This is a genomic window from Armatimonas rosea (assembly GCF_014202505.1).
In the GTDB taxonomy this organism is placed as follows: domain Bacteria; phylum Armatimonadota; class Armatimonadia; order Armatimonadales; family Armatimonadaceae; genus Armatimonas; species Armatimonas rosea.
The window spans coordinates 554370-610204 of the sequence record NZ_JACHGW010000002.1; the positions used below are offsets into that span (position 1 = coordinate 554370).

Annotated in this window: 52 protein-coding genes, 1 tRNA gene, 2 pseudogenes and 1 other annotated feature (2 of these 56 cut by a window edge); of the genes and pseudogenes, 19 read left to right on the forward strand and 36 right to left on the reverse strand. The window is 62.8% G+C overall.

Annotated features, from left to right (window positions below):
• Nucleotides 1–94, forward strand: partial view of a DUF1592 domain-containing protein gene (locus HNQ39_RS10490; RefSeq protein ID WP_184195080.1) — the 3' end only. The gene continues 1745 nt to the left of window position 1, outside the view; 94 of the gene's 1839 nt are visible here — the last part of the coding sequence; its start codon lies beyond the left edge, outside the window; the stop codon is at nt 92–94.
• A gap of 90 nt (nt 95–184) precedes the next feature.
• Here HNQ39_RS10490 and rplL read toward each other — a convergent pair whose 3' ends face one another.
• The 5 genes and pseudogenes from rplL to HNQ39_RS10510 all read right to left on the reverse strand — a co-directional run bounded on the left by rplL (nt 185) and on the right by HNQ39_RS10510 (nt 3408).
• Nucleotides 185–556, reverse strand: coding sequence for a 50S ribosomal protein L7/L12 (rplL, locus tag HNQ39_RS10495; protein ID WP_184195083.1), 372 nt, complete (start codon nt 554–556; stop codon nt 185–187).
• Between the two features lie 39 nt (nt 557–595).
• Nucleotides 596–1111, reverse strand: a complete 516-nt coding sequence (gene rplJ / locus HNQ39_RS10500; protein ID WP_184195086.1) for a 50S ribosomal protein L10 — start codon at nt 1109–1111, stop codon at nt 596–598.
• Nucleotides 1112–1131: 20 nt separating this feature from the next.
• Nucleotides 1132–1285: a sequence feature (ribosomal protein L10 leader region), on the reverse strand.
• Nucleotides 1286–1329: 44 nt separating this feature from the next.
• Nucleotides 1330–1929 carry an HD-GYP domain-containing protein gene (locus HNQ39_RS10505; RefSeq protein ID WP_184195089.1) on the reverse strand — a complete coding sequence of 200 codons (600 nt, stop codon included), beginning with the start codon at nt 1927–1929 and terminating at the stop codon, nt 1330–1332.
• A 246-nt stretch (nt 1930–2175) separates the two neighbouring features.
• A pseudogene (locus tag HNQ39_RS30795) lies at nt 2176–2739 on the reverse strand (hypothetical protein); the annotation flags it as partial.
• 57 nt (nt 2740–2796) lie between these two features.
• Nucleotides 2797–3408, reverse strand: coding sequence for a nucleotidyl cyclase domain-containing protein (locus HNQ39_RS10510; protein WP_184195092.1), 612 nt, complete (start codon nt 3406–3408; stop codon nt 2797–2799).
• Nucleotides 3409–3461: 53 nt separating this feature from the next.
• On the opposite strand from HNQ39_RS10510, the gene HNQ39_RS10515 reads away from it, so the two are divergent.
• The 4 genes from HNQ39_RS10515 to HNQ39_RS30270 all read left to right on the forward strand — a co-directional run bounded on the left by HNQ39_RS10515 (nt 3462) and on the right by HNQ39_RS30270 (nt 6224).
• The gene (locus HNQ39_RS10515; protein ID WP_184195095.1) at nt 3462–4457 is read left to right on the forward strand and encodes a KpsF/GutQ family sugar-phosphate isomerase; all 996 of its coding nucleotides are present in this window, start codon (nt 3462–3464) and stop codon (nt 4455–4457) included.
• On the forward strand, nt 4450–5001 hold the full coding sequence (locus tag HNQ39_RS10520) for a KdsC family phosphatase (protein WP_184195097.1): 552 nt from the start codon (nt 4450–4452) through the stop codon (nt 4999–5001). The genes HNQ39_RS10515 and HNQ39_RS10520 overlap by 8 nt, the downstream gene beginning before the upstream one ends.
• A gap of 3 nt (nt 5002–5004) precedes the next feature.
• On the forward strand, nt 5005–5685 hold the full coding sequence (locus tag HNQ39_RS10525) for a hypothetical protein (RefSeq protein WP_184195100.1): 681 nt from the start codon (nt 5005–5007) through the stop codon (nt 5683–5685).
• A gap of 161 nt (nt 5686–5846) precedes the next feature.
• Nucleotides 5847–6224, forward strand: coding sequence for a 3D domain-containing protein (locus HNQ39_RS30270; protein WP_343075961.1), 378 nt, complete (start codon nt 5847–5849; stop codon nt 6222–6224).
• Here HNQ39_RS30270 and HNQ39_RS10535 read toward each other — a convergent pair.
• From HNQ39_RS10535 to HNQ39_RS30800, 3 genes and pseudogenes are all read right to left on the reverse strand, one after another.
• Nucleotides 6221–6526, reverse strand: coding sequence for an ArsR/SmtB family transcription factor (locus HNQ39_RS10535; protein ID WP_184195103.1), 306 nt, complete (start codon nt 6524–6526; stop codon nt 6221–6223). The two genes, HNQ39_RS30270 and HNQ39_RS10535, sit on opposite strands and share 4 nt — an antisense overlap.
• Nucleotides 6527–6610: 84 nt before the next feature.
• Nucleotides 6611–7231: a phosphorylase family protein gene (locus HNQ39_RS10540; protein ID WP_184195106.1), complete on the reverse strand. Its 621-nt coding sequence runs from the start codon at nt 7229–7231 to the stop codon at nt 6611–6613.
• 1230 nt (nt 7232–8461) lie between these two features.
• Nucleotides 8462–9373 (reverse strand): annotated as a pseudogene (locus HNQ39_RS30800) (ADP-ribosylglycohydrolase family protein); the annotation flags it as partial.
• A gap of 76 nt (nt 9374–9449) precedes the next feature.
• Here HNQ39_RS30800 and HNQ39_RS10550 point away from each other — a divergent pair.
• Nucleotides 9450–10439 (forward strand): RIO1 family regulatory kinase/ATPase domain-containing protein, encoded by a 990-nt coding sequence (locus HNQ39_RS10550; RefSeq protein ID WP_184195113.1) that lies wholly within the window; start codon nt 9450–9452, stop codon nt 10437–10439.
• A 16-nt stretch (nt 10440–10455) separates the two neighbouring features.
• Here HNQ39_RS10550 and HNQ39_RS10555 read toward each other — a convergent pair whose 3' ends face one another.
• Nucleotides 10456–11070 (reverse strand): hypothetical protein, encoded by a 615-nt coding sequence (locus HNQ39_RS10555; RefSeq protein WP_184195116.1) that lies wholly within the window; start codon nt 11068–11070, stop codon nt 10456–10458.
• Nucleotides 11071–11178: 108 nt separating this feature from the next.
• On the opposite strand from HNQ39_RS10555, the gene lon reads away from it, so the two are divergent.
• From lon to HNQ39_RS10585, 6 genes are all read left to right on the forward strand, one after another.
• A complete protein-coding gene (gene lon / locus HNQ39_RS10560) occupies nt 11179–13617 on the forward strand; it encodes an endopeptidase La (RefSeq protein ID WP_184195119.1) in 2439 nt (812 codons plus the stop codon).
• A gap of 68 nt (nt 13618–13685) precedes the next feature.
• Nucleotides 13686–15248 (forward strand): glutamine-hydrolyzing GMP synthase, encoded by a 1563-nt coding sequence (gene guaA / locus HNQ39_RS10565; protein WP_184195122.1) that lies wholly within the window; start codon nt 13686–13688, stop codon nt 15246–15248.
• Nucleotides 15169–16134 carry a glycosyltransferase family 2 protein gene (locus HNQ39_RS10570; RefSeq protein ID WP_184195125.1) on the forward strand — a complete coding sequence of 322 codons (966 nt, stop codon included), beginning with the start codon at nt 15169–15171 and terminating at the stop codon, nt 16132–16134. Before guaA ends, HNQ39_RS10570 begins: the two co-directional genes overlap by 80 nt.
• 6 nt (nt 16135–16140) lie before the next feature.
• The gene (locus tag HNQ39_RS10575) at nt 16141–16869 is read left to right on the forward strand and encodes a metallophosphoesterase (protein ID WP_184195128.1); all 729 of its coding nucleotides are present in this window, start codon (nt 16141–16143) and stop codon (nt 16867–16869) included.
• A complete protein-coding gene (locus HNQ39_RS10580) occupies nt 16866–17816 on the forward strand; it encodes a class I SAM-dependent methyltransferase (RefSeq protein ID WP_184195130.1) in 951 nt (316 codons plus the stop codon). The genes HNQ39_RS10575 and HNQ39_RS10580 overlap by 4 nt, the downstream gene beginning before the upstream one ends.
• Entirely contained in the window at nt 17813–19615 is a 1803-nt protein-coding gene (locus tag HNQ39_RS10585; protein ID WP_184195133.1) for a glycosyltransferase family 39 protein, read from the forward strand. Before HNQ39_RS10580 ends, HNQ39_RS10585 begins: the two co-directional genes overlap by 4 nt.
• Before the next feature lie 54 nt (nt 19616–19669).
• On the opposite strand, the gene HNQ39_RS10590 is transcribed toward HNQ39_RS10585, so the two are convergent.
• The 9 genes from HNQ39_RS10590 to HNQ39_RS10630 form a co-directional block, all read right to left on the reverse strand.
• Nucleotides 19670–21013: an ABC transporter substrate-binding protein gene (locus tag HNQ39_RS10590; RefSeq protein WP_184195136.1), complete on the reverse strand. Its 1344-nt coding sequence runs from the start codon at nt 21011–21013 to the stop codon at nt 19670–19672.
• Nucleotides 21014–21076: 63 nt separating this feature from the next.
• Nucleotides 21077–22570 carry a Gfo/Idh/MocA family protein gene (locus HNQ39_RS10595; RefSeq protein WP_184197708.1) on the reverse strand — a complete coding sequence of 498 codons (1494 nt, stop codon included), beginning with the start codon at nt 22568–22570 and terminating at the stop codon, nt 21077–21079.
• Nucleotides 22571–22585: 15 nt separating this feature from the next.
• Nucleotides 22586–23890 carry a Gfo/Idh/MocA family protein gene (locus HNQ39_RS10600; RefSeq protein ID WP_184195139.1) on the reverse strand — a complete coding sequence of 435 codons (1305 nt, stop codon included), beginning with the start codon at nt 23888–23890 and terminating at the stop codon, nt 22586–22588.
• Nucleotides 23887–25047: a Gfo/Idh/MocA family protein gene (locus HNQ39_RS10605; RefSeq protein WP_184195142.1), complete on the reverse strand. Its 1161-nt coding sequence runs from the start codon at nt 25045–25047 to the stop codon at nt 23887–23889. Before HNQ39_RS10605 ends, HNQ39_RS10600 begins: the two co-directional genes overlap by 4 nt.
• Nucleotides 25047–25859: a ThuA domain-containing protein gene (locus tag HNQ39_RS10610; protein WP_184195145.1), complete on the reverse strand. Its 813-nt coding sequence runs from the start codon at nt 25857–25859 to the stop codon at nt 25047–25049. The genes HNQ39_RS10605 and HNQ39_RS10610 overlap by 1 nt, the downstream gene beginning before the upstream one ends.
• Before the next feature lie 108 nt (nt 25860–25967).
• Nucleotides 25968–26040 (reverse strand) — tRNA-Ala (locus tag HNQ39_RS10615).
• A 23-nt stretch (nt 26041–26063) separates the two neighbouring features.
• Entirely contained in the window at nt 26064–27203 is a 1140-nt protein-coding gene (tgt, locus tag HNQ39_RS10620) for a tRNA guanosine(34) transglycosylase Tgt (protein WP_184195148.1), read from the reverse strand.
• Between the two features lie 25 nt (nt 27204–27228).
• Entirely contained in the window at nt 27229–28161 is a 933-nt protein-coding gene (locus HNQ39_RS10625; protein WP_184195151.1) for a PEP-CTERM sorting domain-containing protein, read from the reverse strand.
• A 15-nt stretch (nt 28162–28176) separates the two neighbouring features.
• Nucleotides 28177–29235 (reverse strand): hypothetical protein, encoded by a 1059-nt coding sequence (locus HNQ39_RS10630; RefSeq protein WP_184195154.1) that lies wholly within the window; start codon nt 29233–29235, stop codon nt 28177–28179.
• 82 nt (nt 29236–29317) lie between these two features.
• Between HNQ39_RS10630 and HNQ39_RS10635 the strand changes: the two genes are divergently transcribed.
• Nucleotides 29318–31870, forward strand: a complete 2553-nt coding sequence (locus HNQ39_RS10635; protein WP_184195157.1) for a winged helix-turn-helix domain-containing protein — start codon at nt 29318–29320, stop codon at nt 31868–31870.
• Here HNQ39_RS10635 and HNQ39_RS10640 read toward each other — a convergent pair.
• From HNQ39_RS10640 to HNQ39_RS10675, 8 genes are all read right to left on the reverse strand, one after another.
• Nucleotides 31863–32696, reverse strand: a complete 834-nt coding sequence (locus tag HNQ39_RS10640) for a tetratricopeptide repeat protein (protein WP_184195160.1) — start codon at nt 32694–32696, stop codon at nt 31863–31865. The two genes, HNQ39_RS10635 and HNQ39_RS10640, sit on opposite strands and share 8 nt — an antisense overlap.
• A gap of 108 nt (nt 32697–32804) precedes the next feature.
• Nucleotides 32805–34496 carry a hypothetical protein gene (locus HNQ39_RS10645; protein WP_184195163.1) on the reverse strand — a complete coding sequence of 564 codons (1692 nt, stop codon included), beginning with the start codon at nt 34494–34496 and terminating at the stop codon, nt 32805–32807.
• Between the two features lie 4 nt (nt 34497–34500).
• On the reverse strand, nt 34501–35526 hold the full coding sequence (locus HNQ39_RS10650) for an aldose 1-epimerase family protein (protein ID WP_184195166.1): 1026 nt from the start codon (nt 35524–35526) through the stop codon (nt 34501–34503).
• Between the two features lie 104 nt (nt 35527–35630).
• Nucleotides 35631–36431 carry an amidohydrolase family protein gene (locus HNQ39_RS10655; RefSeq protein ID WP_184195169.1) on the reverse strand — a complete coding sequence of 267 codons (801 nt, stop codon included), beginning with the start codon at nt 36429–36431 and terminating at the stop codon, nt 35631–35633.
• Between the two features lie 2 nt (nt 36432–36433).
• On the reverse strand, nt 36434–37174 hold the full coding sequence (locus HNQ39_RS10660; protein WP_184195172.1) for an amidohydrolase family protein: 741 nt from the start codon (nt 37172–37174) through the stop codon (nt 36434–36436).
• On the reverse strand, nt 37155–38756 hold the full coding sequence (gene gltX / locus HNQ39_RS10665) for a glutamate--tRNA ligase (protein WP_184195175.1): 1602 nt from the start codon (nt 38754–38756) through the stop codon (nt 37155–37157). The genes HNQ39_RS10660 and gltX overlap by 20 nt, the downstream gene beginning before the upstream one ends.
• 6 nt (nt 38757–38762) lie before the next feature.
• The gene (locus HNQ39_RS10670; protein ID WP_184195178.1) at nt 38763–40238 is read right to left on the reverse strand and encodes an amidase; all 1476 of its coding nucleotides are present in this window, start codon (nt 40236–40238) and stop codon (nt 38763–38765) included.
• A 99-nt stretch (nt 40239–40337) separates the two neighbouring features.
• Nucleotides 40338–42026 carry a hypothetical protein gene (locus tag HNQ39_RS10675; protein WP_184195181.1) on the reverse strand — a complete coding sequence of 563 codons (1689 nt, stop codon included), beginning with the start codon at nt 42024–42026 and terminating at the stop codon, nt 40338–40340.
• Nucleotides 42027–42089: 63 nt separating this feature from the next.
• Here HNQ39_RS10675 and rsmG point away from each other — a divergent pair, with 63 nt between their 5' ends.
• On the forward strand, nt 42090–42734 hold the full coding sequence (rsmG, locus tag HNQ39_RS10680; RefSeq protein ID WP_184195184.1) for a 16S rRNA (guanine(527)-N(7))-methyltransferase RsmG: 645 nt from the start codon (nt 42090–42092) through the stop codon (nt 42732–42734).
• A gap of 3 nt (nt 42735–42737) precedes the next feature.
• Entirely contained in the window at nt 42738–43556 is an 819-nt protein-coding gene (locus HNQ39_RS10685; RefSeq protein ID WP_184195187.1) for a hypothetical protein, read from the forward strand.
• Here HNQ39_RS10685 and HNQ39_RS10690 read toward each other — a convergent pair.
• The 7 genes from HNQ39_RS10690 to HNQ39_RS10720 all read right to left on the reverse strand — a co-directional run bounded on the left by HNQ39_RS10690 (nt 43553) and on the right by HNQ39_RS10720 (nt 49541).
• Nucleotides 43553–44437, reverse strand: coding sequence for a universal stress protein (locus tag HNQ39_RS10690; protein WP_184195190.1), 885 nt, complete (start codon nt 44435–44437; stop codon nt 43553–43555). The two genes, HNQ39_RS10685 and HNQ39_RS10690, sit on opposite strands and share 4 nt — an antisense overlap.
• A gap of 3 nt (nt 44438–44440) precedes the next feature.
• Nucleotides 44441–45337, reverse strand: coding sequence for a universal stress protein (locus HNQ39_RS10695; RefSeq protein WP_184195193.1), 897 nt, complete (start codon nt 45335–45337; stop codon nt 44441–44443).
• Nucleotides 45338–45364: 27 nt separating this feature from the next.
• Nucleotides 45365–45967 (reverse strand): dephospho-CoA kinase, encoded by a 603-nt coding sequence (gene coaE / locus HNQ39_RS10700; protein WP_184195196.1) that lies wholly within the window; start codon nt 45965–45967, stop codon nt 45365–45367.
• Nucleotides 45968–46018: 51 nt separating this feature from the next.
• Nucleotides 46019–47509 (reverse strand): 30S ribosomal protein S1, encoded by a 1491-nt coding sequence (gene rpsA / locus HNQ39_RS10705; protein WP_184195199.1) that lies wholly within the window; start codon nt 47507–47509, stop codon nt 46019–46021.
• A gap of 94 nt (nt 47510–47603) precedes the next feature.
• Nucleotides 47604–48464, reverse strand: a complete 861-nt coding sequence (mutM, locus tag HNQ39_RS10710; protein ID WP_343075962.1) for a bifunctional DNA-formamidopyrimidine glycosylase/DNA-(apurinic or apyrimidinic site) lyase — start codon at nt 48462–48464, stop codon at nt 47604–47606.
• Nucleotides 48465–48530: 66 nt separating this feature from the next.
• Nucleotides 48531–49001 (reverse strand): thioredoxin-dependent thiol peroxidase, encoded by a 471-nt coding sequence (gene bcp / locus HNQ39_RS10715; protein ID WP_184195205.1) that lies wholly within the window; start codon nt 48999–49001, stop codon nt 48531–48533.
• A complete protein-coding gene (locus tag HNQ39_RS10720; RefSeq protein WP_184195208.1) occupies nt 49002–49541 on the reverse strand; it encodes a cob(I)yrinic acid a,c-diamide adenosyltransferase in 540 nt (179 codons plus the stop codon).
• 225 nt (nt 49542–49766) lie between these two features.
• Here HNQ39_RS10720 and HNQ39_RS10725 point away from each other — a divergent pair, with 225 nt between their 5' ends.
• The gene (locus HNQ39_RS10725; protein WP_184195212.1) at nt 49767–50900 is read left to right on the forward strand and encodes a sigma-70 family RNA polymerase sigma factor; all 1134 of its coding nucleotides are present in this window, start codon (nt 49767–49769) and stop codon (nt 50898–50900) included.
• On the opposite strand, the gene HNQ39_RS10730 is transcribed toward HNQ39_RS10725, so the two are convergent.
• Nucleotides 50893–51723 (reverse strand): hypothetical protein, encoded by an 831-nt coding sequence (locus HNQ39_RS10730; RefSeq protein ID WP_184195215.1) that lies wholly within the window; start codon nt 51721–51723, stop codon nt 50893–50895. The genes HNQ39_RS10725 and HNQ39_RS10730 overlap by 8 nt on opposite strands.
• Before the next feature lie 110 nt (nt 51724–51833).
• Here HNQ39_RS10730 and HNQ39_RS10735 point away from each other — a divergent pair, with 110 nt between their 5' ends.
• Together HNQ39_RS10735 and HNQ39_RS10740 are read left to right on the forward strand one after the other, a co-directional pair.
• The gene (locus tag HNQ39_RS10735) at nt 51834–52667 is read left to right on the forward strand and encodes a methyltransferase domain-containing protein (protein WP_184195217.1); all 834 of its coding nucleotides are present in this window, start codon (nt 51834–51836) and stop codon (nt 52665–52667) included.
• Entirely contained in the window at nt 52660–53796 is a 1137-nt protein-coding gene (locus tag HNQ39_RS10740) for a hypothetical protein (RefSeq protein WP_184195220.1), read from the forward strand. The genes HNQ39_RS10735 and HNQ39_RS10740 overlap by 8 nt, the downstream gene beginning before the upstream one ends.
• A gap of 15 nt (nt 53797–53811) precedes the next feature.
• Here the strand turns inward: HNQ39_RS10740 and HNQ39_RS10745 are convergent, their stop codons facing one another.
• Nucleotides 53812–54126: a hypothetical protein gene (locus HNQ39_RS10745; RefSeq protein ID WP_184195223.1), complete on the reverse strand. Its 315-nt coding sequence runs from the start codon at nt 54124–54126 to the stop codon at nt 53812–53814.
• 111 nt (nt 54127–54237) lie between these two features.
• Between HNQ39_RS10745 and HNQ39_RS10750 the strand changes: the two genes are divergently transcribed.
• Nucleotides 54238–55005, forward strand: coding sequence for a hypothetical protein (locus tag HNQ39_RS10750; RefSeq protein WP_184195226.1), 768 nt, complete (start codon nt 54238–54240; stop codon nt 55003–55005).
• Nucleotides 55006–55009: 4 nt separating this feature from the next.
• Here the strand turns inward: HNQ39_RS10750 and HNQ39_RS10755 are convergent, their stop codons facing one another.
• Nucleotides 55010–55835, reverse strand: partial view of a M16 family metallopeptidase gene (locus HNQ39_RS10755; protein ID WP_184195229.1) — the 3' portion only. Its footprint extends 416 nt past the window's final position; 826 of the gene's 1242 nt are visible here — the last part of the coding sequence; the start codon falls outside the window, past its right edge — the gene reads right to left on this strand; its stop codon occupies nt 55010–55012.

The window sequence follows — 55835 nt, forward strand, 5'->3', positions numbered from 1 at the left end:
TCTCGCCACCCTCAAGACCGAGGGCTACAAGTCCGAGACCCTCTTCCGCGAGGTCGTGCTCTCGCTGCCGTTTCAGTTCAAAGAGGGGAGATAGGCTGCCCTATTCGATAAGGCTACGAACGCATGAAAACAGAAAGCCCCACCGCCCAGGACTGGGTGGTGGGGCTTGCAGGGAGCGGAGCTCTTACTTGAGCTCGATGGTAGCGCCCTCGGCCTCGAACTGAGCCTTGAGCTTGTCTGCCTCGTCCTTGCTGACGCCGGTCTTAACAGCCTTGGGAGCGGTGTCGGCGATCTCCTTGGCTTCCTTGAGGCCAAGACCAGTGACATCACGGATGACCTTGATGACCTGGATCTTCTTGTCGCCGGGGCTCACCAGCACGACGTCGAACTCAGTCTTCTCGTCCTCGACGGGCGCGGCAGGGCCACCGGTTGCGGGGCCAGCGGCCACGACGGCGGAGACGCCAAACTCGGTCTGGAGGGCCTGAACGAGCTCGTTTACCTCGAGGATCGTCATGCTCTTCAGCTGCTCAATAAAATCTGCGGTATTGATAGCCATAATAGTTTCCTTTAAACGTAGTCGGGTTTAAGCCGGAGCTTAAGCTGCCTTCTGCTCTGCGATAGACGCAAGCGTCGCGGCAAGGCTGGTCAGGGGGGACTGGAAAGCCCCAAGGATCATCGCGTAGAGGGTGTCGCGCGGCGGGATCTTTGCCAGAGCATCGATCTTCGCGGCGTCCCAGTAGACTCCATCGACCACACCACCCTTGATCTTCAGGGGCGTGTTGCGGTTGCTGGCGATGTAGTCGCTGAGCACCTTGGCGGCTGCCAGGGAGTCCTTCGCAAAGACAACAGCCGTGGGGCCGTTGAGGGCTGCATCTAGGTCTGCATCTGCCGCGATAATGCCATCGGCTGCGCGCTTGAAGAGCGTGTTCTTCACGACAGAGAAGTCGCTCTCGCTATCGGCGGCGTTCAGCTTGGTGCGGATATCACCTACCTGGGGGACGCTCAAGCCACGGTACTCCGTCAGGATGACGGCGGAGCTACTCTTCAGCAGGTCGCTGATCTCCCCGACCACACCCGGCTTGGTACCAAGTTTCTTTTTAGGTTGTGCCATTTAAGTTTTCACCTCCTTTTGCGTAAAACACAAAACCCCCGACCGGAGGCAGTCGAGGGCGCACGAAGATATTAAGATGCTGTCATCTTCTCTACCTCGGCGGGCGGATTTCACTAAGAAACCCATTAAACGCAGATGCGTGCCGGCTGTCTCTGGTGGAAGTTATTGATTTCCAAGCGAGGAGTCTACCACGGCCATTGTGGGATTGCAAGCCTTTTTTAGGCCGCACGCCGGAGCGCTGGCGGTTCTGGGTCGACTGCCTGGGAGCAGAGCTCCGGACTCTCTAGCATGGCGGACTCAAATGCTGCAAAGATCTCGGGGTTGAAGTGCGTCCCGACCTGGCTTCGCATGAACTCCATCGCTCGGTCGTGTGACCAGGCAGCGCGGTAGGGACGATCCGATGTCAGAGCATCGTAGACATCCGCAACCGCGACAATACGCGCCATGAGCGGAATATTGTTGCCTGCGAGCTTATCGGGGTAGCCGCTCCCATCCCATTTTTCATGGTGGTGGCGTACGGCCTCGACGACCTCGGGCGGAAAGGGAACGGGCTGAAGGATGTCGCTTCCCAGTGCTGCGTGCTCTTTGATGAGCTCAAACTCCTCAGGAGTCAGCTTGCCTGGCTTATTGAGCACCGCCTCCGGAATGGCGATTTTACCGATATCGTGCAGTGCTGCGCCGACCTCAAGCGCGCGGAGCTTGTCCTCTGGGAGTGTTAGCTTTCGACCGATCGCCATCGACATCGCCACGACTCGGGCAATATGCTCTTGGGTGTAGCGATCTTTTGCCTCAATAGCACGCCCCATCGCCTGGACCATAGACGAGTAAAGGCTCTCTAGTTCCTGGAATCTACGCTCCCGTTCTTCATCACGCTCCCGATGGAGCTTTAGGTTGTGGAAGTAAAGTAATGGCTGTGGTAATACTGCTAGTAGTAGCGCTACGACACTGAAATGCCCTTTTTGGATATTAAATATAATCCAGGCTAGCATTGTTATGAAACAACCCGCTGCTAGATAGGTTGGCATTACCCAAAGTGTATTATTCCTGAAAAAACTGAATGATTTTTTACTTGTCCATCCCATTGATAGTGATATCGCTATAGTAAAAAATACACTGTTAATGATATGGTGAAACAAAACGCTTATTAGGATATAGATAACAGAAAATATTGATCCTGACATGTTTGAGAATGAATTATCAGTAAAAATATACCTTGTTGGGGTGCCGTTGATATCTAGTGCGTTAAAGAACTTATATGTTATGTAGCTTGTTAAAGATACATTTGAGAAATTAAATATAGTTTTATGGGTGTCTTCTTTTTTTATATTTGCATTAATCATTGTTGATATGCCTGTGATAATGCCGATAAATGGGCCGTATACAAGCAGTGAGAGAATTGTAGCGATGAAGCCTAAAGAAATATTTGCGGATTGGTGTTTATTTTGTTTGGAGAAGAGTGGTACTTTGAGATTGCCTGAATAGATTCCAACAACAACAAGTAGGAATAGTAATGGGATCTCTTGAGTGGTAATCGGATGGTGGCGGTAGGCGTCCGTCACTGCGCCCACAGCGAGGAGGGTGAGAAGGGCGATATATGCAGTTGCTGATTTTGGAAGACGCTCAGCCATATCTATGGTGATTATCGGGTGAATGAAGGCGAGATTATAGGGTAGTGTTTGTGTGTTTTATGCAACAAGTCGCAGGGGGGGACGACGGGTGTTTTCGGTATCTTCTTCTGGAGGCGGGAGGGGCTGAAGCCGCTCTTGGGCAAGCCGGTGGCTGAGGAGCTCCAAGAGCTCAGGGGCGATGAGGCCATCCTCAGGAAGCGAGACACTGGCAATCCAAGGGTGAAGGCGGAGAAAGAAGGCGGCCCCATCTGGTGCAAGGATACGGTAGCCGCGGACGGCCTGCCGCAGGTTCTGGGCGACAGTGGCGAGGTCGCTGGCCTGGGTTCCTGGAAGAATGATCTGGAAGTTGCCTGGCCCTTCAGGGCGGAGGATGTCCGTAGCACGTAGCGTCCCCCGTAAGACCAGCTCAAGCTCCTCCTGTGTTTGTGCCACACGCTCCGGACCGATGGCCGTAACCACTCCCTTCCAATCGGCGATCTCCACTTGGAGAATACTGAGGGCTTGTCCCAGTTCCTGGGCCCGGAAACACTCGCGCTCCAGGAACGAAGCCGGGTTGCTCGTGGTGCGACGGAGCCCCGAGAGGAGGCGCGCTGCCGCAACCACGGTGGTGGCATAGACCTGGGCACTTTGCTCTGCCGAGAGGGCAGAGGGCTTCTGGAACCATTTCATATCTCTTTATCATTGGCAAGAAAAATCAATCTGTCTAGGTATAATCGTCGGGAATGTCCCAAGCACGCGCCCATGCCCACCGTGTCCTGCAGGAAGAAGCAGAGGCACTCTTACTGATCGCCCAGCGCCTCGATGCGACTTTTGATACGGTTGTTGAGCAGCTGGTCTCCTCCACGGGACGAGTGGTGGTCTCGGGGATGGGCAAGAGCGGCCATGTGGGACGCAAGATCGCCGCGACCCTGGCGTCCACGGGAACACCCGCGCTCTTTCTCCACCCTGCTGAGGCGATGCACGGCGATCTGGGGATGGCGGCACCGGGCGATACGGCGCTGGTTCTCTCCAACTCAGGGGAGTCCGACGAGCTACGGGCGCTGCTGCCGGCTCTCAAGCGCCGGGTCTCGTGCCTGATTGCGATGACAGGTCGCCGTGAGTCGACGCTAGGACGGGCCGCCGACTTTATCCTCGATACCAGTGTTCCCCGTGAGGCCTGCCCCATGAACCTCGCCCCGACCACCTCGACCACGGCGATGCTGGCACTCGGGGATGCCCTGGCGGTGGCGGTGATGGAGGCGCGCGGCTTTCGCTCCGAGGACTACGCGCGGCTCCATCCTGCGGGCTCGCTGGGGCGGCGGCTCCTGCTGAAGGTCTCGGACTTGATGCGGAGCGGCGATGAGCTTGCGGTCGTGCCGGAGAGTGTCACGGTCCACGATGCCATGACCGCCATCACACGGGCACGCGCCGGGCTGGCCTGTGTGGTAGATGGCCAAGGGCGGCTCGTGGGGGTGCTCTCCGATGGCGACTCACGGCGCTTCTTTGTCCAGATCGGCCCCGAGGCCTGGGACCGGCCCGTCACCGAGGCGATGACCCAAAATCCACGGCTGATCGAGGGGGATCCCCTGGCCGCTGAGGCGATGGAGAGCTTTGAGAGCGGCCCACTACGCTTTGGGGACATGCCGATTGTTGATAGCGAAGGCCGGCCTGTGGGGGTGCTGACCCTCAAGGACCTCGTCCGTGCGGGAATTCTTCCACCAAGTAGTCGCGATGAATGACGATCTTACGGCGCGGTTGGCGCGCATTCGCTTGCTGGCACTTGATGTCGATGGCACCCTGACCGATGGGGGAATCTACTTTGGGGCCAATGGGGAGGAGCTTAAACGCTTTCATACCCAGGATGGTCTGGGCATTGTCTTGGCGCGTGGGGTGGGGCTCCAGGTTGCCTGGGTGACGGGGCGAGACTCGAGCATTGTCTGGCGGCGCTCGCAGGAGCTGGCGACCCCGCGCCATCTGGTGATGCAGGGAGTCAAAGACAAGGTCAAGGCGCTGGAGTTCTTGGCGCGGGAGACCCAGGTCTCGCTGAGCGAGGTGGCCTTTATGGGCGATGACCTCAACGACCTCCCCGCGATGAGCGAGGCGGAGGTGGCGCTCTGCCCTGCGGATGCGGCCTCGCACGTGCTCCGCGCCGCAGACTGGGTCGCGAGTCGGCGGGGGGGAGAGGGCGCGGTGCGTGAGGCAATCGAGCTGATCCTCACGGCGCGTGGGGACTACGACCGTGCGGTGGCGCTCTATCTGGAAAAGCTAGCACCCGGGCAGTAAACCATGGAAAAACAAGGCACAGATGAGCAGCGGCGGCGGGGGCGGCGACCCGTGGATGCCCGTGCGCGTCGGGAGCGGGTGGAGAAGGCGATCCAGGAGCTAGAGAGCCTCAACCTACCCTTTACCATGCAGGATGTCGCGGACCGTGCGGATGTCTCGCGGGCGACTCTCTACCGGGATGCGGCACTCCGCGACCTTGTCGGCTCGCGGGGCGATGGCCCGAAGGTGCGCCCGGCAGACTCCCGCTCCGTGGCACAGCTCGAAGAGGAGCGCAAGGGGCTTCTCTCGGAGCGGCGTGCCCTGCGGCGTGAGCTCGACGAGACTAAGAAGCGTGTCAATGAGCTCCTGGAGCGCTGTGCAGCCCTAGAGCGTGAGCAGCGGGAGCGTCCTGCCGCCCCCGAGCAGCCCAGCCAGAGTGAGTCCGAGAAGATTCGTGCCCAGGCCTACGCCGATGGATTTGCGGCGGGAACGCGGGCCGCGATGCAGCGGGGTGGGACTCGTCCGGGCGTGGTGAGTACCGGTGGGCTCTCCAGCGCTGCGGCGCGTCTTCCCCGGGCCTCAGTGCTCTCGGCGCGGCGTACTCTGGCCCGTGCGCTCCACCCCGATTTGTTTGCACAAGACCCTGCCACGCAGCTTCTTGCAACTGAAATCCTCAAGCAATTGAACAGTCTTGCCGATAAATAAACTCGAATACGTTTTTTTATCGGAGGATTGTTGTTATCGTACGTTTTATTTCAACGGAAGTGCAAGTGATTGCTGCCGTTTTACTTACAGGAGTTGGTGTTCTGTTTGGTGGAGCGGTCTATTCGAAAAATAGTGCACCGCGGTCGCGGAGAGTGCCTGTCGTGCGCCCCCGTGCAGCTTCGCAGCGTATGTCCCCGCCACGACGGCGCTGGGATAGCTCTCTGGGGAGTCACCCCAGCCGAGGAAGCTACCGTCGCTGCCTCACGGTCACGGCCACAGCCTACCAGCCCATCGACGACCCCATCGAGGGGGGGCGCTGGACCAAGACGGAGCGTGATGGACGTGCGGTCCACGGTGTCGCCGTGGACCCCAAGATTGTCCCTTTGGGAACACGTCTCTGGATTCCGGGGTATGGCCATGCGATCGCCGACGACATTGGAGGAGCGATTAAAGGCCACCGGATTGATCTACGAATGCAGAGTGCAGACAACATGCGGCGCTGGGGTGTCCGCCGTGTGCAGCTCTATGTCTTGGATTAGTTAGACTCGTGAGTGCGGATGCAGTCGAGGAAATAGAGTGAGGCGCGGTTAGAAATCGAGTAATAGACGCAATTACCACGTCGCTCTGCGGATAGGATTCCGCTATCGCGCATAATTTTTAGCTGTTGGCTGACAATGGCTTGTTGCGCTCCCTCGGATGCATCCACAATTTCAGTCACTCTTTGAGGTGAACCTGATTTTTCAAGAAAATCTAGGATTCTAAGGCGTAAAGGATGAGATAGGACTCGAATTGTTGGCGCAATGCGCTCAAGGGTGGGCATGTCTAAGGTATAGTTTGTCATGGATTTATTGTTTAGATTGGTAATCGGCTTCGTCATAATGTTTGTACCGGGCATATGACGGCCTATAGGATTAGATGTGTTCCACTATATTTTGTGAAAAAATACACTCTTTATTGTATCCTGTTGCAGGAACTTTCCAAGACGCTCTCTCGACAAATGAAGATTCTCCGGGCGCATGTCGCGCTGGGCGGCGATATTGCTAATGGCACGAAGCTCACAGACCGGAATCTGCCAGTGGTGGCCCAGCTGTGCCAGGGCGGCACCCTCCATGGTCTCAAAGTGCGCCGAGAAAAGCTCGCGGCGCTGTGCCCCTTGTGTGTCGGTGCCCGTGCAGGTCTGCACCGTGCAACCGCGTCCTTGAGGGAGCCCTAGCGCTGTAGGGATGTGGAGCGCAAGGGGCTCGGCATAGAACGCGCCAAAGGGGCTGTCTTGGATCGGGCGGAAGTGGGGAGGCTCGGGGAGGGCGAAGCCGACATCGCCCCAGACCTCGCTCTCCCCCACCACAAGGTCCCCAATGGCCAGGCCACTCCCCGGATAGGCCCCAGCGATTCCGATATTGACGATCAGATCGACAGCGGGGCGCTCTAGGAGAGCCATAAAGGTTGCGGGCGCTCCCACGCCCGTGACACGGAGGGAGACCCCGTCTTCAGGCTCCCCCCAAGCCGAGAGCTCCCACTCGGTCGCCGCGCAGACAAGCAGGCGCATGGGCTAGACAGGCTCGATGCGAACGGGGCCAAACGCGGCGTTGCCAACGGTAGCCTGAAGTCCGATCGCGCCACTTGCCTGGCTCGCGGGGATCGTCCCCTCCAGGAGCTGTACCACCAACCCGTCCTCGACCGAGGCGGTGATCCGGCCATCGCTGTGGACACTCAAGGCGAGGCGGTAGGGATGGTCGTACTGCCACTGGATACTGGCATCGGAGAGAACCGCGGTCTGCTCGTCCTGGGTCCAGATCAGCCGTGCGGCACCGTCGGGGGAGAGCACCAGCGCGACATGCCGGCGGAGGCCGCGGACCGCTGCCATGAGGCCGATCCCATCCGCGAGGTGAGCCTGCGCGAGGGTATGGACACTGTAGTCGCTCCAGTCCGAGCTGCCTTGGAAGACATAGCCGGTTCCCTCGTTCTGGATCAGTCGATGCGGGAAGGAGTCGTTGCGTGCGCTAAAGTGCTCGGCGGCATCGACCCAGGCGCGCTTCCAGGCCGTCCCTTCACCGGGGCCAAGTGTGACCTCAGGAATCCCCGTCCAGCCCAGCCAGTCCAGGTAGAGCGCACCATCCCCGCTGTTTCCTCCGATCTTAACCCCGACCTCCGCGATGGGACCGTCCACATCGGGGAGCTGCCAGGAGAGGTTGCCAAAGTCGCCGGGGTCCAGGGCCGAGAGAGGGCCGCGGAGGGTCTCCAGGGTGTCGTTCTTGCCGTAGTAGCGGACGTAGAGCCGAACCGCCGCAGGGCGTGTGTTGGTCTCGTCGGCGACCACGCGGGCGCGCACGAGCTGGCCAGGGTAGAGCCGTGGGGAGGCGATCAGGCTGTAGCCGGGCATGCTGAGGGCATCGGGCGGGGTAAAGGTCGCGGTCGCCACCCGCGCGGTTCGCCCCGGTCCCACACCCGTGTACGAGATCTTCAGTGCGCGCTCGTCATTGGCCACCCCTGCGCCTTCCGCAAGCGAGCCTAGCACGACATTCTCCAGCCGAACCGTCCCGCGCGACTCGGTGGAGTCCTCGGGGACAAAGCCTTGCACACTCCCCGGAAGGGCGAAGTGGTACTGCATCCCATTGTTGGGCATGAGCGGGCGCATCCCCTGCATGGCGCGCGCAGTATTGACGATCTGGTAGGTCACGGTGCCGGCATCGGTGATCGCCCGGCCCCCATCGGCGGTAGGGAGGTACATACGGTCCGCAACGGGGGTGCGGAAGTCGGCACCACGGTTGATACCCACCAGCCCATTCTTAATGCCTAGGATGCAGCCCACGTTGCCGCTGTTGCAGTCTGTGTCCCAGCCGGCCGTGTTGGCGATCATCAGCGACTTTTGGAAGTCATCGTCGCCGTAGAGTAGCGCCAGGATAATCACAGCATGGTTGGGAACCATGTGGCACCCGCCCCCAAACTTGTCGTAGCCGTAGGTCTCCTCGATCTTGCGCAGGGTCGTCCGCCAGTCCCGGGGCTCGTCGGCGTGCCACCCGCGGATATCGTGGATAAGCTTCCAGATCACCGAGGCGCGAGGGATGTAGGTGACGGCCTGGTCTAGCAGACGGTTCAGGCTGCTCTCGGTGAAGGCCAGAGCCTCCATCGCCGCGATCACCTGCGCGCCGTAGATCGCCTCACCATCGTGGGAGACACTGGCCGCACGCTGGGCCAGCCCCGCCGCTTTATCCGGGTCGCCGGGGCAGAGCATCGCCCAGCCGTCGATAAAGATCTGTGCCCCGATCTGCTCGGCCACGACCTGCCCGTTCATCTCGATACTGCCCGAGGCGGGCGGCATGACACCGTGCTTGAGGCGCAGGTAGGCCGTGTGCTCGGTGCTGACCCCCATGCCCCCCCACCAGAGCACGGTCCGCTTCTCGATTAAATAGTTCAGCCAGGTCTTACCGACTTGCTCCGCCGTGATGTCGTAGGGGTTGTTGTGGTCGGGGAAGGCGCGCGGGAAGGTAAAGGTCCCCGAGATGTCGTCGTCGGTGACGATCAAGGGCTTGCCAAGCTTGTCGTGGACGTAGTACCAGACCTCACCTAGCTCTTTCTCTATCTGGGCATTGCTCCAGCCCTCAAAAGGCCGCCCCAGATAGACACCAATGATCTTGCCGAGCACACCCGCATAGACGCGCTCCTCGTAGTCGGTAGGCAGGGAAAACATGAAGTGATTTTACCTTAATTTCTCCTTTACTTCTGGTGCTTTAGCACTTCCTGGTAGTGCCGCGATAGAGTGGGTGATGCGGATAGAAAAAACTGCCGAGGACGACGAAGAAGAAGCACGCGACGTTCCCGATGAATTTGATGCGTTTGATGAGCTCGACGACGACGAGCCCGAGGGGTTTGAGCGCTTTCACGACACCCGTGTGACCTCGAAGGCGAAGAAGAAGCACGCCGAGATGGCCAAGGCGCTGGCTGCCGACGAGGGCAATGTGCTCTTTGAGACGACCTACAAGCCCAGCCGCCACGAGGCCACCTGGCTCTACGGGTCGCTGCGGCCGTTCTTCGAGGAGCAAAAGCTGATCGACGATGTCTTCTTCCAGGTCAAGGGCGGCAAGGAGGCGAGTGTCTACTGCTGCCATGTCCACCCCGATGCTCAGGCGGCGCTGGGAGCCGAGCTGGTGGCGGCCAAGGTCTACCGCCCCCGGCAGTTCCGCAACCTGAGAAACGATGCGCTGTACCGCCAGGGTCGCGCGATCCTCACCGACGATGGCAGGGAGGCGAAGGCCACCGACACGCGCCTGATGCGGGCACTGGGCAAGAAGACCGAGTTTGGGCAGCAGGTCCAGCACTCCAGCTGGCTGCTCTACGAGTACACCACCCTCCAAGCCCTCTTCACCGCCGGCTGCGCGGTCCCCGAGCCCTACGCCGTGGGGGAGAATGCGATTTTAATGGGCTATGTCGGGGAAGAGACCCGCGCGGCCTCGACCTTGATCGAGCTGGTCCTGCCCCGCGCCGAGGCGCAAAAAGTCTTCGATCAGCTCAAAGAGAGCCTGGCGATCCTGGTGGGAATGGGCCTGGTCCACGGCGACCTCTCCGCCTACAATGTCCTCTACGACGGCGACAAGCCGACGATTATTGACCTGCCGCAGGTGGTGCGCTTCGACCAGAACGAGCACGCCGAGGCGATCTTTCTGCGGGATCTCACTCGCCTCTGTGACTACTTCCGCCGCGCCGGGGTGGTCTGCGATCCCGAGGCACTTGCACGGGAGCTACGGCAGGCCCCCTGACCCCCACAAGTGGGGGTTAGGGGGCCTTTTTCCGGGGCTGGAGCGCGGCGAAGCACTCCCGCAGGAAGGCGAGGAGCCCCCCGAGAACCGCACCGTGGAGGGTGGAGATGAGAACCACGGTCAAGAGACCCGGCGCCGGGCCGACCGCGATCAGGTTGTAGAGCAGGTCGATAATAAAAAAGGCGATCCCGCTGTAGAGCGCCGCGAGGCGTGGCGACCACTTCCGCAGAAAGACAAACGCGCCGATAGGCAGGCAGGCATTGATCACTAGTGGGGACTGTGCGGCCGGGGGAGCGTTGAGGCGCAGGAAGGCGCAGATCACCTCCAGAAGCCAGGGGCTCAGAAAGATCGCCAGGCTCATTCCCAGCGCGACCCGTGCGGCCTTGGGACGGCCCGCCGCGGAGCAGAATCCCGTGATCGCCCCGAGCAGGGCATAGAGGAGCCAGGCATTCTCCTGCCCGATCCGCATCTCCGGGTTCTGGAAGCGCGCCAGCGTGGTCATCACCGCCGCTCCGATCGTCCCCGCCGCGACTCCGCCAAGCCAAGAGACAGCCGACTGGGCCGGAGTCTCCTTCTGGATTGCCGTCTCCGCGGTGATCGTCTCTTCCTCACGGACTGCTTGGCGCTGCATAGAGGAAAAGTATCGCAGAAATAGCCCCTCCGCAACTCTGGGGAGGCACTAAGGCAACTCTCGCACTTTGGCGGTGGCAGTCGTGGAGGGGCTTGGTACAATGAGCAAATGCCACGTAAGGCCAAGAAGAACCTCGAAATTCCCCCGCTGGGGCTTGATTTACTTGATGAGGAGCTGCTCCAGGACGAGGAGACGTTCCTGGATGAGCTCGATGGAGGCTGGGAAGGGGAGAGCGTCCCCCATGTCCTGCCCCTGATTCCCATCCGCGATAGTGTCTACTTTCCCGGCATGATCTTCCCCCTCACCCTCGGGCGTGACTGCTCCGTGCGGGCGGTGGAGGTGGCGCAGGAGGGGCGGCCCCGCATGGTCGCCCTGATCACCCAGCGCGATCTCCAGGTGGAGGATCCCCAGCCCGACGACCTCTACGAGATGGGGATCGCGGCGGAGGTGATGCAGTTCACCCGAATCCCCGATGGCATGGTGCGCGTCTTGCTTGAGGCCGGGCCACGTGTCCAGGTGCGCCGCTACCTCCAGACCGACCCCTACATGCGGATCGAGGTGGAGTCCCTGCCCCAGCCCGGCGAGCCCCCGACCCCCCATGTCGAGGCGCTCACCCGGACGGTCACCGCGCAGTTTGAGCGCTTGGTCACTGAGGCGAAGGGAATTCCCCCCGAGGCACTGGTCAACGTCCTCTCGGTCGAGGAACCGGGCCGCCTCGCCGACACGATCATCCCCTACCTCGCGCTCCGGGTCGAGCAGAAACAGAGCCTGCTGGAGACACTCTCGGTCGAGGAGCGCCTGGAGAAGCTGGCGACAGTCCTCAATGAAGAGAGCGCGATCCTAGAGATCCAGAAAGACATCCGCTCCCGAGTCGAGAAGGAGATGGGCGACCACCAGCGCGAGTTCTTCCTGCGCGAGCAGCTCAAGGCGATCCAGTCCGAGCTTGGGGAGGCCGACGACCGCGCTAGCGAGCTGGCTGAGTACCGCCAGAAGATTGTCGCCGCCAAGATGCCCGAGGAGATCGAGACCCGCGCCCTGAAGGAGCTCGATCGCTTTGAGAAGACCCCGCTGGTCAGCCCCGAGGCGGGCGTGCTGCGCAACTACCTCGATCTGATGGTCGCCATGCCCTGGAGCACGCTCACCGACGACCGCTTGGATATCGCGGAGGCGGAGCGGATCCTGGATGAGGATCACTACGGCCTGCCCAAGGTGAAGGAGCGCATCCTGGAGTTCCTGGCCGTGCGCAAGCTCGCGGGGGAGAAGCTCAAGGCGCCCATTCTTTGTTTTGTCGGGCCGCCCGGTGTGGGCAAGACCAGCCTTGGCCGCTCGGTGGCGCGGGCACTGGGGCGCAAGTTCGCCCGCCTCTCGCTGGGCGGGGTCCGCGATGAGGCCGAGATTCGGGGGCACCGGCGCACCTATGTGGGCGCGATGCCGGGGCGCATCTTGCAGGCGATTCGGCAGGCGGGCAGCCGCAACCCGGTGATTGTCCTGGACGAGCTCGATAAGCTGGGCAACGATTTTAGAGGCGATCCCAGCTCGGCGCTCCTGGAGGCGCTCGACCCGGAGCAGAATAAAGAGTTCTCCGACCACTACTTAGAGGTGCCTTTTGACCTGTCTCAGGCACTCTTTATCGCCACGGCAAACCTGCTGGACACGATCCCACCCGCCTTGCGCGACCGGCTTGAGGTGATCCCGTTCTCGGGCTATATCGAGGCGGAGAAGCTGGCGATCGCCCAGACCCATCTCCTGCCCCGCCAGCGCGAGAGCCATGGCCTCACCGACGAAAACTTCACCCTCGACGAGGCGGCGCTCCGAAGCCTGATCCGGGAGTACACCCGTGAGGCGGGCGTGCGTAGCCTGCACCGGGAGATCGGCTCGCTCTGCCGGAAGGCGGCACGAAAGCTGGCCAGCGACGAGACCCAGGTCGTTGCGGTGCAGGCGGAGACTCTTGAAGGGCTGCTCGGGAAGCCGCGCTTCGACTGGGGCAAGATGGAGGAGACCGACGAGGTCGGGGCCGCTACGGGGCTGGTCTACACCGAGGCCGGCGGCGACACGGTGACGATCGAGGTCCTGCCCACCCGCGGCGAGGGCAAGCTCACCCTGACCGGCCAGCTCGGGGAGGTGATGCGCGAGTCCGCCCAGACCGCCTGGACCTTTGTCCGCTCCCGCCTAGAGACCCTGGGGATCGCCGAGGATGCCGACAAGGGCAAAGATATCCATGTCCATGTCCCCGCGGGTGCGGTGCCGAAAGATGGGCCGTCGGCAGGGGTGACCATGGCGGTCGCGCTGGCCTCTGCGATCTCGGGGCGCGCCGTGCGCTGCGATGTGGCGATGACGGGCGAGATCACGCTCCGGGGCAAGGTGCTTCCGGTGGGAGGGATCAAGGAGAAGGTCCTGGCCGCACACCGCTCAGGTGTGCGCACGGTGCTCCTGCCCGCCGAGAACGAGGCCGATCTGGACGATCTCCCGGCCGATGTGCGTGCGGAGCTGACCTTTGTCTTCCTGCGCCACGCCGACGATGCCCTGAAAGTGGCGCTGCGTGAGTAAAGAAAAAGGCGGAGTCGTGGTAAGATGAAGGGCATGGTTTTCCCCCACTGTCTGGAGGCCTGCTAGCCATGGCCTCCCACAAATCCGCCTCCATTCCCATTCCCGATGAAAACGTGGTTGTCCTCGATTTCGGGGCCCAGTACACCCAGCTGATCGCCCGGCGTGTGCGCGAGTGCAAGGTCTACTGTGAGATCCTGCCCTGCGAGACCCCGCTCGCCGAGATCCAGAAGCGCAAGCCCATCGGGATTATCTTCTCCGGTGGCCCCTCCAGCTGCTACGAGCCCGGCGCACCCGAGGTCGATATGGCGATCTACGAGCTGGGGATTCCGATCCTGGGAATCTGCTACGGCATGCAGCTGATGAGCCGCCAGCTCGGGGGGAAGGTGCGTGCCGGAACCCAGCGCGAGTACGGCAAGACCGCGCTCGATGTCACCGACGGCAGCGATCTCTTCAAGGGGCTCAACCGGGAGCTGATCTGCTGGATGAGCCACGGCGACACGGTCGAGGCACCGCCGCCCGGCTTTAAGATCACCGCCGTGACCGCCTCCACCCCCGTGGCCGCGATGGCCGACACGGCGCGTAAGTTCTTCGCGGTCCAGTTCCACCCCGAGGTGGTCCACACGCCCTGGGGCACGGAGATTATTCGCAACTTCCTCTACGAGTTCTGCGCTGCTAAGGGCGAGTGGACCATGGCATCGTTTGTCCGTGAGGCCACTGAGGCGATCCGCCAGCAGGTCGGGGACAAGAAGGTGGTCTGTGGCCTCTCCGGGGGCGTGGACTCCGTGGTCGCCGCCGCGCTGGTGCACCGCGCGATTGGCGATCAGCTAACCTGTATCTTTGTCAATACGGGGATGATGCGCAAGGACGAAGGCACCCAAGTACGGGAGAACTTTGCCCGTGCGTTCAATATCAACCTGGTCTACGCCGACGAGAAATCGCGCTTCTTGGACAAGCTCAAGGGCGTGATCGAGCCGGAGCAGAAGCGCAAGATTATCGGCAATGAGTTTGTGGCGGTCTTCGACGAGGTGGCCCAGACAATCGAGGGCGCGGAGTTTCTGGCACAGGGGACGCTCTACCCCGATGTGATCGAGTCCGGGAGCGGCAAGGCGCACACGATCAAGACCCACCACAATGTCGGGGGGCTGCCCGAGTACATGAAGCTCAAGCTGGTCGAGCCGCTGCGCTACCTCTTCAAAGACGAGGTCCGTAAAGTGGGCGAGGAGCTAGGGGTCCCCACCGAGATGGTCTGGCGGCAGCCGTTTCCTGGCCCCGGCCTCGGGATTCGCGTCCTCGGTGAGGTCACCCGCGAGAAGATCGATATCCTCCGTGAGGCCGATGCGATTGTGGTCGAGGAGATCAAGAAGGCCGGCCTCTACCGGCGCGTCTGGCAGAGCTTCGCTGTCCTCCCCGACACCAAGTCCGTGGGGGTCATGGGTGATAAGCGCACCTACGAGTACCCGATTGTCCTGCGCGCCGTGAGCAGTGAAGACGCCATGACTGCGGACTGGGCACGCCTGCCCTACGAGCTCCTGGAAAAAATCTCCAGTCGCATTGTCGGAGAGGTCGAAGGGGTCAACCGGGTGGTCTACGACATCACCAGCAAGCCCCCCGGCACTATCGAGTGGGAGTAGGCCGACGGTCCCACGGATTGCGATCATTATTGTCTGCTACAACGGGGTAGCGGACACAATTGAGTGCCTTCAGTCGGTGCGGGGGCTGACGTACCCTAATTTCTTTACCATTGTGGTGGACAATGCGAGCGCCGATGGGACCGCTCCGGCTGTCGCGGCGCAGTTTCCCGAGGTGACACTGGTGGTCAACCCTGAGAACACGGGCTTCACGGGGGGAAACCAGACCGGGGTGCGTGTGGCGATCCAGCAGGAGGCGGACTTTCTCTTTCTGCTCAACCCCGACACAACAGTCGAGCCCGCGCTCTTGGAGAAGCTTCTCGCGGCTTGGCAGGCCATGCCGGGCCTGGGCGCGATTGGCCCCGTGATGCTCTACTACGACCAGCCGGAGACAATCTGGTCGGCGGGGGGGAGCATAGACGGGCGCGGCCAAGTAACACAGCGACGGCAGGGGGAGCCGCTTCCCCCGAGCCAGGGCTTTGAGCCCTGTGACTATGTCTCGGGCTGTGGGCTCTTGTTCTCGCGGGAGGTCTTTGAGCGGGTGGGCTTCTTCGATGAGCGCTTCTTCCTCTACTACGAAGAGTCCGACCTCTGCCAGCGCATCCTAGCCGCAGGCTATGCGGTGGGAACAGCACTCTCCGCGCGGCTCTGGCACAAGGTGAGCCGCTCCACGGGGAAGGACTCGCCCCTGACACTCTACTACATGCGGCGCAACCAGCTGCTCTACCTGAAAAAACACGGGACACGCGCCGGACTCATCGCGGCACTCGCAGACTCCCTGCGGCTCTGGGCGGTCTGGACGGTAAAGCGTAACCCCAAGCGGACGATCCTCCAGCGCGCGCTCCTGGATTTTCGCCGGGGCCGCTTCGGACGCGCCAACGGGATATAATTCAACGTGGCCCGGCTCCATCTCTTCCATACCAACGACTTTCACGGCAAGCTCACCGATGAGAAAGCGGCGATTCTCAAAGCCCATATCGAGCGCCTCGCGGCAGGAGAGCCGTATGTGCTCCTCGATGCCGGCGATGCTGTCTCCGCAGGAAACCTGGGCTTCAACCCTTTAGGCGAGCCGCTTCTCGCCCGCATGAGCGCCCTCGGCTACGATGCCATGACCATGGGCAACCGCGAGACCCACCCGAGCCTTGCCGTGGTGCGGACGAAGCTTAGCAAGGCGGGTTTCCCCGTGCTCTGCGCCAATGGCTACGCGAAAAATGCCGCGGGGAACGTCCCGTTTCTGCCGTCCGTACTGCTAGAGCGGGGAGGGAGGCGCATCGGAGTCTTCGGGGTGACCGTCCCGATGGCGACCCCGCAGAAAGTGGACGCCGCGCTCTGGGACAACCTCTTTGCGCCGCCAATAGAAACGGCCAAACAGCTTGCTGCCGAGCTGCGGCCCCAGTGCGACCTGCTGATCGCCCTGACCCATATCGGGATCGCCCAGGACCGCAAGCTCGCCGAGGCCGTGCCGGAGCTGGACCTGCTGATCGGTGGGCACACCCATGTGGTCCTGGAGCAGCCCGAGGTGGTAAACGGTGTGCCGATTGTCCAGGCCGGGAGCCACGCGCGCTACCTGGGCCATGTTATCTTTGAAGACGGAAACGTCACTGGAGAGCTGATTTCGCTATGAGCCGACGCTATGTCGAGACGACCTTGACCTGCTGTGTGTGTGGGACCCGTGCCGCGACCGCGTGGCGGCGGGCAGGCGACCATATCCACGGAGGGCCGCGTGAGTTCCATGCCGTGGAGTGCGCCCGCTGTGGGACCGTCCGCCTCGATCCCCGCCCGAGCCCCGAGGAGATGGGCAAGCACTACACGCCGCTGACCTATGCCCGCGCCGAGGACGATGCCACGAGCGGGCTCGCGGAGCGCCTCGACGAGTACAACCGCCGCATGGCCGAGCGCACTCTCGCTACTATCCCCGAGAGCACCCCGCGCCGCGCCCTCGATGTGGGCTGCGGCGATGGGCGTTTTCTCGCCCAGCTCGCCGAGCGGGGCTGGAGTGTCGAGGGGCTGGAGACCGATCCGGTCGCCGCCGAGCTCGCGCGCAAGCGCACCGGCGGCACGATCCACGAGGCACCTCTGGAGGAGATCACCCTCCCCGAAAGTGCCTTTGGGCTGATCTCGATCTTACACGTCCTGGAGCACGTCCCCGAGCCACGCGAGACCCTGACAGCGGCCTGGAACGCTCTCGCGCCGGGAGGGACCCTCTTGATCGCTGTCCCCAATGTCAACTGCCTGGAAGCGCGGCTCTTCCGCTCGTGCTGGTACCCGCTGGACCTGCCCCGCCACTACTGGGGCTTTGCACCGCGCACCCTCACCCGCCTCACCGAGACCTGCGGCTTCGAGGTGCAGCGCATCCGCCACTTCCCGTTTCTCTTTGGGATTCAGAGCGTCCGCTACAGCCTCAAGGCGATCTCAGGCAAGCCCATCGGCGAGGAAGAGGGCAGTGCAGGACCACGCCGTGAGGGGGGCAAGCTCCGCACAAAGGCCTTCCTCAGCCTCCTCACCGCCTCCGAGCGCCTCGGCCACGAGATGTCGGGTGAGGTCATGGAGCTCCTGGCGGTCAAGCGATGATCGGGATTTTATTTCTCGTCCTGCTGGCGGCGCTGGCGTTTGGGATCGGGGCGTTTTTCCTGCGTGGACTTCCTACCCAGGGACTTCTGGAGCGCAAGGCCTTTGCCCTGCCGCTGGGGATGGGAGTGCTCGCCTACACGATTCTGGCGCTGGGGCTTCTAGGGCAGGCAAAGGCCGTCCCCTTGACAGCGGGGGTGGTGCTGGTTGGCCTGCCGCTGGCGTTTCTGGGCTACCGGAGCCTTCCTCGCCGAGAGAAGACCGAGGAGCAGTCGGCGGGGGCGCTGGGGATTGGCGTGGCGCTGGTCTTGGGGCTCTGTGGGCTGATCACGCTGGTGGGCGCGCTGAACCCTCCGGGGGAGCTGGAGTGGGACTCGCTCTCGTACCATCTTGCCGCGCCCAAGCGCTTTCTCCAAGAGGGGCGAATCTACTACATCCCCGACGACCACCATAGCAACTTCCCCTTTACCCTCCAGATGCTCTATCTCTGGATGCTCTCGCTGGGCTCGGTGAGTGGGGCGAAGCTCTGTCACTGGCTCTGTGGAGTGCTCCTGACGATCTCGGTCTACACCTGTGGCGTGCGGTATTTCCATAAAGCCGTCGGACAGGTCGCCGCAGTGATGGTTGCGACCACCCCGATCTTGCTCTGGGAGTCCACGACCGCCTATATCGACCTCGCGCTTGCCCTCTTCTCGTTCCTGAGCTTCTACGCCGCTCTCAACCTCAGGGAGGATCGGCGCTGGCTGCTGGTCTCGGCGGCGCTGATGGGGCTCGCGCTGGGAACCAAGTCCACGGCGCTGGTCTTCTGGGGCATGGGGGCAGGGGGGCTTCTTGTGGCGCGTGTGCCGCTGACGCGCGTGCTGCTCTGGGCGGGGGTGGCGCTGGCGGTTGGGCTGCCCTGGTACCTAAAGACCTTCCTCTACACAGGCGACCCGGTCTATCCCTTTGGCTGGAAGCTCTTCCACGGACGCTACTGGAACGACGCGGCGGCGCTGGGCTACGCCAAAGATCAGGTGGCATTTGGGCTTGGAAAAGACCCCCTGCACCTGCTCCTGGCACCGTGGAACGTCACCCTGGAGGCAGGGCTGATCTCGCAAGTGCGTCCCTTTATCTTTACCGAGTATGTCGATCGTGGCCTGGGGCTCTCACCGGTCTATTTGGCGGTGGGGATGGCCCTACCGCTGCTGGTGCGTCGCTGGGACCGCACCGCGGTTGCCTGCCTGCTCTGGGGGCTGGGCATCTCCGCGACGTGGTTCTTCATGATGCAGCAGACCCGCTACCTGATTCCCGCGCTGCCCGCCTTTGCGCTGGTCTGTGCCTGGGGACTGGCACAGGCAGGGAAGCTCGCGCAACGGGCGGGCGGGGCGCTCGTGGCTCTGGCGGCGCTCTGGGGGCTGTACGTGGCGCTCACCCAGCTCCTGGCTCCGGCTCCCCTCAAGGCGCTGGAGGCTGCCGAGACCTGGATCAACACCAACGCCCCCAAAGATGCCAAGGTGGTGCTCTTCGACGAGACCCGTGGCTTCTGGCTGGAGCGGCCCTATATCTGGGGACAGCCCAACCACGCCCCCGGCCTGCTCCCCTACGACTCCTACCCCGATGTCGATGCCTTTTTGGCGGATTTCAAGCGTCGCGGCTATACCTACTTGCTCCAGAACACGCTCTTTACGAGCCTGGTCAAGCACGAAGACCCGGTCTGGTCCAAGTGGCGGACACTGCTGGCGCAGGCAGTGGAGCAGGGCAAGATCGAGCTGGTGCAGAGCATCGGGCAGAACAACCCGATTGTGATCTACCGAATTCCCTAAAACAAACAAAAGACGCCGGGGAGCCTCCCCGGCGTCTTTTTTGTTGTGTGGCGCTTACTTGGCGCTAAGGACCTCGTCGTGCTTCTTGGCGATCTCGTCCAGGGCATCCTTGGCAGGCTTGGCACCGGAGTAGGCCGCAAAGAGCTCTTCCTGGCAGGCCTTGAGTAGCTCGCTGTACTTGGGCGAGTTGTCAAAGTCCTTCAGGAAGGGCACGGACTTGGCGAAGGTCTCGTTGTAGGGGTTGGCCTTCTTGAACTCGTCGGTGGCCGAGACTTTCTTATTGGCCGTCAGACCACCCAGCGCGACCCACTTCTTCTGGTTCTCCTCTTTGCTAAACCACGCCATGAACTTCTTGGCATCGTCGGTGTTCTTCGAGTAGCTGGAGAGGGAGAGCCCCTGGCCACCAAGGGAGACGAACTGTCCGGCGGGTCCCTTGGGCATCATGAAGTAGCCCGTCTGGTCGGCGAACTTGTTCTTGGCCTTGTCCACGAGGGCGGGCATGAAGGCAAACCAGTTCTCGGCCATCGCGACCGTGCCCTCCTGGAAGGCGGTGTTACACTCGCTGAAGTAGAAGTTCTCGCCGCCCTTGGGGCAGAACTTCTTCAGGCCGGCGTAGAACTCCAGGGCCTTGACCGCCTCGGGGCCATTGATCGCGCCCGTCGCCTTACCGTCCTTGGTGTACGCGCCGCCGAAGCTCCAGAGGATCGGGTCGAAGCCCATGGTCGCGCCATCGTACTCCTTGGAGTAGAACAGGGCGCAGCCAAACTTGCCGTCCTTGGTGAAGAACTCGGCGATCTTGGCGAAGTCTTCCCAGGTCTCGGGAACCGCGAGCTCCTTGCCAAACTTGGCCTTGAAGGCCTCTTTGTTCTTGGCATCCTCGAAGAGGTCCTTGCGGTAGGCAAAGCCAATGGCATCGGCCATACAGGGGATCGCGTAGAGCTTGCCGTCGTACTCGCCGTAGTTCTTGAGAGCGGCCTCTTCGTTATCGGCCTTGGGGAAGTTGGCGGCATCGCCCGTCCACTCGGTCAGGTCGACATAGTGCCCACCGGTTGCCGCGTTTCCGAGCCACTGGGAGTCTCCGACCACCATATCGAACTCGGGCGACTTGCCGGTCCAGGCGGCGTTGATCTTGGTCTCAAAGTCCGACCAGGGAATCTGGTTCACTTCCACCTTGATCCCGGTCTCTTTGGTAAAGTCCTCAGTGAGCTTCTGGAGCTTGTCGGCCGGGTCCCACTTGGCCCACGCGATGACGAGCTTCTTGTCACCGCCGCCGCCACCGGCGGTGGTATTTGTCGGGGCTTCGCCACCGGTCTTCTCGCCGCCGCCGCTGGGACAGCCGGTGAGGGTGAGCAGGGGTAGGGTCGCAAACAGTGCGGTCAAAACGCCGCGTCGTGTCATTCGCATCATTGTCCTCCAAAAAAATGATACCCACCCGGTGCAGTGCACCGGGTGGGCTTGGGTCTAGCCCGTGACCTTGCGGGTCTTGGGATCGAAGTTCATGGTCTTGCCAAGGCGCTGGCTCATCTCGGCGAGCGAGATAATGGTCTGCACCTTGATGGCCAGATCGGCGTTGGCGTTGCAGTTGGCGGGGTCGTTCTTGCGGATCGACTCCAGCCAGTTCTTCTGGTGGTCGGGGATGTTCTCGGTGCGGGAGAAGCGTGCCAGGTCTGCTGCGCTGGTGTCGATCTTCTCGCCCTCGATCTCCTCGGTCCAGGGGCGCTCGGGGCGGACTTCTACGCCGTTGCCGAAGTAGACTGTCGCCTTCTCACCGCGGAACATGTCCTCTAGGCCCTGCTCGTTGACCGTGGAGCCGATGAAGAGCATGGACCAGCCCGACGGAAACTCGGCGATGATCTGCGACGTATCGGCGACATCGCGGTCCTTGTTCTGGACACCGTGGGTTCCGATGGAGCTGACGCGTGTCGGGAACTCGGGGTTGCCGGAGGCGATCAGGAACGGGTGGAGGCGGTGGGGCGCCAGGTCGCTCAAGATCCCCGACGAGTAGTCCCAGTACTTGCGGTAGCGGCGGAAGAGGGCTCCGCTGTCGGCGCGCTCGGGCTGGATATTGACCTCGGCCGGTCCCAGGAAGTTCCAGGCACGCTTGGGGGCAGAGCCCAGCCAGAGCTCCCAGTCGAAGGTCTCGGGGGAGATCTCTTTCTCGATCTTGTAGTTCCACTCCCCAAAGCGGTTGTTACGGGTGTAGGAGCTCTGGCCCATGACCAGCTTGCCCACTTTCCCCTCGCGGATCGCCTTGGCGGTAGCATGCCAGCGGACATCGGTACAGCCCTGCGAGCCGACCTGGTAGACACGCTTGGTCGCCTTGACCACATCGTAGACCTGGAATGCTTCGTCCAGGTAGCGAGTCATGGGCTTCTCGCAGTAGATATGCTTACCGGCCTGCATGGCGTGTACGGCGATCTGGCCGTGCCAGTGCTCAGGCGTGGCGATCACGATGGCGTCGATATCGCTGCGCTCGATGATCTTGCGGTAGTCACGGTTTGCCAGGACAGGCGCGCCGCCATTTTTGGTCTTGATGTAGTCGACTGCGCGCGTGTTGTAGAGGTCAAAAGGATCACAGACCGCCACCGGAGCGACATTCCATTCCTGCATCTTATCGGCGTAGGAGCGCAGGTGGGCGTTGTAGCCCTGGGTTCCTACACCCACAAAGCCAAGCGTGATGCGGTCGTTGGCACCGATGGCCCGACCCGTTGCCAGCTTCGTGCCCATAGGGAACTTACCGCCCGTCATTGCTTTGGCATCAATGGTAGAGACGGGAATCTGCGGCTTGCCTGCTGTCTTGGCGCCCCCGGCGGGTGCCGCGGGTTTTGCTGCTCCCTGTGCCGCTTCTGCCTCGGCGGTCACCGCAGCTCCTGTCACCAGCGCACCCGCGACAGTTGTCGCGGTCTTAAGAAAGTCACGTCGAGAGCTCTCGACATCTGTCCGTTTTTCGTCCATGGTACGTCCTTTCGCCTAGAGGGCGAACATTTCCTTCGAGAATGTGATTTTGTTTCCGGTTAGTGCCGCTTCGTTGGCCTTTATCCCGACAACTGTCGCAACGAAACCTGCTTCCGCAGTTGCGTACATCTTGGGGTTGTAGCCCGGCTTGGTGGCCTCGGTGATTCCCGTGGGCTTGCCAAGTCGGATGGAGTTGAGGAAGGTCTCGCAGGCATAGCGGTTGGGAGTCTGCTTGGCGTTCATCTGCGCGACCTTGGCGGGCTCCAGTCCCTGAGCAAGCGCCTTGGAGGCATTGGCGACCAGCATGATCCCGGTCTCGTCCCCGACTTGCTCACGGCGGGCATAGACCTCCCACCCGAGGTTGTCGGCATCGCTCTCTTTAAACATCCAGCCGCGCTGACCACGCAGCAGAATGGCACACTGGCCTCCCTGGATCAGCTCGAAGCTCCCCCCAAAGCTACTGCCGAGGGTGGCATCGTAGGTGAGGTTCACGCCCTCAGGGTACTGCACGACGCAGGTGACAGTCCTCAGGAAGCCCTCGCCCGTCCCAAAGCCGGAGACCGAGAGGGGTAGGGACTTCAGGTACCAGGTAGCCGTGTCGATCTGGTGGATCCCCACCTCGCCCACAAGGCCATTGGCCCGGGTCTGATCGAGCCGCCAGTTGAGCTCGCTCTCCCGCTCGGGGGTGGGAGCCGCGCGCCGCCAGCTCGACTTGAGGTTCCACTGTGCCGAGCAGCGGGCAACATTTCCCATGGTCTTGCCACTGTCGATAAAGTCCTTGACATGGTGGTGCTGGGGGTTGGTTCGGTTGTGCAGCCCGACCTGGAAGATTGTCTTTGCGTTCTTTCCTGCCAGCGCGATCGCGCGTGCGTCCTCGATGGTGTGCGCCAGCGGTGCCTCGCAGAAGACATGCTTTCCCGCTGCGAGTGCGTCTAGGACGATCTGCTTGTGGAGGTGTGTCGGCGTTGCGACAAAGACTCCCTGAACCGTCTTGTCGTCGAGGACTTTCTTGTAGTCGTTGACAAACGTGGCCTTGGGTGCGTTCTCCAGCGCTTTCTTCTGAAACAGCGGTGACGAGTACGAGTCGCAGACGTACTTGACCACGGGGCCGGTCAGATAGGAGAGAGACTTGAGGATCTCCCTGCCCTGCTCGCCCGCTCCGATCACGGCGACAGTGACAGGGGTCTGGGGGATCTCTTGGGTCTCTTGGTACTCCAGGGTTAGCTCTTCCGCATGCCCTAGGCTCTGGCTTCCCAGGAGCATTCCCAGCGCCAGGACGGAGCCCCGTCCCAGCAAATCGCGTCGTGTTACATCACTCATAGTGTGCTTTCTTCCCGTAGGTTGGTGATTTTCTTGCCGGTTTTCACGGCCTCGTTGGCTCGAATCCCCACGACCGTGGCAGCAAAGCCTGCCTCCGCCGTGGCGTGCATCGGGTGTGGTTGGTTGGGCGCGGAGGCACTGGTGCGCCCCGTGGGCTTGCCCTCACGCATGGAGTTCAAAAATCCTTCGCATGCAAAGAACAACGGTGTGTGGCGCGGATTGGTGTCCAAATTTCTCGAGGGCTCCAGCCCCTCACTGAGTAGCTTGGAGGCGCTCGCGACAAGGATGTAGCCGGTCTCATCGCCCAGCGGCTCGCGCTTGGTATAGACCTCCCAGCCCAGGACAGGGGCATCGCTCTCCTTGATCATCCAAGCACGCGTGCCGCGCAGTAGCATGGAGGTCTGATCGCCGCAGAGGAGCTCGTAGCCGCCCCCAAAGCTACTCCCCAGCGTGGCGTTGTAGGTGAGCTGAATCCCTCTGGGAAACTGGACGATGGCGGTGACACTGTTCTCGTTGCCAAAGCTCGCCACCGAGAGGGGGGACTCTTTAAGGAACCAGCTGATGGTGTCGAGCTGGTGGATTCCCACCTCGCCCAAGAGCCCGTTGGCTTGGCCAGGGTTCAGCCGCCAGTTGAGGGCAGCCTCCCGCTCCGGGGTAGGGGCCGCACGTCGCCAGCTTGCTTTCTTGTTCCAGGTCGCCTCCGCCCGCGCGACATTGCCAAGCACGCCGGTGTCCACAAAGTACTTGACATGGCGGTGCTGGGGATTACTTCTATTCTGTAGCCCAACTTGAAAGAGCTGCTTGCTGTTCTTTCCCGCCAGCGCGATCGCGCGTGCGTCCTCGATGGTGTGCGCCAGCGGTGCCTCGCAGAAGACATGCTTTCCCGCTGCGAGTGCGTCTAGGACGATCTGCTTGTGGAGGTGTGTCGGCGTTGCGACAAAGACTCCCTGGACGGTCTTGTCGTCGAGGACTTTCTTGTAGTCGTTGACAAACGTGGCCTTGGGTGCGTTCTCCAGCGCTTTCTTCTGAAACAGCGGCGAAGAGTAAGAGTCGCAGACGTACTTGACGACCGCCTCGGGCAGGAGGCTGAGCGCGGCAAGGATCTCCTTGCCGCGCTCGCCCGCCCCGATTACTGCTAGAGAAAGCGCCTGGTTCATTACTTCTTTAAGATAGCCGGAGTCGCGTCTGGTTTCGGGAGTTTCGCGCTTCCTTTGGCTTCTTTTAGGGACCAGAGGATCCCGCCGAGCACGTGCTCCTGGTACCAGGGCTTCTGCCAGACATCGACCCGGTGGCCCAGCGACGTGTAAAACACGCGGCCCTTGCCGTACTCTTTCACCCAGGAGACCCCGTAGTAGCCGGGCTCCTTGGAGTTGGGGTGCTTGTCCATCCCGACCAGCGCGTGCACCTTGGTCCAGTCAAAGCTCTTGAACTGGTAGATCTCATCGAAGACCTTGAAGGATTTCTTCTCAAAGACCTTGGTCGCCGGGTGGCTGTCGTCTTCCAGCAGGCCCTCGATCTCCACTTGTGCGCCGTGGGTCTTGAACTCGCCACCGATCATCTCGATGTAGGCGGGAAAGTCATGGAACGTATCGCTGGCGGCGTGGGCACCACAGAAGGCATGGCCCTCTTTGATCCAGGCCAGGAAGCCGTCTTTGTCCGGGAGGGGCAGGTTGCCGGTGGTCGAGGCAAAGAAGACACCGTCGTAGTTCTTCAGCGCCGCGACCGTCATCTTCTGGGCCATCTCTTCATCGGTGCGGACATAGTCGACCTCGAACTTGCCGCTCTTGGCACCCAGCTCGGCGAGGACTTTCTCGGCGACTGGGATCGAGTCGCCGTGGCGGAAGCCCTTGGTGACCGTGACCACGAGGAGCTTCTTCTTGGCGCGGTGGGCCGTGGTCGGAGTGGCGAGAAAAGCGGCTCCTAGGGCAAGAGCAGCAAGGGGGAGTAAGCGTCGGTGCAGGCGGGGCATGGTAGTCCTTTCGGTACTGTTAAAGACGCGGCAGTGCGCGCCGACGTTCAGTATAGCGCAAAAAAGACGCCTGGGGAACCTCCCCGGGCGTCTCTTAATAGAATTCAGTGGAGCTAAGGGGATTCGAACCCCTGACCTCTACAATGCGAATGTAGCGCTCTCCCAGCTGAGCCATAGCCCCAAACCACAGCGGCCTAAATTATATCAAGCATCCGGTGGCAGTGCAAGACCCCAGGTGGCGTAGCAGGCGCGGCGGTACTCGGGGAAGGTGTCTTGCTCGATAGCGGCGCGGGCACCCTCCATCACCTTCGCGTAGTAGGCAAGGTTGTGGTACGTGGCGAGGCGGGAGTAGAGGATCTCCTTGCTCTGGTGCAGGTGCCTCAAGTAGGCGGCGCTGTGGAGACGGCAGACCTTGCAGTCGCACTCCGGGTCGATCGGGCCAGCCTCGTCGGTCCAGCGGGCGTTGGAGATATTGATGCGGCCCTGCGATGTGTAGAGCGCGCCGTTGCGGGCCATGCGGGTGGGCAGGACACAGTCAAACATGTCGATCCCGTAGTAGATCCCATCCAGCAGGTCCGACGGCGTCCCGACTCCCATCAGATAGCGCGGCTTGTGGGCGGGCAGGAGCGGGGTGGTCAGGGCCGTGATGCGCCGCATCTCCTCCACCGGCTCGCCCACGCTCACGCCCCCGATCGCGATTCCGGGGAAGTCCATCGCGCTCACGGCCAAGGCGGACTGCGCCCGGAGGTCGTCGTAGCTCCCGCCCTGGACAATCCCAAAGAGCAGGTGCCCGGTGGAGTCGCCGCCCAGCGCGTTGTGGCGGGCCAAGCAGCGCTCCTCCCAGCGAAGCGTCCGGTCCAGCGAGTCTTTGGTGTACTGCCAGGTCGCCGGGTAGGGTGGGCACTCGTCGAAGGCCATGATGATGTCCGCGCCCAGCTCGTGCTCGATCTCCATCACCCGCTCGGGGGAGAAGAGATGCTTGCTCCCATCGAGGGTCGAGCGGAACGTGACGCCCTCCTCGGTGATCTTGCGCAGGTCCTTGAGAGAGAACACCTGGTAGCCGCCCGAGTCCGTGAGCATCGCGCCGTCCCAGCCGATGAACTTCGGCAAGCCCCCAAACCGCGCCACCCGCTCCGAGCCGGGCCGCAGATACAAGTGATAGGTATTGCCCAGAATTAATCTATAGCCCAGCTCCCAGACCTCGTCGAAGGTCATCGCCTTTACCGTCCCTTGCGTCCCGACCGGCATAAAGGCAGGTGTCTGCACGGTCGCACGGGGAAGCTGCAGCTCCCCGCGCCGCGCCTGGCAGCTGCTCGCTGATTTCTGTAGCGTAAAGAGGCTCATCGGCCCCTATGCTACCACTTTTGCCTCAGTACTTCCGACGCTTGATGAGGACGAGCGTGCCACCGAGGGCCACGAAAGCAAGTGTCCCTGGCTCAGGAGCACTGCTCGTGCTAGTGACACGCCCGTTCTGGTCGAAGCGTGCCTGCCCCGATTCCACATCTCCCAGGCTCCAGTTGCTGGTAATCAAGTTATTGCTGCTATCGTAGAGATCGATGCGATCCAGGATCGTGGTGCTGGCAAAGTCCGCCTCTGCGGTGTAGGTGTCTCCCAGAAGATCCTGGGCCTCGTCGCGCCCGAGCTTTACGGAGGCAGTGGCTTGGTAGAACAGGTCGATATTCTGCCCAAGCGTGATGGGCAGGTTGTAGACAAAGTTCCCGGTGTTCTCAAAGACCATCAGCTCCGCCGGAGGGGTGGCGGTATTAAAGACACTGTTGTAGGTCTCGGTAGGATAGTAGCCCGCCATGAAGCGCAGCACCGCTCCAGCGTAGCCCGTGTCTGGGCTTGTCAGCGTGCTCCCCGAGACATTCCAACGAAAGACCGAGTACGCCGCGTTATTGGGAGCGGTCAAGAACTTCAGCTGAGTGTGCGACCCGTAGACTCCCCCGGCGATATAGCCTGAGTCTTGGACATTGGTGACAGAGATCTTGGCGTAGTTTTTGGAGACATAAAAGCCACCCGCCACGGTGCTGGCCATCGCCTCTACAGGGGCACTGTCATAGAGGGTGTTCGTGTAGATTGCGGAGCCGGTTGCGGTCGCATTAGGGCGGTTGCTATTGATATTCGTTGCGCCTGACGCTGTGTTATAGGCGTTGTAGGCATCCGCGACAAATCCTCCGGAGGTATCGCGCCCGAAGATCGAGTAAGTGCTGATATAGGGCGCTTGCGCTCTCGCTCCGGGAACGATCACGAGCCCGAGAGAGGCAAGAGCCAGCAGGTTTAGGGGAAGAGTGTGCTTCATGAGTCTTGGTTTTCCTTAGTTGCGTTTCCAGAGAACGGCGTAGTCGCGGCCATCGACACTACGCACGGTTCCGACGATATTTCCGCTGTTGTCAATCCCGTAGGCAAACGAGGAGCGCGGTGCGGTGCCGTTGATTAGGTAGCTTGCCGTGGTGCTGTGGAGATCGAGGGCACTGGCAGCCGTTCCTTCCCAGAGCAGGGCATGGATGGTTCCATCTGCCTTGGAGCCATAGCCCACCTGGCGGCTTCCGGCGACGCCAAAAGCCCGGCTGTCGTTGAAACCGGTGGGGTGGAGGTCCACTCGGCTTGCTTGGGTGCCATGCCAGAGGAGGGCATGCGTGCTTCCACTCACGGTTCCTTGGCCTACCTGCGTATCGCCGGAGATGGCCCAAGCGACGCCTAGGCCAAGATCGACAACACTGGCGGCGGTTCCTCGCCAGAGGAGGGCATGATCCTGTCCACCGGCAGGTCTTCCCGTGCCGACCTGGACACCGCCTGCACCATCGTACGCTCGACTGAACGTGAAACCTGTGGGGTGGAGATCAATCACGCTCGCGGCAGTTCCGCGCCAGAGCAGGGCATGAGAGGTGCTATCTGTGGTCTGACCCCGTCCCACCTGAATCTCTGCATCTCCTCCAAGCGCATGGCTGGCGACATAGCCTGTGGGATGGAGGGAAACCGCACTTGCCTCCGTGCCCCGCCAGAGCTGAGCGCGCTCTGAGAGCGTTCCTTCAAGCCCGGTGAGGCCGATCTGAACTCCCTCCCCAAGGGCGCGGATCTCACCTGGCCCTAGATCCACGACACTGGAGCTCGTTCCTGACCAGAGCAGTGCGCGCATATCACTGGTATTGGTAAAGCGAAGCCCTCCCTGTTGGTTTCCGGAGGGAGTGATGGCATTGGCACTTGTGCTGACACCCACGAGCGCTGCAGGTGCGAGGGGAACCAGCGTGTACGCAACAGCAGGAGGAGTCGGGGTGGGAGTCGGCTCGGGGGAAGGCGCACCACTGCCGCTACAGCCACTCAGTACCAGAACGGTGAGTACTGTCCCCAAAAATAACAGGCGATGTGTTTTCATGATTTAGATCCTTCGATTTAAAGAGAAGCTTACGTGAGGTGCGTGAGGCCAGCGTGAGGTGCTTTCGTGCTACACTAAGCCCGTGAGCTGGCGGATCACTTTTCTGGGTGGCGTGAGTGCGACGCGTGAGGGCAAGACACTCTCTCGTTTCGAGAGCTCACGTGTCGTTGCGCTTCTTGCACGTCTAGCACTTTTCCCGAAGCGGATACACCCGCGTGAGGAGCTGATGGAGCTGCTCTGGCCCGAAGTCGAGCGAGAAGTGGCGCAGGTTCGGCTCCGTCACACGCTCCGCACGCTACGGCAGCCGCTGGAGCTGGGCCTGCCTGCGGGCAGTGTGCTGATTGCAGATCGCCTCTCCATTCGCATCAACCCAGACGCCATCACGACCGATGTCTCTGAGTTTGAGCAAGCGCTCAAGCAAAAAGATCTCACGACGGTACGTACTCTCTACACCGGTGAGCTACTCCCTGGCCTCTACGACGACTGGATCGTGGAAGAACGTCATCGCCTAGAAGCTCTCGCCGAGGGGGTTTTATCCTCTCCCGACGGGGTACGAGCCGATCGGGAAGAGGGGCGACGAAACCGGGGAGGTCGCCTCTCTCTTCCGCCCTACCTGACAGCATTCTTTGGGCGAGAGGCCGAGCGCGAGGCGATTGTGACTCAGCTCACTCGCTCGCGACTGGTGACTCTTACGGGCCTTGGGGGGACTGGCAAGACGCGCCTCTCGGTGGAGATTCTGCGGGAGCTTGCGCCAAGCTACACCCATTCTGCCTTTGTCGCACTGGGGGAGTGTGTTGCCGCCGCGCAGATTTTGGGGCGAATTCGGGATGTGCTGGGCTTGCCCGCCGTCGATGCCGACCCGCTGGAGCAGGTCTGCTGGGCACTGACGGATGGCTCCGCCCTGCTGGTGCTGGATAACCTAGAGCAGCTTGTGGACTCGGGGGGGGCAGAGCTGATCGAGATACTTCTTGCGCGACTGCCACACCTCACGCTCTTGGTGACCTCGCGGCGGGCGCTGGGGATTGCAGGGGAGCGGCTCTTCCCTCTGGAGGCGCTCTCGGAGGCGGCGAGCCTTGCGCTCTTTCTGGACCGCATCCAGGCGACCCGACCTGGCTTCCATCTGACGACGGGCAACCAAGACGATATCACGGCGGTCTGTCGTGGGTTGGAGGGGATTCCTCTCGCCCTGGAGCTTGCCGCCGCACGCATTCGTGCGTTCTCGCCCTCCGAGATGCGTGCCGAGCTTCAGTCGCGATTTGAGTGGCTGGCGCGGACGGGGCTTCGCGGGGATAAGGAAGACCGCCACCGCTCGCTCTCGGCGGCGCTGGAGTGGAGCTGGCAGCTCTTGTCAGGGGCGCAGCAGCGCTTCCTGGCGAGCCTGGCGCTGTTTCGCGCACCGTTTCGCGCGGCCGAAGCGGCCTCCGTGACCGACCAGCGCGATGCGCGTGAGCGCTTAGAGGCACTGGTGGCCGACTCCTTGGTGCAGAGTGCCGCCGATGAGCCATCAGGGGAGACGCGCTACACGATGCTCGAAACCGTCCGGGAATTCGTCCTGCCCCGCCTCGAAGACAGCCCGACGACACGGGCGCAGTTTCGCCACCACTACCTCACGAGCACCCGCCCCGATGAAAATACCGTGACAGCATGGCGTTATGCGCTTGAAGATGGTGATGGCGACGATGCCTATAGCTTTGTTTCGCATCTTGGTCATGATGTGATTGGGCTTTTGGGGACGCGGGCTCGCAGTTTTTTGGAACAAACCCTTGTACTTCCCTGCACCGACATGCGTCTTCGCATGCTTGCCACACACCGCCTCGCCGAGTCCTTCCTGCGAGCCAACGAGCGCACCAAAGCGATCGCGCTCATGGACGAAGCGGCGGCGGCATTGGAAGATGCTCCCGCTGCACTTCTCGCTGAGACACTTAGCTACCAGGCACACATTGGTCTCTACGATGCTCCCTATGAGAAGACTTTTGGCCTCTTAGATCGCTGCCTGGGACTTACTACCGATCCTTTCATCCGGGCTGAGACGCTCAGTATGAAGGGAGGCTTGCTCTGTCAGACACCCGACTTTGAGGCCGCTCAGGCGCTTTTTGACGAGGCAGGGAGGCTGTATGCACCTGGTGATCACGGTCAGCATCGGCTTTTGATCCACCGAGCGCTCCTTGCGCGGCGGCTCAGAGACTATGAGGAGGCGCTACGTCTCTACCAGACCGGCGCGGAGTGGGCAAAGCGTGCGGAGGATCGCATGGCATTCAAAGTTGCCCTAAGTAATACGGTCGATATTTTGGGGTACTTGGGGCGTTGGGAGGAGGCACAACAGGCGGGGCTGACGTGTCTTGACCTCGAAGAGGCCTTCGGCGACCGGCATAACCTGATCCTGGTTCTCTGGAACCTTGCCCATCCCTTTCTTAAGCTCGGTGAGCCGGGGCATGCCGCAAAGCTTATCGCTGCGGCCTCGACACTTTGGGCACACGAGGTGCGTCCCCTCACGGAGGAGGATCTTGAGGAAGTCGAGGGCATCCGTACCGAGCTCCGGTCGCTTCTTGACGAGGCGACGCTGGCTCGGCTCTGGGGGGAAGGGGAGATGCTGACCCTCAAAGAGGCGATCGCGCTGGCGCGGGTGGCTAGCTAAGCGCCTCGCGGGCGGCGGCGTTCTTGGGATCGAACTCTAGGACGCGCTCTAGCTCCTCGCGGGCTTCTTTCTCCCGACCCAGGCAGCGCAGGGCGATGGCGAGGTTGAGCCGGGCCTCGATATAGCGCGGGTTGATCTGGAGCGCACGGACAAAGGCCGCGAGGGCCTCGTCGTCCTGGTCTGCAGCGTGGAGCGCGACCCCGAGCTGGTTGTGCAGGTCGGCGTAGGTGGGGGCGATGGCGAGGGCCTGGCGGTACGAGTCGGCGGCGGCCTCAAACTCCCCTTTGTGGTAGAGATTCAGCGCCAGCCGCGAGTGCATCGCAATGGCATCGTCGCGGTTGGCTGGTGTCTGGAGGAGGGCGGCCTCGGCCTCGGGCTGTCCGACCTGCGTGGCCTCGTAGAGCCGGCGCGCATCGGCGTAGTTGGGGTTGAGCTCCAGAGCCCGGCCAAAGGCGCTCCGTGCATCGTCGAGCTGCTCCAGAGCGACCAGGGCGCAGCCAAGGCGGAAGTGCAGGTCCGCGAACTGGGGGTGCAGGCTCAGGGCTTGGCGTAGGTGTGTGGCGGCCTCTTCCGCCAGCTCTTTGTCGAGGACGGCTTGTTCGGCGGGGGCGGCGAGGGCGGCGCGCTGCCGGGCGAGGGCGGTGTGTGCCTCTCCCAGGTAGAAGCGTGCGAGCCCATCGGTAAGGGTACTTCGTCGGGGATGGTGCAAGACCGCCTCGAACTCGGTGATCGCCATCTCGTACTTGCCTTCATCGAACAGGCGGACCGCCCGGTCGTAGCCTGTTACATCCTCGCTGCGTCGCAGCATCCTGCCCCAGAGTGGCATCGTTCGTCTGTGTCCCTTCCCGACAAAATTATAGCACTTTATGTAAGAGTCAGAGCGCCTGCTTAATGGTCGGTAGAGTCGTGAAAAAATCGGAGGGTGAACTTTGCACTAAGTCGGAGCGACCTCAAAGAGCGTGATATCGCCTTGGCTGTAGACTACCTTCAGAGCACCAGGCTGCTTGCCATCGGTCCAGTCCACGGGCACGTAGTCACCAAGATCCGCCCCGGCGAGCCGGTTGAGGTAGAGAATGTAGCGAATATTATTGGCCCGGATCAGCGCCTCACGCTCGCTATCGTCGGCGGCTTGGGAGAAGAAGCGTAGCGCGAGGCTATTTTTACGGGGATAGCTGAGGGTCTCCGACCAGTGGCCGTTGTAGCAGATCACACCTGCCCAGCCCGCCGTGTAGGCATTGAGATGCGGCTCGAACATCCCCGGATAGCGCTTGGGGGAGTCGGGATCGGGTGCGACCAGCACGGCAGCGTTCTCCGTGGCGTGTTCTTTGAGCCAGGTAAGCACTTTCTGCTCATCGCCGGAGAGGTAGGGGCGTCGCGCTGTCGTCCCCGAGTTCGCATCCAGCCGCCCGATATCGGCGAGCAAGTACAGCACATTGGACGGTGTGGTGAGCAGCACTCCAAAGAGCGCCGCGATCTTCGGGAAGTCCCCCGAGAGCCGCGCCGTCAGCGTGTCTAGTCCCACGCCCGCCAGGATGCAGATCGGAAGGTGCGCTCCCATCAGCATCTTGCGCTGAAATGGCACCGGAAGATACGCCACCGCGATGGCGACGATAAGCCAGATGATGAGGAACCTGCCCCCCCTGCCCCCGTCCGACGGGGGAGTTTCGTTCCCCCGCCGGGCGGGGGCTAGGGGGGAAGAGAAAAGCACATAGAGTAGCGGCAGGCCGAAGCCCAAGAGAACCCACCAGAGCGCAGGAGTCAGGGTTGGCTCATTGGTCCAGGCGCGGGCCTTGAAGAGCGGATCGACACGCGATGCCCACGCGGTGTAGGCGGTGGTGGGGAGGCAGGCCGCGGTGGCGATAAGTAGTCTCACCCCGCTTGCTTTTTTGCTTGCCTCGCCGTAGAGCGTCTCGAAGGGCGGCAAGAGGGTGAAGAGCTTGTATACCCAGGCGACGGTGAGTAGCTGCACGACATCGTAGGTGTGGGAGTTCCCGAGCACAGCCCCGGCGACGCAGGCAGGCCAGAGATCGCGGAGCTTTCCGGTGCGCTCTGATTTTAGGAGTGCGGCGAAAAAGACCACCATCAGAGCTGTCATGGGCGCGAAGAGCGGCGAGTAGTAGAGCGAGAGAAACGTGATCGCCTCGGGCTGGAACGTGTCGATCGGCTGGAGCGTGAAGCCCTTAGCCGGGTTGTAGCCGCCCGAGAGCCAGCCAAACCCCGACGAGAAGCAGACCAGGCCGAAGGCGAGCTTTCGGGCGCGCTCACTCTGCACAGTCTCTTGGAGCAACCAGACCACAGCGCGCAGAAGCGCCGCGCCGCCGAGCACGCGGCCCACGTGGAAGGCGAGAGGCAGACCGCTGGCCTTGGCGAGCAGTCCTAGGACAACAAACCAGAGATAGAGTAGCTTGGGACTTTGTGGCTCCGTGGAGAAGAGGTTGTGGTGGAGAAAGTGCCCGCGCCCCGCCTCCAGCATCCATGAAAAGTAGACCAAGCAGTCGTCGATATTGCTTGTCAAGCCCGAGTACACCGATCCCGCAGGGGTGTGGAGCCAGCCCACGAGATACGGCACGGAGGCCAGAGCCAGCGCCAGAGCGCCCAAGACGAAGTAGAAGCGGCGCTCGGGCACGGGGCTATTTTTCCTCGATAAAGGCGGTCAGAGTCACGGAGAAGCGGCGGGTCTCACCGGGGGCGATGTGCTGGAGGCGACCGGCCTCGCGCTCGGCGGCGCGGCCCAGCACCTTGCAGTTGGCGGGCTCGATCCCACAGACATACTCGCCCTCGCCCATCATCTTCCAGACGGTCAGGTGCGGAAACTCCGACTGTTTGTAGCTGACACGCACGCCAAAGCCATCGGGGTTGACCATCTCAATGACCACATCTTCGGTGGGAATATTATGGAAGAAGCACTGCTCGGCGTAGTCTTTTGTCGGGGCGGTGAGGGTGTTGACGGTGGCGTGGCCCGCGGCGGCTGCGGCATCGCGCGGGGTGCTGGTCGTGCCCTCGGGGAAGCGGATGACAGTACCCTCCGCGACCAGCGGCCAGCCAAAGTTGAGGTGGTAGAGCAGCATGAGCGGGCTGGTCTTGAAGCCCTCATTGGTGACCGTGTCGGTGATGGTCATGCTATTGCTACCCACGGGAGTGGAGATCGTCCGCTTGAGCCGCAGGTTCTCGCCAAAGACCGTCGCCTCTCGCATCGTCCCCTCGACAAAGACCGTGGCCTCGTCGCCCTCCCAGTCGGTCCAGGCGCTGGCGCTCTCGGCGGGGATGTGGGAGAGCCGCCCATGGATGCCCAGGGACTCGTCACCGTCTTGGTTGGACGCGCCGGCGTTGCTGAGGCCACAGCCGGTGAGCAGGCCGCCGTGGAAGGTCTGGAGCCAGCCGCGCCACTCGGGGACAAAGGCGTGGGGGTTGGCCCAGCCGGTCGCGGAGACCCAGGCAAAGGGCACCCCAAAGAGGCTCGCCGCGCCGATATCCATCCCACGGGAGAAGAGAACGGTGTAGTCCAAGCCGCCACCGGAGCGCACGCGGGCCGCCTTGACGCCCCCTTGGACGCCTTCGTCGTAGGTGAAGCGCTCGACCCCTGCGACTTGAATCAGATCGCCCACTCGCTGCGCCACCTCGCGGCGTGAGTAGGACTTCCCAAAGAGAGTTGCCATGCTCCCGATTTTACCTGAATCTTGCGTCGGCGGAGCATAGAGCTGGCCAAGTTGCCCGAGGAAGCCCGGACACTCGTTGTCCGGGCTAATTTAGCCGGGCCAGTCTAGCTTCCCATCGCGCTGAGCGTGAGCCCGGCGGGGCTCTCCGTGCTTCCTGTTCCCCAGCCAAAGACACGGTGGGCGTTGGCACAGAGAATCTTCTCGCGCTCGTCGGCGGTGAGGCCCGCCTCTTCCAGCATGGCTAGGTTTGCCGCGGGGTCGTTGGCGGGAGCGTTGGAGGAAAAGAGGAGCTTACGGGCACCGCTCATCGCCTGGATGGCGTAGCGAATCTTCTCCGGGGCAAGGGCACCTGAGATATCCAAGAAGAGGTTCGATGGCTTGACCGCGTAGTCGATCGCGGCGCGCCACTCCTCCCCGCCCATCCCCGAGGCCACGATCTTGACCCCCTGCATAAAGCCGGCGATCTCGACCGCATGCCACATCGCCTCGGCGGTGGGGGTCTCGATCAGGAGGGCCTTGCTGTAGCGGCGGACCAGGATCAAGAGCTCACGGGAGTACTCCAGCGCGACCGGCGCTCCGGTGGCAGGGTTGGGATAGAGTGCGGCCCCGACAAAGCTCTCGGAGTAGAGATGACGGCGCATCTGGGCGCTGGACTCTTCGTGCTGGGCGGGCTGCACCACGAGCCAGCCGCGCAGGTTGACCGGAGAGCCTGGGCTCGCCAGCGTGTCCGCGACCGTCTCATTGCCCCCAATGGGATCGTAGCGGCGTGCCAGGAGCGACGAGAGACAGCACGTGGTGATCCCACGGGCCGCGAGAGTCGTTTGGACCGCCTCGGCTTGGTTCCAGTCGGGGGCTGCGGGAGTGGGGCCCCAGCCACAGTGGACATCGATGATCTCTTCTGCCATCTCTATGCTACCGCTCCTCCGGCTGCCAGGAGCCGCTTGGTATTGCCGCCCAGAACCTGCTCGCGCTCCGAGTCACTCAGCTTTGCCACACGGGCAACGGCCAGTGCCGCCGCCACGGAGCCGCGGGCGACGCCTCCCGAGCCAAAGACAACACGACTCGCTCCCACGAGGCTGACCGCATGGGCGATCTCACCGACACCGCGCAGGGAGTCTGTGCAGAGTAGGTAGCGCTCGTCTTGCTGGGCCAGTGCGACCGCCTCTGCAAAGGCCGGGCCGCTCAGCCCGGAGAAGACCACCGGGCCGGCGTAGCCGGTCGCGCTCAGGAGCCGGGCAAGCTGGGTCGCATCGCCGGGCTGCGTGGCCTCAAAGAGCAGGGGGACCTTCACGCCACGCGCTGCCAGGCCCTTAAACGCATTCTCCAGCGGCGCGTAGGCGATCGGCCACTTCTGGGTGGTCGGGAAGAGGCAGATCAGGCGCGAGCCCCCGAGGAGCGTGTCGGACTGGGCGACGCGGGGATCGAGGACGCCCGCAGGGAGCAGGGTTCCCCCGGACTCACCGCAGCGCACCTGGGTCTCCCGGTTGCCCGCCGATGGTGAGTGGAAGATCGCGCGTGTCGAGAGAGTCACTGCCCCCGCGATCCCATACTTGGCCATCATGGCCTTCAGTGTGCCGGTTCCGGGCTCCGCACCACGGGGGGGCACCGCTCCGAAGAGCGTGTACAGATCAAGAATCGGTTCCGCCATCTGCTAACTCCTTTGCCTTCTTAAATCGTCGCGCCAGGCGCTCCTTGCCCAGCACCTCCATCAGCTCAAAGAGGCCCGGCCCGACCTCACGGCCGGTGAGCGCCACGCGCACCGGGTGGGTTACCTCGCCCTTCTCTCGGTTGTGGCTCGCCGCCACGGAGCGCACGACAGTCTCAATGGCCGCCACGCTCCACTCGGGCAGGCCTGCCAGGGTGCTATCCAGCTCCGCAAGATACGCTCCCGCGCCCTTGAGCCACTTCTCGACCGACTTTGCGTTGTACTCCGGGAGCTCCACGAAGAAGAAATCCGTGACCTCGGGAACCTCACGCAGCTCCTTGACCCGCTCCTGCTCCAGCGCGATCGCGGCGGCGGCGTAGTCCGCATCGAGCTCCGCGGGCAGGAAGGGCCGGGCACGCTCGTAGAAGGCGCTCGGGCTGAGGTTGCGGATGTAGACCCCGTTCATCCACTTGAGCTTGTCCAGATCAAAGATGCCCGGCGAGAGCGAGATATGGCGGAGATCAAACGCCGCGATAATCTCGTCGCGTGGCATGAGCTCACGGTCATCGCCGGGCGACCAGCCGCAGATCGCGAGGAAGTTGAAGAGCGCCTCGGGGAGGATGCCGTCTTGGTTCAGGTAGCCGGTCAAAAACTCACCGGTCAGGCCACCATCTTTAATCTCCGGCACCGGCCCGATCAGCGGGAGAGCTCCGTTGCGCTTCGAGAGCTTCTTGCGGTCCCACCCAAGCACATTGGGCGTGTGGACAAAGATCGGTGCCTCCCAGCCCAGGGCCTGGAAGACACTGACGTGCTTGGGGGTTGAGCTGATCCACTCCTCGCCGCGCAGGATATGGCTGATCTCCATATCGTGGTCATCGACCATCGCCGCGAGGTGGTAGACCGGCAGGCCATCGGCCTTGAGGATCACGAAGTCGTCTTGGGTGGTCGCGTCCCAGAGCGTCTCCCCGCGCAGGAAGTCCACGGTGCGGATCGGCCCCTCGGTCGGCATCTTGAGGCGCACGACCGCCCGCTCGCCGTCGGCGACCCGCTTGCGGGCCTCGGCGAGGGGATAGTCTCGAAAGTGGCGGTCGTAGCGGTAGGGAATCTTGCGGGCATCGCAGGCGGCTTTCTTGGCGGCCAGCTCTTCCTCGGTCTCAAACGCCCAGTACGCCTTGCCGTCGTCGAGGAGCTGCTCGACCAGCTCGGTGTAGCGCGCCCGGCGCTGCGACTGGATATACGGGCCGTGTGCGCCCCCGTTCTCGGGCACCAGTGCGGGATCGACCGCACCGTAGGCCTCGGAGAGAGCAGCGACCGCCGCCTGGTCCGGGCCTTCGTCGTAGGGCGTTCCGAGCGCATGGAGCGACTGGATAATGTGCTCCAGCGAGCCTTTGACGAGGCGCTTTTGGTCGGTGTCCTCGATACGCAGCAGGAAGTCGCCGTCGTACTTTTTCGCCAGGAGATAGGAGAACAGCGCGGTACGGAAGGCTCCGACATGGAGGAACCCTGTCGGGGAGGGGGCGAAGCGGGTGCGCACCCGGCGCGGCTCGCGGCCCATGAAGATATCAGTTGGATCTGTTGTCGGCACGATTGCCTATGATACCCCGAAATCTGCCGTCGCCGCGAAGGTAGGGGCGCGCCGGTGGTGTGTCGCCTGCTCAAACGCGAAGGCTAGCCGCAGCAGGGTCGCCTCGGTGTTGGCGCGGCCCCAGAACGAGACCCCGACCGGGAGCCCGTGCACCTGGCCTGCGGGAACCGTGATACTCGGGTAGCCCGCCACGGCGGCAGGGCTGGTGCTGCTGCCTAAAAAGTGATCCCCATTGACCCAGTCGATCGGCCAGCTCGGTGCCTGGGTGGGGGCGAAGAGCGCATCGAGCTTGTGCTTGGTCAGGATCGCATCGATCCCCTGCTCGCGTGACTGCTTGCGGCACTTCGCCAGCGCCTTGACGTACTCCGGCGAGCTCAGCGGCCCCTTGGCCTGCGCCTGCTCAAGGAGCTCCTGACCGAAGTAGGGGAGCTCCTTGTCCTTGACACTGCTATTGAAGATGATTAGCTCCTTGAGGGTCTTGAAGGGGACACCGGGCTGGAGCTCCGCGAGGTACTTGTTTAGCCCCGCCTTGAACTCATAGAGGAGCACCGTGGTCTCGTCGGCGTCGAAGGTGTCCACGGTCGCCATGTCCGCGTGGTCGATCACCTCCGCGCCGAGCTTTTTGAGCACCTTGATCGCGTCCTCGGCGAGCTGATCGGTGGCGGGATGGTAGCCAAAGAAGCGCTTGCGCGCGATCCCGATCCGCTTGCCCTTGAGGCTGGTCACCATCGCGCCGGAGTAGTCCTTGCCGGTCAGCGCCCCCAGGAGGATTGCCACATCAAAGACCGTCCGTGCCATCGGCCCCGCGGTGTCCTGGGTGTGGGAGATGGGGATGATCCCCTTCCCACTGAGCAGCCCGACTGTCGGTTTGAGCCCGACAAGGCCACACGCCGCCGACGGTGAGAGAATGGAGCCATCAGTCTCGGTGCCGATCCCGGCGGCAGCGAGGCAGGCCGCGATTGCCGCGCCCGTGCCGGAGCTCGACCCCGACGGTGACCGGTCCAGCGCATAGGGGTTGCGTGTCTGCCCGCCGCGTCCGCTCCAGCCGCTCGACGAGTGCGTGGAGCGGAAGTTGGCCCACTCGCTGAGGTTTGTCTTGCCCAGGATCACCGCCCCGGCTTTTCGCAGTGCGGTCGCCACGGGGGCCTCGGCCTTTACCTTTGTCCCCACCAGCGCCAGCGAGCCCGCCGTGGTCTGCATCTTGTCCAGGGTCGCGATATTGTCCTTGATGAGGATCGGCATCCCATGGAGCGGCCCCAGCGGCTTGCCCGCCGCCCGCTCCGCCTGCAAGCGCTCGGCGTCTTTGAGGGCATCGGGGTTGAGCTCGATCACGGACTTCAGCTTGGGGTCGAGCTCAGCGATCCGCGCCTGGTAGAGCTGCACCAGCTGCGGCTCGGTGTAGCGCCCGGCCTTCAGCGCCTGCCGAAGCTGGGCAAGAGAGACTTCATCAAGTTCAAAGGGGGCAATCTTGGAGGAGGACATGGGAGGATTTTACCAGAATCCGGCCGCTTTACCTCCCCCAGCTCGCACCGCTCGCTACCCCCTCCGGCTTCGCGAAGGGGGTATGGCCGGAACGGCGCTCTAGTCCGGCCAGGTCTGCCCAATCGCCTGTGCAATCGTGCGTCCCTCGTGGGCAAGCACCTGCTGGAGCTGGTGCTCGACCGTGCGCTCACGCAGGCAGAAGGCTGTCAGGTGGATGGTGTAGACCACGGTCAGGAGCGCGGCGACCGGTAGGGCGCTCTGGCAGAGGCGCGCCGTGATCGAGAAGCGCTTCCCACGCTTGGGGAAGGCGACGACCCCCAGATAGACAAGTGGGGTCAGCAAGGCGAGCGCGATCAGCGCCCACTCTCCGTAGAGCGTCCGCGTGACCGCATTCCAGATCGCCTGGCTGTTGCTACTGCCATCGCCCGCAAGCCCTTGGAACACCCCAGTCAGCGCCATGAAGTTACGGAAGTTGCCCAGCCCCTGCCAAGCGCCCCAGGCCGCCACTCCGAGGAAGATCGCCAGCGCCACAAACGGAGCCAGGTGCCCGACACGGCGGCCTAGCCAGGGCTGGAGGTAGGAAAGGCCACTGAGGGTGCAGAGCAAGACCACTGCGCCGAGGAGTGCCAGGCCCGCCAGGAGCTTCCACTGGGTCTCAAAGAGCGTGGGAGCCCCAAAAGCGGAGGCATCGGTGTTCTTTACAATCGCGCGGCAGGTCGCTCCGGCGGCGAGCTCCTTCTGCCACCAGGCGACTTGGGCGGGATCGGTGCGGGTGACAAACTCCAGGAAGCGAGCATCGCTCTGCTGGCGGCTTGCGTCGTCCTCGGTCTTGAGCGCGGGTGCGCCGACAGGGCGTCCCTCCGCGACTCGCACCATCGCGATTCCGACCAGCGCCCCGATCAGGCTCGACGACTGCCCGCGCATCTTGGCTCCGAGCTGCGCGGTCTCATGGCGGAGCGCGAGGCCCGCTTTGAGGTCGCCTGCCTGCTCCAGCTGCTCCAGGTGCATCGCATGGGCGGTGAAGACCCGCGCCATGCCACGGAGCGCGGCGTAGTGGGGGAAGAGAATCCCGGCATAGCTGGCACTCTTGGTCAGCGAGTTCTGTGGCCCGGAGACCAGCTCCGCATGGCGCACCCGCCCGGCGGCCTCCACATCGATATACTCGTACCAGCGCGGCTTGTTGACCGCCCGGTGCAGGGCGGCCTGCGCCGCGCTGTCTTGGTTGAGGGAAAGGTGCGCAACCGCGGCCATGGCGGGGAAGTAGGCATTGTCGGGATCAAGACGCTCGCCCGCCGCACAGGAGCGCAGCATAATCGCCGCATCGCCTGCCTCATCGGGGTTGGGTATGCTGGTGTAGCGGTTTTTCTGGGGCGGCGAGAGCTCTTCTTGGAGGTCCTCGTGGCCCACCCCGACCGCGCCGCCGTTTTTACAGGCCATACGCGCCAGCGCCGCATGCACCGCGGGCTCTTGGGGGGCTTCGGCGGCGAGTGCCTGGAGCGCGCTCCACTTTGCGCGTCCGCTCAGCAGCAGGGTCTCCGCAAGCCGCACGGGGAGCTCGGTGGAGCCCGACGGCCGCATCGTGGGGTTGACCACAAGAGCGGGGCCGGCTCCCCCAAACGGCATATCGCTCTGCTTGAGGCCCAGGTCGAGTAGCGTGCTCCCGAGCAGAGGCTGCCCCGCTGCCAGCTGCATGTCGAAGCGCAGCGCCCCCCGTGTGAGGGGAACCAGCGAGAGCGAGACAAAGGTCGCAGCGATCAGGCCCGCCGCAAGCACATTCCAGCGTTTCATAGAAGCAATAACGTCGCGTACCGCACTCCGGTTACGGCCTCCACAGGATACAATGCCTGCGGCATGGATAGAGCTACCTTTCTTGCGGCCTTAAAAACCGCCACCGAGGCTATCGGGGTTCCCCTCAGCGAGAGCCAGGCGGCGCAGTGTGCGCACTTTGCCGCACTCGTGGTCGAGACCAACCAGACCCTCAACCTCACGCGCATCACCGAGCCGGAGGCGATGGCGATCAAGCACTTCGCGGACTCCCTCACGCTCCTGAAGATCGTCCCCGAGCTCAAAGCCGGCGCGCGGGTCTGCGATGTGGGCACGGGAGCGGGCTTCCCCGGCGTCCCCCTCAAGCTCGCACGCCCCGATCTTCAGCTCACCCTCGTGGATAGCCTCCGCAAGCGCCTGACATTTCTGGAGGGTGCGCTGAAAACCCTGGAGATTCCCGATGTGACGCTGATCCACACCCGCGCCGAGGAGCTCAAGAACGCCCGCTTCGACCTCGTGACCGCCCGCGCGGTCGCGGCGCTTCCCAAGCTGATTACCTGGTGTGCGCCACTGGTCAAGCCGGGGGGATACTTTGTCGCGATGAAGGGAGCGGAGCTGGAAGACGAGGAAGGCACGGCGGCGAAGTTTGGGCTGACACTGCTCCAGCACCTTGAGCTCACTCTCCCGGATAGTGAAGGCTCTCGCCGAAATTTACTTCTCTGGGTAAAATAGCCCATGCAGGTTCAGGTGCGAGAGCTGGAGACAGGCATGGCGCGGCGGGTCCGGGCGGCGCAAGAGAGCCTGACCGTAACCGTCGGCGAACAAAAGGCGCTGGAGCCGATCTGGTCGCTCTTCTCCCTAGCCTGTGCCTTTCTGGTGGTCGCGCTCTATATCGTGGTCTGCTTCCGCGTCGGGGGAGCCGTGGCGCTCTTTTTGTTCTTGCTGACTCCGGGGATTCTCCTCGCCGCCATGCACTTTCCCCGGGCGCTACCCGCGCGCCACGTCGGAGCGCCGACACTCCGCGTCCTCCTTGCGGAGCCGACCCTGCCGCGGGTGGAGCGCCTCTACAGTGAGATGCTGCTCGTCTTGCTAGAGACACCTGTCCAGAAGCCCGCGCCGCTCAAGGAGCTCCTTAGAGAGGTAAACACCCTGGTGCAGACCGACCGTGCGATGGCGGCACAACAGGCACGTCTCCAGGCCGTGATCGATCCCCTTGCTTTGGGGCATGTTGCGGAGGAGCACCGGCAGCTCACCGCGCGGCTAACCCAAGAGACCGATCCTCTCACACGCACCGCCCTTACGGAGAGCCTCGCGCTCTGCCGGGAGCGCCAGGAGCACCTGCAAGCGCTCCCGCTCCTTCTTCACCGGCTGGAGGCGCAGCGGGAGCTCCTTGGCCAGGGGGTGGCGCTGGCACACGCCGCACTCCTGCGCACCCGCACCGCCCCCCTCGCCCTGACGCCCCCTGAGCTAACCACTCTCCGCGCCCGTGTTCGCGAGCTCACCAGCGAGAGCCAGGCACTCGAAGAGGCGACCCGCTCCCTCAACGAGCTCTAGGCACGCAGGATCAGCACCGATGCCGGCCCTTGGAGCGCCTGGTGAAGCGAGACACTCCCCAAAGTCAGTCGCTCTAGGACACTATGGCCCTTGGCTCCTAGGATCAGCAGGTCCGCACTCGCCTGATCTAGCGCCTGGTCGATCGACTCATGAATCGGCAGTGTCAAGACCACGCTCTCCACAGTCGTGTGCCGCAGCTCCTGAGAGAGCCGCTTGACCACGCTCTGGTTGCGTGTCTCCAGCGCCCGTCGCACCGATGCCGCCACGGAGACCCCCAGCTCGGGGAGCTCACGGTCTAGCACCTCAAGCTCACGCTCGGGGACAGCGGTCATGACCAGGAGATGCGAGAGTCCCTGTGGTGCCAGCTCGATCAGCTGCTCTAAGCAACGGTTGGCATACTCAGAGTGGTCGGTGGCAAAGACCGCACGCACCGGCAGGTCATCGGCCTGAAACAGCTCCGAGGGCCGGGCGATCAGCACGCTCTGGTGCGCTCCCAGCGCAACTCCACGCGCGACACTGCCCGTCAGCACGGCCATCCGCTCGCTGTGGGTGTGGGCCGCATTGAGGGCCACCAGCTCCGCATGCAGGCTCTCCGCACGTCGGAGGATCGCCTCGGTGGGGTGGCCAAAGAGAACCTCGCCCACCGCGCCTGGAAGCCCCTTTGCCGCACTCTCCGCTAGCTGCCGTGCATGGCGGTTCTCCGCCACGACAATCTTCTCAACCTCATCCGACGTGCGCGCTCCCTCAATCCCATAACTGAGGTAGTCGCTTGCGGAGAGGGTATGGACGAACGCGTAGTGCGCCCTGGGGAACTGCAGGCGCTTGAGGAGCGGCACGACCGGTCCTGCCTCCTGATCAACACCGACGAGAACCTGAATCATTGCCTATGCCCTCATCACTAGAACCGAGTACGGCGAGAAGACCGCCTCACGAAACGACGTGCTCCCCAGGGTGAGGCGCTGGAGGAAGCTATGCCCATGTGCTCCCAGGATCAGTAGCTCGGCATTGGTCTCCTTCATCGCCTCCGCGATCGCCTCATGCACGGGGAGGGGCGAGACCCGAGACTCAAAAGTGGTGAGCATGGGATGGAAGCATCCCCCGAGGCGCTCGATTAGGGCATTGTTTTTGGCTTCCAGTGTCTCGCGGACGGCCTGGGTGGGCGGGACGCTCACCGGAGGCAGCATGGGCTCCATGGCACGGAGGCGCTCCTCGGGAAACGAGGTCAGCACGGTGATATGCTGGATTCCCTGCGGCCAGAGCGTGCTCAGCTGGGCAATACAGCGCTCGGAGTAGGGGGAGTGGTCGGTGGCAAGGACGGCACGGAGCGGACGAAGCTCATCGCTCTCTCCCCGCGCTAGGAGTACGCTCTGGTGGGCCCCAATCACAAGTCCCCGTGCGACACTGCCTGTCAAGAAGGCCACCAGCGGCCCCGCGACTGTCCCATTGACCGCGATCAAGTCCGCCTTGCACTCATCGGCGTAGGTCATCAGGCGCTCGGCGGGATTGCCCGTGGTCACCACGGCGACGGGGTGGAGGGCACTGCCTAGCTCTTGGGCGAGCTTCTCCAGCGACCCTGCCGCACTATCCCGATCTTGTTGGGCGATCTCTGCCAGAACGGAGGGCGCGATCACAGGATCGTACTCCCAGCCCGTGTAGATAGGGGGGGGCACCGCGTGCATCATGTCCACCTGTGCTTGTGGAAACCGAAGCCGCTTCAGAAGCCCCACCACGGAAGAGCCTCCCGCTGCCATCGCCAACTCTGCTCCCAGTACAATCTTCATTCTCGTCTCCTGTGCAGGCAGTATAGATCAGCCCGTCGGGGAAGAGATCGGCGTTTTGGCGGATTGCAAGATCGCCGCATAGACTGCCACGACCATACTCTTTGTCTCGTCTAGCGGGATGTCGGTGCGTACCACAAAATCCCCACGTCGCACTTTTTCGTCGGGATCGAGCTGGGAGGCGAGCCGCTGCTGAGCGGCCTCATCGGTGAGGCCACGTGCAAGCAGGCGCTCCCGCTGTGTGGCGTGGTCCGCCGCGACCACCACCACCCCCTCAAACCAGGTCTCCAGCCCGCCTTCAAAGAGCAAAGGCACCTCGTAGAGGAGAACACCGGGAGTGGGGTCGGCCTGGGCTGCTGCGATCACTGCACGCATGCGCTGGCGAATTGCGGGGTGCATGAGGGCATTGAGCCGCTTGCGGGCATCGGGGTCTCCAAATATCTTTGCCGCCAGCTCCGAGCGCTCGACCGTCCCAAAGGCCTCCAGCACGGCGGCACGGGTCGGTTCTCCCTCGGCCAAGACGGCGCGTGCGTCCTCGTCCGCAGAGGCAAGCTGTGCCCCACACTCCGCAAAGAGCTTACTGACCGTGCTCTTGCCGCACGCAATCCCGCCTGTGATCGCCCATGTCTGCATAAAAAACAAAACCCCGATGCTATTTTAGCACCGGGGTTTGTCGTTTTCGCACTACTCTTCGGTAGCGTCTTCTTCGACATCGGCCACCGCGACATCGAGCGGCTCGTCGCCATCGATATCGGAGAGGTCGTCGTCCTCTTCCTCAACACGGCGGCGCTTCTCGCGCTTGCCACCGGCCTTGGTCTTGTTGAACATCTCACCGAACATATCGCCGAGGGTCAGGCCACCGAACTGGTCGGAGCGCATGTACTGGCGGTAGTCACCACCGCCGCCACCGCTGCCGCCACCCTCGTCGTCGTCACGACCGCGCTTCTTGCGCTTCTTGTTGCCGGTGCTCTCCGCGACAGGGCCACCGCCGGCGGGAACGCGCGGCTCGGGCTCGGCTTCGCGAGTGGTCATGGCACGCAGGGAGAGAGTCAGGCGACGCTCATCGGGGCGGACATCCACAACCTTGACCTGGACGATCTGACCGGCCTCGACAACGTCAGAGGCACGGGCCACACGGCGGTGCGAGAGCTCGCTATTGGGGATGATTCCCTCGATGCCGCCCTCAAGGAGGACAAAGGCGCCGAAGGGAACGGGGCGGGTGACCTCACCCTCCACCACATCGCCCGTGCGGTACTTCTCGGCCACACTCTCCCACGGATCGGGGAGGATCTGGCGCATACCCAGGCTGACGCGGCCCTCGTTGGAACCGAGGCGCAGGATCTTCACCTGCACTTCTTGTCCCACCTTGACCACATCGGAGGGGTGCTTCACGCGGGTCCAGCTCATCTCGGAGACATGGAGTAGACCGTCGATTCCCCCGAGGTCCACAAACGCACCGTAGTCGGTGACGCGGCGGATGATTCCGGTGCGAACCTGACCTTCTTCCAGGTTGGAGAGGGTCTCGGCCTTCTGCTTCTCGCGCTCCTCTTCGGTAGCGATACGGTTCGAGAGCACGACCTTGCGAGCGCCGCGGTCCACTTCCAGGACCTTCAGCGGGATCTCGGTGCCAACGAACTTATCGAGGTTCTTGAGCTTGCCGTTGCCCACGTGGGATGCCGGGACAAAGCCACGGATTCCCAGGTCAACCACAAGGCCCCCCTTGACACGCTCGCTGACCTTGGCCATGACGGTCTCGCCGGACTTCAGGCACTCCTGGACACGGTCCCAGGCCTTCTCGAAGTCAGCGCGCTTCTTGGAGAGCTGGATAACGCCATGCTTATCCTCTTCCAGAACCACGACACGGATCTCGCTCCCGACCGGGAACTCAGCTTCTAGTGCTTCACGGGAGAGGGGCTCGCGGGAGATCTCATTGGGGCGAACTAGCCCCTCGGATTTCGTCCCAACATCGACCAGAATACCATCCGAGTCAATGTGAACCACAGTCCCCTTAACCACCGATCCTGGTCGCAGCTCTCGGACAGAGTCGTCAAAATCTCCGTCGCCCCCACCACCGGGCACCTCGATCTCATCGAGCGGCGGCATCTGCTCCACTTCAGTGGCATCGGTCGTGACGGACGTCTCAGCGATAGTCGCCTCAGGCGTCGCGTCGTTCATTTCCTCGGACATAGACTACGATAACTCCCAACAGATACAGCAATTACACTAGGTAGCTGTACCGTTTCTTCATGATTTCCAGTTTTCAAACTATTTAATTTTGGCAGGTGGTACAGAAGGTTGTCCCTCTGCCCCCCAGCTTAATTTTTGTCAGTGGCTCGGCACAGCGAGGACAGGCCTCACCCTCCCGATCGTAGACCCTCGGAACATAGCGTCCCGGTTGTCCATAGAGGTCCACATAGTCGCCTAGTGATCCTCCCAGTGCCACCGCTTCCGTAAGCACCTCGCGGATAGCCTCCGCAAGACACTTGCTCTCTTCCGCCGTTAAGAGTGCAGCCGCCCGAGTTGGGGCCAGCCGCGCCCGAAACAGCGCTTCGTCGGCGTAGATATTTCCCACGCCTGCCACTACCTTCTGGTCCAGAAGAACCGTCTTGATAGCGACCCGCTTCTTGGCAAGCTTCCGAGCAAAAGCATCGGTATCCCAGCCTGCCTCCAGCGGTTCTTCTCCCAGAGCCGGGAGGAGCGCCGCTTCTTCTTGAGCGATCGCACGCCACTCTCCCCAAGCCCACAGATCTTCGTAGTGTAGTGCGGCTCCACTCTCAAGGGCCACACGCACCACACCATACCGTCCTAAGGCATCGTCCGCTCGTTTGAGTAGGACAGCGCCCCGCATCTTCAAATGAAGGCAGAGAGTAATTGAGGAAGAGGAGGAGTTTTCCGCACTCAGCGGAAACAGCAGGTATTTCCCGCGCCGCTTGACATCAAGCACACGCCTACCTACAGCGCGATCTCTAAACTCAGCCTCACTCTGGCCTTTCAGCACTTTAGGGTTGGCAACAGTCACCGCGCAAATCCGACGTCCAACAGCTTCTTTTACAAGCCCTAAACGTAGCGTCTCTACTTCCGGTAGTTCCGGCACGCCCTCTCGCCACCTTTTCTGCTCAATCGTAGGCACACGTGCGCCTATGAAAGCGGAGCTATTTTATCAGCGACGTTAGGGCGGCGTCAAGTTTTTTTTAAATTAGTTTTTCCTTAGGAGCTCCAGCACTGCCTGCGCGTGTCCCTCGGGCTTTACCTTGGCAAAGACATGGGTCACCACACCGTCCTCGCCGATGATAAAAGTCGTGCGCTCGATCCCCATGTAGGGCTTGCCGTAGTTGAACTTCTGCACCCAGACCCCGTACTCCTGCGAGACCGTGGTCTCCGTGTCGGCGAGCAGCGGAAAGGTCAGCTCGAACTTATTGACAAACTTCTCATGTGACTTTAGGCCGTCTTTGGAGAGCCCCAGCACCACCACCCCCAGCGCCGCAAACTCGGCACTCAGGTCACGAAACGCACAGGCCTCCACCGTACAGCCGGGGGTATCGTCCTTGGGGTAGAAAAACAGCACCACGCGCTTGCCACGCAGCTCCGAGAGCGTGATGCTCTGGGTCGCGCCCGAGGCGGCGAGGGTAAAATCCGGGGCCAGCTGCCCCACTTCCGGTCGGCTCATCTAGTCTCTTGTTGTCCTTTTCCAGGGAATATCCGCCTGCCCGGCGCTCTGGTTGGCGGCACGCGCCAGCGCGAAGAGCAGGTCGGAGAGGCGGTTGAGGTAGCGCAGGGTCTCGGGGTTGACCTGCCCCGGCTCGGCATCGCACAGCGTGACCACCGCACGCTCCGCCCGGCGCACCAGAGTCCGCGCGAGGTGCAGTGCCGCTGCTAAAGGAGCTCCCCCCGGCAGGATAAAGTTCTGCAGCGCAGGCAGGCCCGCCTCAAGCGTATCGATCTCGTGCTCCAAGCGCTCCGTGTCTTCCGGGGTGATCCGGGGGACGCTCCGCTCCAGCGGGGTCGCTAGGTCCCCCCCGACCACAAATAAATCGGCTTGAAGCCCCTGGAGCCGTGCGGTCTCCCCCAGAGTCGCCGCCACCCCCAGCGCCGCATTGGCCTCGTCCACACTCCCGTAGGCATCCACCCGGAGGCTGTCCTTGCGCACCCGCGCGCCTCCGTAGAGGCCCGTCTCGCCCGTGTCTCCCGTCCGTGTGTAGAGCTTCATCTGCGGGTGAGTATACCCAGCCCCGCCAGAAAGTTTTTTGAAAAACCGTATTTTCCGTGTTAACCAAAACGGCCCGTGGGCGATCTTGTAAGTGATGAGACATGACTCCCGAGCATCGCAGGATGGAATCGCTGTTCTGTGATGCTCCTTTTTTTCTGAGTTCAGTATGTACCGATTCTAGAGGGAGCGCACCGCTTGCAGGTGGAGGAGAGATACCAGAGCCTTGTGGCGTCGTTTGACCAGGACTACCGTCGGCTGGTCCGCCTCTGCGCACGCCTGAGCGGTAGCAGCGATGCCGCCGAAGACATCGCACAAGACACCCTGATCGAGGCGTGGCGCAACCGGCATAAGTGGACCGGCACGGGCAGCTCCTTTGCCTGGCTCTCCCGGATCGCGGTCAATGTCTGCTGGCGCTGGCGGCGGCGGCGTGGGCGGGACTCCAGCCGCAGTGTGGATGCCCCCGACGATATCCTCGAAAATACGCTTATAGCCCCGGACTGGCAGGCCGAGCTGGAGCAGGGCGAGCTACTCACACTCCTGGATCGCGCCCTCGCCTCACTCCCCGCCAGCACGCGTGAGCTCCTTGTGGCCAAGTACGTCGACGATACCCCGCTCAGTGAGCTCTCCAGCCAGCTGGGGGCCACCACGGGGGCGATCGCGGTGCGGCTCCACCGGGGGCGTCAGGCGCTTCAGAACGTCCTTCAGTCGGAGTTTCGCGACGATGCCATTGCCTTTGGGTTGATCGACCCGCAGACCGCAGACTGGGTGGACACCAAGCTCTGGTGCGCCGACTGTGGCAAGGCGCACCTTCAGGCACTTCGAACGCCGCAGGATATCTTCCAGCTACGCTGTCCCCACTGTATCGCCCAGACCGGTCGCTACTTTGAGGCCGTGGACCTGACCACGCGGGTTGTGCAGCGCATCTTAGGGGAGGCGCGGGGCTTTAGGACGATCCAGAGCCGCCTCGATGCCGCAGGGTTTCGTTACTGCCAGCAGTCCCTGGAGAAGGGCGAGGTGGGCTGCGCCTACTGTGGCAAGCCCACCCGCGTCGTCTGCCTCCCGCCAGATGCCCCCAATAACCCGCTTCCGGGCGAGTACGCGCTGACCATGCGCTGTGTCCACTGCCCCGCCCCGACCCTCGCGATCTCGCTGGGCCGCCTCCTGCTGGGAGCGCCCGAGGCGCAAGAGTTCTGGCGCACCACCCCACGCCTCCGCCGGGTCCCCGAGCTCGCCACGACCTTTGAGGGCACGCCCGCCATCCGCACCCGCTACGAGAGTGTTATGGGGAGTGGGGCGCTGGAGATTTTCTCCGACCAGGCGACCTTTAAGCTGCTGCGTATCCGCCGCGAGCCTACTTAGCGCTCAGCAGTGCCACGCCCTCGGGGTCTTCTTTCTCGTTCTGGCCGGCGACGATCCGGGAGACCAGGGTCTTGGCGACTGCGGACTTCACGGGGAAGGGCATGACCGGGTTCTTGGTGACATAGCTCCCCCGCACTAGCTGCCGGGTGCTCGCATCGAGCCAGTAGGTCTCGGTGTGCTGGAGGTACTCTTTCTCGGTCTGGCCAAACATGGTGGGGAAGGTCATGGTCAGCTCCACCTTGAGGCAGTCGATCCCAAGAACTTTCTCGTTGCCGATAAAGGTTGAGGTCGCGGTGAACTGCCGGTTCTTGAGCATGGGGTTGGGGAGCTCAGTCTTCCAGCTATCCCCCGGCTTGACCCCCGCAGGCGGCACGGGAAACGACGAGAGAATCGGCAGGATGCGCTGGCTCTGGTCGGCGGGATCGGCGGCGGGGTTGAGGCGCTTGGAGATCAGCCCGGTGGGATTGAAGGTAATGGTCACAGGCTTGGGCTCTTCCTCGACGGGGAGGGCCATCCCATTGAGCGCGGCCGCGCCACCCGCCTCGTCGAGCTGCTCCCAGACCACGACACCGGTCGGCAAGACATCCTTGGTCGTGTTCTTAGAGGTGCTCTTGACCGTCAAGTTCACCGCCCCGGCGTCGTCGGGTGTGCGCCCCGTGATCCGAATGTAGGTGCGGAAGCGTAGCTCCTCTCCCTTCTTGTAGACAAAGGTCCAGCCCGGTGCGCTGGCCTGAGCGGCAGGGGCAGCGGTCTGTGCGTGGCTCAAGCGTGGTGCAGCGGCGGCAACCAGAGCGAGCAGGGCAAAGGCAATGGGTCGTTTCATAACGCCGTGATACCGTTTTCGCCCCTTTCTGGCAAGCCAGTCGACGAAAAAGCCACACTTCCGCCGGGTTTGGGTAGGCAAGGGAGGCGATTCTCGGCTATACTGCGCCCGTGACAATTCGTGAGGAGCTCCTCTCGCTCCTGATCTGTCCTGAGACGGGAGCGGCGCTCTCGGGGTGGGATGGGGTCAGTGCGCAGGGAACACTGAAAACAGACGACGGGCGGAGCTATCCCGTCACCGATGGCATTCCCAATCTCCTGCCCGATGCGCTCCGGGGTGGCCCCGCCGACGATACCGAGGTCGCGGAGAAGCGCTCGGAGATGGAGGCGCGCGATGCCCAGGTCAAGTCCTACGACCAGATGCTGGGGCTCAAGCTCTTCACGTACTACGAGGTGCCGCTGACCCTCAAGGCGCTGCCTCTAGAGAGCTCGCACCTAATGCTGGAGGGGGGCTGTGGGACCGGGCGCATGACCCGCACCTTCGCCGAGCGCGTCCGTGGCCTGCTCTGTGTGGACTTCTCCCGCGAGTCGCTCCGAGTCGCCAAGGCCAAGCTGCCTACCGCGCTCGCGGAGAAGGTACTCTTTATCCAGGCCGACCTCTCCCGGCTCCCGGCGCGCTCGGAGGTCTTCGACCGGGTGGGCTCGTTTGGGGTCTACGAGCACATCCCGACACCGGAGGCGCGGGCCGGGGCGCTGAAGCACCTGGCGCGCGCCTGCAAGATGGGCGAGCAAGGCGGGCGACTAGCCCTATCTGCCTACCGCTGGGGGCCGCCGATTAGCTGGATGAGCCAGCAAGAGGGCCACCATCCGGGGGGCATCTACTTTATTCGCTTTACACAGGCCGAGCTAAAAGCACAGTGTGGCTCGCACTTTACTGTCCAGGGTGCCACTGAGGCGCTCCTGTACTATCACTTGATCTGGGGACAAAAACAACACCATGGCTAGTGGCTACACACCCGGGCTGACAGTCAGCCCAAGAACGACGATTGTCAAGACGCGACGGCTGCCGCTCAAAGGCGAGGTCCTGGTGGGCGAGAACGACTGGGTCTCCCCCGAGACCGCAGTGGCGCAGGCCAACCTGCCGGGCATCATGCAGACCGTCAAGGTCGCCTCCCGGCTGGGGGTCGATGCCTCGGAGGTGCCTGAGCTCCTTACTATCAAGATAGGGGACCGGGTCACCAAGGGCGACCTGATCGCACGCACCAAGGGGCTCTTTGGCAAGTTCTTTATCGCCGATGCCAAGGCCAGCACCTCGGGGGTGGTGGAGATTATCTCCCCGATCTCAGGCAATGTCGGCATCCGTGAGGCCCCGACACCGGTCTCGATCACGGCCTATATTCCGGGCCGTATCACCCAGGTGCTTGAGGGCGAGGGCGTCCAGATCACGGCCCACGGCGCGCTGATCCAGGGAATCTTCGGGATCGGGGGCGAGCGCCGTGCCCCGATCAAGATGGTCTCTCAGAGCCCCGACCAGCCCCTCACCGAGGCCGATATCACCCCGGACCTTGCGGGTAAGGTGATTGTCGGAGGCTCCAATATCTCGGGCGCGGCGCTACGCAAGGCCGCGGAGCTTGGGATTATTGGGATTGTCGTCGGCGGGATTGTCGATAAGGACATGGTCGACTACCTTGGCTACGATATCGGGGTGGCGATCACGGGGCATGAGAATATCCCGCTGACCATGGTGCTCACCGAGGGCTTTGGGACAATCGCCATGGCCAACCGCACCTTCAACCTGCTCAAGTCGCTGGAGGGCCGGAGTGCGGCGATCTGTGGCGCGACCCAGATTCGTGCGGGCGTGATCCGTCCTGAGGTCATTGTCGCCGATGAGACTCCCGAGGCGGGGATCAACCAGATCGACGAAGCGACGCTGGACTTCACGCTCCACCCCGGTGTCCCGATCCGCATCATCCGCGAGCCCTACTTCGGTGCCCTCGCGACCGTCACCGAGCTCCCCACCCAGCTCGTGCAAGTCGACTCCGGCACCGAGGTGCGTGTCCTGCGTGCCAAGCTCGCCACCACCGGCGAAGAGGTAACCGTCCCCCGCGCCAATGTCGAGATTGTCGCCGGCTAGGGGGACAGACCGAGCTTACTCTGCGGCGGGCTGCTCTAGCAGCTTGCCGCAGTAGATACAGCTCAGGTGGCGGCGCTTGGTGCGATTGCCACAGTGGGGACAGACCACGATCTGGATTCCCCCGAACTTCCCATCCGCCATCCCATCGCGCAGGTCCACTTCCTGGAGCTTGGCCAGGATCTCCGCCTCCGTCGCGAGGTTCTTGTCCCGAACCAGCTCGGTGAGCGCCGTGCAGATCAGAAACAGGCGCTCTTGGTTGGCTTCGAGCTGCTGGATACGTGCCTCTAGAGGGGAGGCAGAGTCGGTGGCGAGGGCAAATTTATCTAACATCGTGCCCTCAGTTTACCAGACGGAACTTTCCGATACTTCTAGGAGTCTGAAGGAAAATATCTTCGGATTTTGGCAATTCTATTTTTGGTAGTTCTTCCCACGAGTCCTTTTATGAACCCAAGAGCCCTTGTCCTCATCGCGATGGTTGTCGGCCTGTTTCTTCTCTTGTTTGCCCTCGTGCGCTGGGGGCAGGACCTTGAGCGCCGGAGCCGCCACCGCCAGCAGCTTGCACAGCAGGAGCGCACGAGCACCGATCGTGGCTTCTTTGCCGCTTCTGTGCCGAGTAATCCCTCGGTAGGTGCCTTGAGTGCCCCGCCCACCCCGGGCCCGTTTCGGGCGCTCTCTCCCGCTGCACCCGCAGCGCTGCCACGGATTCAAGTGGGCTACCCAGCTCCCGAGCGCCCCTCGCAAGTTGTCTCGTACCTCAACACGATCAGTGCGGTCGAGCGCAACCGCCAGACTACCTGGGGGGCGTGGTGGAAGTTCCTCAGCCCTCCCCAGCCAATCGTGACCGGCAACGCCACAGGCTCCAACCAGACCCAGACCTCCGCGAGCCCCGAGCTTGCTCCGCCCGATCTCATGGCCGCGGCAGCGCTCTGGGACAAGAGCCTCTCCGGGAGCCTCCCCGACTCGACCTGCTTGCCCTTTCATATCGCCTACCTGCACTATCTTGCGCTGGAGAAAGACTACCTGCGCCGGATGACCCTGCTGCAGCAAGAGGGCTCTGCCGGAGAGCTCGCCGCGCTTCAGAAAGAGATGCAGGAGACCCTCCCTGCCGCCGCGCTGCGGGTGCAGGCCAAGCTCCGCGAGCTCCAGCACGACCACCCCGAGCTCGCCCCTGAGCTTCAAAAACTCCAGGTGCAGTCCTACCTCAACTAGAGGCCTACGTCCGCACGACCACGGGGTTGCTACCAAAGAGGGTCTGGGCGACTCGCTCCACATCACTGCGCTTGACCGCTTCGATCCGCTTGGTAAACTCCAGCTCCATGGCCGCGCCGAGGCCGCTGGTCTCGGCGGTGATCAAGGCGCGGGCCCGTGGGAGCACAAGCTGGCGCTGCTGGGAGCGCTGTGCCAGAAGGAGCGTCTTGGCGCGGGTGAGCTCACCGTCGGTGGGGGGGGCTTGGCGAAGCTGGCCCAGGGTCTTCAGGAGGCCGTCGCGCATCGCAAGAGAGCTCTGGTTTCCCAGGATGTAGCCGGCCCAGAGGGTCGCATCCCGCCCTGGCAGGAGCACCGAGCGCACCTCGTAGCCCAGCGCGTTGTCGTCGCGCAGGCGGAAGAGGCGACAGGCCTTCCCCTGTCCGAGCACGGCATCGAGCACCAGCAGGGCGGGCCAGTCCGCACGCGCCTCGGCCTTACTGAGCCCGGGAAAGAGAAACCCCACCCCGGCAGCGGAGATTCCCGGAAGGCTGGGGATCGTGCGGTCGCGCAGCCCCTGCGGGACCGGGTCGATAGTGGGGAGGAGCTCCTTGACACCCGCGGGACGCTGGTTCCAGTCCCCCACACTCAGGCTTGTCTCCACCCAGCGCCGCGCGACCTCGGGGGCAAACTTGCCCACCACCGCGATAGTCGTGCGCTCCGGGGTGCAGAAGTGGGCATAGAAGCTCTTGACATCTCCAACCGTTAGCCGCTGCAGACCCGCGGGATCGCCCTGGACACTGAAGTCACTGCCAAATGCGCGGGTTCGGAGCGTGCGGAGGAGCCGTGGGAGG

Bases quoted from the DNA above. Each gene is read 5' to 3' on its own strand.
- HNQ39_RS10600 (WP_184195139.1), bottom strand. From the start codon at position 23,890: ATGAGTGATGTAACACGACGCGATTTGCTGGGACGGGGCTCCGTCCTG.
- tgt (WP_184195148.1), bottom strand. From the start codon at position 27,203: ATGAGCCTCTTTACGCTACAGAAATCAGCGAGCAGCTGCCAGGCGCGG.
- HNQ39_RS10605 (WP_184195142.1), bottom strand. From the start codon at position 25,047: ATGAACCAGGCGCTTTCTCTAGCAGTAATCGGGGCGGGCGAGCGCGGC.
- HNQ39_RS10555 (WP_184195116.1), bottom strand. From the start codon at position 11,070: ATGCAGCGCCAAGCAGTCCGTGAGGAAGAGACGATCACCGCGGAGACG.
- HNQ39_RS10625 (WP_184195151.1), bottom strand. From the start codon at position 28,161: ATGAAGCACACTCTTCCCCTAAACCTGCTGGCTCTTGCCTCTCTCGGG.
- HNQ39_RS10675 (WP_184195181.1), bottom strand. From the start codon at position 42,026: ATGAAACGCTGGAATGTGCTTGCGGCGGGCCTGATCGCTGCGACCTTT.
- HNQ39_RS10585 (WP_184195133.1), top strand. From the start codon at position 17,813: ATGATCGGGATTTTATTTCTCGTCCTGCTGGCGGCGCTGGCGTTTGGG.
- HNQ39_RS10670 (WP_184195178.1), bottom strand. From the start codon at position 40,238: ATGTCCTCCTCCAAGATTGCCCCCTTTGAACTTGATGAAGTCTCTCTT.
- HNQ39_RS10720 (WP_184195208.1), bottom strand. From the start codon at position 49,541: ATGAAGCTCTACACACGGACGGGAGACACGGGCGAGACGGGCCTCTAC.
- HNQ39_RS10660 (WP_184195172.1), bottom strand. From the start codon at position 37,174: ATGGCGGAACCGATTCTTGATCTGTACACGCTCTTCGGAGCGGTGCCC.
- HNQ39_RS10535 (WP_184195103.1), bottom strand. From the start codon at position 6,526: ATGACAAACTATACCTTAGACATGCCCACCCTTGAGCGCATTGCGCCA.
- HNQ39_RS10690 (WP_184195190.1), bottom strand. From the start codon at position 44,437: ATGATTCAGGTTCTCGTCGGTGTTGATCAGGAGGCAGGACCGGTCGTG.
- HNQ39_RS10695 (WP_184195193.1), bottom strand. From the start codon at position 45,337: ATGAAGATTGTACTGGGAGCAGAGTTGGCGATGGCAGCGGGAGGCTCT.
- guaA (WP_184195122.1), top strand. From the start codon at position 13,686: ATGGCCTCCCACAAATCCGCCTCCATTCCCATTCCCGATGAAAACGTG.
- HNQ39_RS10520 (WP_184195097.1), top strand. From the start codon at position 4,450: ATGAATGACGATCTTACGGCGCGGTTGGCGCGCATTCGCTTGCTGGCA.
- HNQ39_RS10510 (WP_184195092.1), bottom strand. From the start codon at position 3,408: ATGAAATGGTTCCAGAAGCCCTCTGCCCTCTCGGCAGAGCAAAGTGCC.
- HNQ39_RS10685 (WP_184195187.1), top strand. From the start codon at position 42,738: ATGCAGGTTCAGGTGCGAGAGCTGGAGACAGGCATGGCGCGGCGGGTC.
- coaE (WP_184195196.1), bottom strand. From the start codon at position 45,967: ATGCAGACATGGGCGATCACAGGCGGGATTGCGTGCGGCAAGAGCACG.
- lon (WP_184195119.1), top strand. From the start codon at position 11,179: ATGCCACGTAAGGCCAAGAAGAACCTCGAAATTCCCCCGCTGGGGCTT.
- rsmG (WP_184195184.1), top strand. From the start codon at position 42,090: ATGGATAGAGCTACCTTTCTTGCGGCCTTAAAAACCGCCACCGAGGCT.
- HNQ39_RS10540 (WP_184195106.1), bottom strand. From the start codon at position 7,231: ATGCGCCTGCTTGTCTGCGCGGCGACCGAGTGGGAGCTCTCGGCTTGG.
- HNQ39_RS10515 (WP_184195095.1), top strand. From the start codon at position 3,462: ATGTCCCAAGCACGCGCCCATGCCCACCGTGTCCTGCAGGAAGAAGCA.
- HNQ39_RS10640 (WP_184195160.1), bottom strand. From the start codon at position 32,696: ATGCCACTCTGGGGCAGGATGCTGCGACGCAGCGAGGATGTAACAGGC.
- HNQ39_RS10630 (WP_184195154.1), bottom strand. From the start codon at position 29,235: ATGAAAACACATCGCCTGTTATTTTTGGGGACAGTACTCACCGTTCTG.
- rplJ (WP_184195086.1), bottom strand. From the start codon at position 1,111: ATGGCACAACCTAAAAAGAAACTTGGTACCAAGCCGGGTGTGGTCGGG.
- HNQ39_RS10590 (WP_184195136.1), bottom strand. From the start codon at position 21,013: ATGACACGACGCGGCGTTTTGACCGCACTGTTTGCGACCCTACCCCTG.
- rplL (WP_184195083.1), bottom strand. From the start codon at position 556: ATGGCTATCAATACCGCAGATTTTATTGAGCAGCTGAAGAGCATGACG.
- HNQ39_RS10525 (WP_184195100.1), top strand. From the start codon at position 5,005: ATGGAAAAACAAGGCACAGATGAGCAGCGGCGGCGGGGGCGGCGACCC.
- HNQ39_RS10580 (WP_184195130.1), top strand. From the start codon at position 16,866: ATGAGCCGACGCTATGTCGAGACGACCTTGACCTGCTGTGTGTGTGGG.
- HNQ39_RS10610 (WP_184195145.1), bottom strand. From the start codon at position 25,859: ATGCCCCGCCTGCACCGACGCTTACTCCCCCTTGCTGCTCTTGCCCTA.
- bcp (WP_184195205.1), bottom strand. From the start codon at position 49,001: ATGAGCCGACCGGAAGTGGGGCAGCTGGCCCCGGATTTTACCCTCGCC.
- HNQ39_RS10750 (WP_184195226.1), top strand. From the start codon at position 54,238: ATGAACCCAAGAGCCCTTGTCCTCATCGCGATGGTTGTCGGCCTGTTT.
- HNQ39_RS10550 (WP_184195113.1), top strand. From the start codon at position 9,450: ATGCGGATAGAAAAAACTGCCGAGGACGACGAAGAAGAAGCACGCGAC.
- HNQ39_RS10655 (WP_184195169.1), bottom strand. From the start codon at position 36,431: ATGGCAGAAGAGATCATCGATGTCCACTGTGGCTGGGGCCCCACTCCC.
- HNQ39_RS10730 (WP_184195215.1), bottom strand. From the start codon at position 51,723: ATGAAACGACCCATTGCCTTTGCCCTGCTCGCTCTGGTTGCCGCCGCT.
- HNQ39_RS10505 (WP_184195089.1), bottom strand. From the start codon at position 1,929: ATGGTCCAGGCGATGGGGCGTGCTATTGAGGCAAAAGATCGCTACACC.
- rpsA (WP_184195199.1), bottom strand. From the start codon at position 47,509: ATGAACGACGCGACGCCTGAGGCGACTATCGCTGAGACGTCCGTCACG.
- HNQ39_RS10595 (WP_184197708.1), bottom strand. From the start codon at position 22,570: ATGGACGAAAAACGGACAGATGTCGAGAGCTCTCGACGTGACTTTCTT.
- HNQ39_RS10745 (WP_184195223.1), bottom strand. From the start codon at position 54,126: ATGTTAGATAAATTTGCCCTCGCCACCGACTCTGCCTCCCCTCTAGAG.
- HNQ39_RS10740 (WP_184195220.1), top strand. From the start codon at position 52,660: ATGGCTAGTGGCTACACACCCGGGCTGACAGTCAGCCCAAGAACGACG.
- HNQ39_RS10650 (WP_184195166.1), bottom strand. From the start codon at position 35,526: ATGGCAACTCTCTTTGGGAAGTCCTACTCACGCCGCGAGGTGGCGCAG.